Genomic DNA, 54,451 nt, shown 5'->3' with positions numbered 1-54,451 from the left:
CGGAACTGGTGGCGCGCCCGCTGCTCAATCTGCACTGGCCGCAGCTGGCCGGATTCGTCCAGCCGCTGGGCGGCGAGTACGCGGTGCGGCGCTCCCTGCTGGAGCGGCTGCCCTTCCCCGTCGGTTACGGGGTGGAGCTGGGGCTGCTCGTGGACGCGCTGCACACCGTGGGCCTGGACGCCCTGGCGCAGGTCGACGTCGGCGTCCGCAAGCACCGCCACCAGGACGGTCAGGCACTGGGCCGGATGGCGGCGGCGATCTACCGCACCGCGCAGCTGCGGCTCTCCCGGGGGCATCTGGTGCGGCCCGCGCTCACCCAGTTCGAACGGGGCGAGAACGGCTTCGTCCCGCACACCCATGCGGTGGACACGGAGGAGCGACCGCCGATGCGGGAGATCGCGGAGTACGCCTCACGCCGCGCGGCGTGACGCGCGGAAGCGGGCGGGAGCGGGCACAGTGGCGACGCACCACCGGGCACAGTGGCGCCCGGGAGCGGGCGCGGCGGCGCGCCCGAGTGGGCACAGTGGCGCCCGGCCCGACGATTCGCGTTTGACGGCTTCACGGAAGGGCTAGGTTCCGCTACATGGTCTCCGAGCACGCTGCCCAGGTTCTCGTCGCGTCCAACCGCGGCCCGGTGTCGTACTCGCTGAGCGAGGACGGCTCGCTCTCGTCGAAGCGGGGCGGGGGCGGTCTCGTCTCCGGTCTGAGCGCCGTCGACGACAAGCTGTGGGTGTGCGCGGCCCTGGGCGACGGCGACCGCGAGGCGGTCCGGCGCGGGGTCTCCGAGCCGGGCGTACGCATGCTCGACATCGACGCCGACGTGCACGCCGACGCGTACAACGGCATCGCGAACTCCGTGCTCTGGTTCGTCCACCACATGCTCTACCAGACCCCCGTCGAGCCGGTCTTCGACGCGGAGTTCCGGCGCCGGTGGGCCTCGTACGAGGCGTACAACCGGGCCTTCGCCGAGGCGCTCGCCGGGGAGGCGGGGCGGGGCGCCGCCGTCCTGGTGCAGGACTACCACCTCGCTCTGGTCCCCGGCCTGCTCCGGGAGCTCCGCCCCGATCTGCGCATCGGCCACTTCTCGCACACCCCGTGGGCCCCCGTCGACTACTTCCGCCTGCTGCCCGACGACATCGGTGAGCAGCTGCTGCGCGGCATCCTGGGCGCCGACCGGGCGGCGTTCCTGACCCGGCGCTGGGCGGACGCCTTCGTCGGCTGCTGTACGGAGATCCTGGGCGGCACGGACCGCACCCGCATCGGGGTGCACGGACTCGGCGCGGACGCGGACTTCCTGCGGCGGCGGGCGCACGAGGCGGACGTGGACGAGCGGCTGGCCGCGCTGCGGGAGCAGGTGGGCAGCGACGGCGACCGCAGGACGATCGTCCGGGTGGACCGTACGGAGCTCTCCAAGAACATCGTCCGCGGCCTGCACGCCTACCGCGCCCTGCTCGACGAGCGTCCCGAGTGGCGCGAGCGGGTCGTGCACGTCGCCTTCGCCTACCCCTCCCGGCAGGACCTCGCGGTGTACCGGGAGTACACGGCGGCGGTGCAGAGCCTGGCCGACGAGATCAACGCCGCCCACGGCACCCCCGGCTGGACCCCCGTCGTCCTCCACGTCAAGGACGACTTCGCGCGCTCGCTGGCCGCCTACCGGCTGGCGGACGTGGCCCTGGTCAACCCGATCCGTGACGGCATGAACCTGGTCGCCAAGGAGGTCCCCGTCGTCTCCGACCACGGCTGCGCGCTGGTGCTGTCCCGGGAGGCGGGGGCGTACGAGGAGCTGGGCGCCGACGCGATCGTGGTGAACCCGTACGACGTGACCGCGACGGCCGACGCCCTGCACGAGGCGCTGTCGATGGAGAGCGGGGAGCGGGCCGGACGCACCGAGCGGCTGGCCGCCGCGGCGACCGCGCTGCCGCCGCAGCGGTGGTTCCTGGACCAGCTGGAGGCGCTGCGCGGCTGAGCCGCGCACGGCCCTCGGCCGCGGAGCGGGCGGGACGCGGGGCGACGGCGCGGACGGGGAGCGGGCAGGAGGCGGCCGGCCCCCGCTACAGGCGCTCCGCCAGGGCCGCCAGATAGCCGACGACGGCCTCCGGTCCCGCCAGCAACAGGTCCGCCCGTCCGGCCAGTTCGGGCACCTCGGCGCTGCCGCTGCACACCAGCAGACCGGGGATGCCGTCCGCGCCCTCGGTGCGGAGCTTCTCCACGGCCGCGTACGCCGCGAGGTCGCCGAGGTCGTCACCGGCGTACAGGACGGACTCGGCTTCCATCTCCCGTACGTACTCCGCCAGCGCGACCCCCTTGTCCATGCCGGGCGGGCGCAACTCCAGCACCAGGCGCCCCGGTTCGACGATCAGGCCGTGCCGGTCCGCCAGCTGCCCGAGGGGTCCGCGCAACGACTCGAAGGCCGCCTGCGGGTCGGCGGCGCGGCGGGTGTGGACGGCGAGCGCCTGCCCTTTCTCCTCCACCCAGGCGCCGCTCCAGGAGTTGAACTCCTGGAGCACTCCGGGGAGTTCGGCGCGCACGGCGGCGACACCGGGGTGCGGGGCGGGGGCGTGGACGGTGCCGGTGACGGCGTCCCAGCGCTCGGCGCCGTAGTGGCCGAGGACGACGAGGTGGTCGAGGCCCGGCACTCCCGCGAAGCCGCCGTGGCGGACCGCGACGCCGGCGGGGCGCCCGGTGATCACGGCGACCGAGGCGACCTTGGGGGCGAGTGCGGCGAGCGCGGGGACGGCGCCGGGGTGGGCGCGGGCCTGTTCGGGGTCCGGGACGATGTCGGCGAGCGTGCCGTCGAAGTCGAGAGCGACGACCGCACGGTCGGGCCGGGCGAGGATCGCGGCGAGGCCTTCACGGCCGGCCGGGGTGCTCGGGGCCGGCAGGAGTTCGGGTTGTCTGCCCATACGCCGACCCTATAGCGCCGGGTGTTCCGAAGGGCCTCGAAAGCCCGTCCCCGAGCGGGCGAGGCGCTTCCGGCAGCGGCGGGCCCGGAGGCGGGACAGCGCCTCAGCGCCGGCCCCGCCTCGCGTCCCGTATCCGGCGCAGCCGGTTCACCGTCACCGGATCCTCCTCCAGCGCACGGCGGTCCTCGATCAGGGCGTTGAGCAGCTGGTAGTAGCGCACCGGCGACATCCCCAGCTCCTCGCGGATCGCCCGTTCCTTCGCCCCGGGACCGGCCCAGGAGCGGCGCTCCAGGGCGAGCAGCGCACGGTCCCGGCCGGACAGCGCGTCGCCGGACGGCACGTCGTCGACCGGCGCGTCACCGACCGGCGCGTCGTCGTCGGGGCCTTTCTCGGGGACGGTCATATCAACCAACCTAATCCCCACCCCGGACACCGCCACCGGATCCGCCGCCCGCCCGCCGCTCCGCACTCCTGGGTGCCCGCTACTCCGCGCTCTCGGCCCGCGTCGCCGCGCTGGAGATCGCGCCGAGCACGCTGCGGGGGCTGCCGCCGGGGGCGACCGCGTCGCCGATGCTCTTCTTGACGCCCTCGCTGACCTGGGCCCAGGACGTCTTGGCGAACGGGTAGAACTGCGAGTTCGGCAGCGCCGCCAGGAAGTCCCGCAGTGGCTTGTGCTCGGCGTCGCCCTCCATCACGGCGGACGCGCTGCCGGTCACCGGCAGCATGTCGTACTCGTCGGCGAAGGCCAGCACGTTCTTGTCGGAGTACGCGTAGTCGAAGAACTTGCCGATCTGGCGGCGGTGGCCGTTCTGCTTGAAGCCCATCATCCAGTCGGCGACGCCCATCGTTCCCCGGGTGGGTCCGTCGATGCCGGGCAGCGGCACCATGCCGACGTCGATGCCCTTCGCCTCGGCCTTCCGCATCAGCGTGGGGTGCCCGTTGAGCATGCCGACATCGCCCTCGGTGAAGGCCTCGAACGCCTTCGCCCGGTCGAGCTCGCGGGGCTCGACGGGGCCGGTGAGCCCCTTGCCGACCAGGTTGTCCTTCAGCCACTGGAGGGTGGCGATGTTCTTCTCGGAGTCGATGTTGTACGCGCCGACGTCGTCCGTGTAGCCGCCGCCCCCGCTGAGCAGCCACATCATGGTCTCGGCCTGGGACTCCTCCTGGCCGAGCGGCAGCGCGAACGGGTAGCTGACACCGCGCTGCTCGAGCGCCGAGGCGTTGCGCCGTATGTCGTCCCAGGTCTTCGGGGCACCGAGACCGGCCTGGCCGAAGAGCTTCTTGTTGTAGAAGAGCAGCCGGGTACTGGCGACGAAGGGCAGCCCGTACTGCCTGCCCCGGACCTTGCCCGCGTCGCTCAGCACCGGGAGGAAGTTGGCCTGGGTACGAATGGCGAGCATCTGGTCGGCGGTGTAGATCTTGCCGGACTTGGCGTAGTCGGCGTACGCCCCTATCTGGGCGATGTCCGGGGCCCTGTCCGCCTTCACCATCTCGGCGACCTTGCGGTCGACGTCCGTCCAGGGGTACACGCTGACGTCGACCTTGATGCCGGGGTTGGCCTTCTCGAAACCCTCGGCGAGGCCGTTCCAGTACTTCTCGGAGGAGTTGGCCGCGCTGGTGCCGTAGTCGGCGGCCACCAGTTCGAGGGTGACGTCCCCCGAGCCGGAATCACCCCCGCACCCCGACAACGCTGCCGTCATTCCGAATGCGGCCACCACCGCGGTCAGACCCATGAAGCGCCGCTGCACAGTCCCGCCCTTCCCCATCGATTGCACGCGCTCGATCGCGTCGGTCACGGACATCGGCGCCCCCTCGCACCCATGTCACATCGCACCGGCGTCCCGTTTGCTTTCGCGCCTCACCACGGCCGCGAATCCGGCACCCGCACGGACGCCATCCGGAAGAACAGCGATTTTCCACCATCTGGGCTCAGGAGGTCTACACCACCGGCGTATCGCTTCGGCAACGCACACAAGGGGGACAACCCGGGCCGCCCTCACCAGTGATTTTGTATGGATGCGCAACAAAACACTCTAGTGGACTAGACCTATCGGGGGTCGGCGGGCGAAACTGTCTCCCGTGAGACATGTCATCGCCCTCGATGTGGGCGGCACAGGAATGAAGGCCGCGCTGGTCGGGACCGACGGCACGTTGCTGCACCAGGCCCGCCGGGCCACCGGGCGCACGCGCGGTCCCGAGGCCGTCGTCGAATCCATCCTCGCGTTCGCCGCGGAACTGCGCGCGTACGGCGAGGAGCACTTCGGCGAGAGCGCCGTCGCCGCCGGGGTCGCCGTGCCCGGCATCATCGACACCGAGAACGGGGTCCTGCTCTACGCCTCGAACCTGGGCTGGAGCAACGTGCCCCTGCGCGCTCTGCTCGGTGAGCGGCTGGGCGTACCCGTCGCGCTCGGCCACGACGTCCGGGCCGGCGGTCTGGCCGAGGGACGCATCGGTGCCGGGCGGGGCACGGACCGCTTCCTCTTCGTGCCGCTGGGCACCGGGATCGCCGGGGCCATCGGGATCGCGGGCTCCATCGAGTCCGGTGCCCACGGTTACGCGGGCGAGATCGGCCACCTCGTGGTCCGGCCCGACGGGCCGCACTGCAGCTGCGGCCAGCGCGGCTGTCTGGAGACCCTGGCGTCCGCGTCCGCGGTGACCCGGGCCTGGGCCGACGCGTCCGGCGATCCGGAGGCGGACGCCGCGGACTGCGCGAAGGCGGTCGAAGCGGGCGACCCCCGGGCGGAAAAGGTCTGGCTGGACGCGGTCGACGCGCTCGCCGCAGGACTGGTCACCGCGCTCACCCTGCTGGACCCCAGCATGCTCATCATCGGTGGCGGTCTGGCCGAAGCAGGGGAAACCTTGTTCACACCACTGCGTGCGGCCGTCGAGGAACGTGTCACGTTCCAGAAACTGCCCCACATCGTCCCGGCGGCCCTCGGGGACACCGCCGGATGCCTGGGCGCAGGGCTGCTCGCCTGGGATCTACTCGCCACGGAGGTATCCGCCTGATGGCCGGACGCGCAGACAGCACAGTTCTCGCAGGGGCCCGGGTGGTACTGCCCACCGGGACCGTCGAGAACGGCCGGGTGATCGTCGAAGGCACCCGGATCTCCGGCAGCTCGCCGGAGGGCGCCCGGACCGTCGACCTCACGGGCCACTGGGTGGTCCCCGGATTCGTCGACATGCACAACCACGGCGGCGGCGGCGCCTCCTTCACCTCCGGCACCGTGGACGAGGTGCTCACGGGCATCCGTACGCACCGCGAGCACGGCACCACCACCCTGGTCGCCTCCACCGTCACCGGCGAGATGGACTTCCTCGCCCAGCGGGCCGGGATCCTCTCCGAGCTGGTCGAGCAGGGCGACCTGGCCGGCGTCCACTTCGAGGGCCCGTTCATCTCCCCCTGCCGCAAGGGCGCGCACAGCGAGGAGCTGCTGCGCCACCCGGACCCGGCCGAGGTCCGCAAGCTGATGGACGCGGCACGCGGTACGGCGAAGATGTTCACTCTCGCCACCGAACTGCCCGGCGGCATCGAGTCCGTACGCCTGCTCGCCGAGCACGGGGTGATCGCCGCGATCGGGCACACCGACGCGACGTACGAGCAGACCGTGGAGGCCATCGACGCGGGCGCCACCGTCGCCACGCACCTCTACAACGCGATGCCCGCCCTCGGCCACCGCTCCCCCGGCCCGATCGCCGCCCTCCTGGAGGACGAGCGGATCACCGTCGAGCTGATCAACGACGGTACGCATCTGCACCCGGCGGCCCTGGAGCTGGCGTACCACCACGCGGGCGCCGGACGCGTCGCGCTGATCACCGACGCGATGGACGCGGCCGGATTCGGCGACGGCCAGTACCAGCTGGGCCCGCTCGCGGTCGAGGTCAAGGACGGCGTCGCCCGGCTCGTCGAGGGCGGCTCGATCGCCGGCTCCACGCTCACCCTGGACACCGCGTTCCGGCGGGCCGTCACGATCGACCGGATCCCGGTGGACGACGTCGTACGGTCCATCTCCGCGAACCCGGCCCGGCTGCTCGGTGTGTACGACAGGGTCGGCTCGCTGGACCCGGGCAAGGACGCGGACCTGGTGGTCCTGGACGGGGACTTCGCGCTGAAGGGCGTCATGCGCAAGGGCGAATGGATCATCGAGCCGAAGAACGGGTGAAACCACCCGGCCGGGCCGAGGGGCCGAGCACGTAACGAAGAGACGGCGGTTGGCCCCGAGGACTGGGCCGACCGCCGCCTCTTTGGCATGATCGTCAGGGCTTGGCTTCACGGGAAGTAAGCGCGTTCTATCAAGGCACCAAAGGGCCGAGGCACCAAGGATCGGGGGGCGGCGCAGATGATCCTGACCGTCACGCTGAACACCGCGCTCGATGTGACGTACGCCGTTCCGGCGCTCGTCCCGCACACCAGCCACCGGGTGAGCGAGATATCGGAGCGCCCCGGCGGCAAGGGGCTGAACGTGGCCCGGGTGCTCGCCGCGCTCGGCCACGAGACGGTGGTCACCGGCTTCGCGGGCGGCCGCACGGGCGCGGTGCTGCGCGAACTCCTCGCGGGTACGGCCCCGGGGACGCCGGCCACCGGCTCCGCGGTCCCCGCCCCGCGGGACGCGCTGGTCACGGTCGCCGGGAACACCCGGCGCACGCTGGCCGTCGTCGACCGCTCGACCGGCGACACCACGCAGCTCAACGAGCCGGGACCGCAGATCGGCGCCGGTGAATGGGCCGCCTTCGTCGGAACGTACCGGGAGCTGCTCACCGGAGCGGACGCGGTCGCCCTCTGCGGAAGCCTGCCGCCCGGGGTCCACGTCGGCGCGTACGCGGAACTGATCCGCCTCGGCCACACCGCCGGGGTCCCCGTGCTGCTGGACACCAGCGGCGAACCGCTGCGCCGCGGCATCGCGGCCCGCCCCGACCTGGTCAAGCCGAACGCCGACGAGCTGGCCCAGCTCACCGGCGCCCGCGAACCGCTGCGCGCCGCCCGTGACGCCCGTCGCCGCGGCGCCCACAGCGTCATCGCGTCACTGGGGGCGGACGGCATGCTCGCCGTCACCCCCGACGGCATCTGGCGGGCCTCCCCGCCGGCCGCCGTACAGGGCAACCCGACCGGCGCGGGCGACTCGGCGGTGGCCGGACTGCTGTCCGGCGTCGCGGAGGGTCTCGGCTGGCCGGACCGGCTGACCAGGGCGGTGGCACTGTCGACGGCGACCGTGCTGGCCCCGGCGGCCGGAGAGTTCGACGGCCCGGCCTACGCCGAGCTGCTGCCGCGCGTCGGCATCGAACGCCTCGCACCCGCGTCCTGAAGCACGCGTCCACCACCGCACCCGCGTGCCTGGAACCACGCGGAACCGGACACGGACGCGGAACCGGACGGACGCGGGCCCGGACGACGCCGCGGACGCTACGCGGGAGTCCAGCACCACTCAGCACAACAGCAAGCAGGGGGCATCATGCCGCTCGTCAGCACCGGTGAACTCGTCTCGGCCGCACAGGCCGAGGGCCGCGGGATCGCCGCCTTCAACGTCATCACGCTGGAGCACGCCGAAGCCATCGCGACGGGGGCGGAGCGCGCGGGCGCGCCCGCGATCCTCCAGATCTCCGAGAACGCCGTGAAGTTCCACGGCGGCCGGCTCTCCGCCGTCGCCGCCGCGGCCGCCGCCGTCGCCCGCGCCTCCACCGCCCCGCTCGCCCTCCACCTCGACCACGTCGAGTCCGTCGAGCTGCTGCACCGGGCGCACGGGGAAGGCTTCGGCTCGGTGATGTTCGACGCCTCCAAGCTCCCGTACGACGAGAACGTGAAGGCCACCGCGGAGGCCGTCCGCTGTGGTCACGAGCGCGGCCTGTGGATCGAGGCGGAGCTCGGCAAGGTCGGCGGCAAGGAGGGCGAGGCCCCGCTGGACGCGCACGCCCCCGGCGTACGCACCGACCCGGCCGAGGCCGCCGCCTATGTCGCCGGCACCGGGGTGGACGCCCTGGCCGTGGCGGTCGGCTCCTCGCACGCGATGACCGAGCGCACCGCCGCCCTGGACCACGGCCTGATCACCCGTCTGCGTGACGCGGTCCCGGTCCCCCTGGTGCTGCACGGCTCCAGCGGTGTCCCCGACGAGGAGATCCGGCAGGCGGTCACCTCGGGCATGGTCAAGATCAACGTGGGCACGGCCCTGAACACCGCGTTCACCGGCGCGGTACGGGCCTACCTGGCCGAACACCCGACGGGCGTGGACCCCCGCAAGTACCTCGTCCCGGCCCGCGAGGCGATGGCCGGGACGGTGGCGGGCTTCCTGCGGCTGATGGGCTGACGGTCCGCCGGACCTGCGCCCGGACCCGCGCCCGCCGGACCACTGCCACGTGGCGGGAAGCGGGGCCGGAGGCAGGGCGGGAAGCAATACCGGAAGCGGGCCCGGCGACGGAGCGGGAAACGGAGCGGCGCCGCCCCGGCCCCGTCCCGCAGCGGTCGTCTCCGCTGTGGCACGGGCGCCGGAGGCGGCGCCGTCGAACGCTCCGGACGCCCCGGATCACGCCTTGGGCGGGGTGACCTCGACCCAGTCCAGGATCACGTTGCACTGGTTGCCGTCCTCGCACGAGATCTTGATCTCGTTGTCGCCCTTCTGGAGGGTGACCGGCGCCCAGGTGGTCTGCCAGTTCTTCTCCCATTCCGGGTCGGAGGACTTGATGAAGTTCTTCAGCCCGATCGGCTGGGAGTTCGCCTTGCCGTTGACCGTCAGCGTGGCGAAGGCGTCGACCGCCGGAATCGCGTAGCGCACGGTCAGGGCGTACTCACCGGAGTCCGGCATGTTCGCCTTCCAGGTCGCCGAGGCGCCGACCTGGTTGAAGCCCGAGATGTAGGCACCCTCGGCGCCCTGCGCGCCCTTGACCGTCTTCTCGGTCACGGCCGATCCGCCCAGCGTCAGCGTCGCCGCGTCCTGCTTCGGCAGCTCGGCGGGAGCCTCCGGCTCCTTGGACTTCTCGGCCTTCGGGGACTCCGAGACCTCACCGGCGGGCCCCTGCGTCGTCCCGGCCTCGCTCTTCTTCTTGTCGCCGTTGTCACCGTTGACCAGGGCGACGCCGATACCGATGAGCACGACCGCGACCACGGCGACCGCCGCGATCAGCAGAGCCTTGGTGTTGGGGCCGCCCCGGCCGGGACCGCCGTTCCTGCCGCCGCCGTTGCCGCCCTGGCGCGGGACCTGCGCGGTGGGTCCGCCACCGGGATAGGTCTCGGGGGCCGCGTACTGCCCGTTCGGCTGACCGTACTGCGGGGGCTGCTGGCCGTACGCCTGCTGGTGCGGAACCTGCTGCCCGTACTGGCGCTCGCCGACGGTCCGCACCTGGTTGTACGAGGTTCTGGGCACACCGGGCTGCGCGGCCGGACCGGGGTAGCCGTAGCCTCCCTGTCCGGGCGGCTGGGCGCCTGCCGCTTGTCCGTCCGCGTACAGGTAGCCGAACGGATCGTCGTCCTCGGGCTTGCTCGCGCCGTTGTTTCCGGCCGTCATCCCTGGGTCACTCCTCACCATGTCGCCAGCCGTCGCCGACCGGCCGAGCCTACCTTGAACGGAGCACCCGCCGAATTTCCCGTGGCCCCTCCGGCACGGCGGCGCGGGCGGGCTCGGAGCCCGGGAGAAACCGTTCCATGAACGTCAGCCGGCCCTGCGGTGAACCTTCGAACGGGACCGCTTCTCCACGTACATCCGCTGGTCCGCGGAGCGCAGGACCTCTTCCACCGTCATGCCGCACTCGGCCCATCCGATGCCGAAACTCGCCCCGACCCGGACCGCTCTGCCGTCCACCCGGATCGGCGGGATGATGGCGTTCCGCAGGCGTACGGCCAGGTCGGCGGCGTCCGCCGCGCCGAGCCCGTCCGCGAGCACGACGAATTCGTCACCCCCGAGCCGCGCGACGGTGTCCCCGTCGCGCACACAGGTGTTGAGCCGCCGGGCCACCTCGATCAGCACGGCGTCCCCGGTGTGGTGCCCGAAGCGGTCATTGATGGACTTGAATCCGTCGAGGTCGCAGAAGAGGACCGCGAGCCCCTTCGCCCCGTCGTCCTTCTCCTCGTCCGGGGCCGCCGTGTGCACATGGTGGTCGTACGGGCCGACCCCCGGCACCGGCTCCGCCTCGTAGCCGTCGGGCTGGAAGCCCGGCGCCCGGGAGGACTCGACGTCCCCGTACGCCGCGTCCAGCGCCTCGACCGCGGTCGTCGCGGTGGAGTGCGGGCGCTCACAGATCCGGGCACTGAGCCGGGACCGGAGCTCGGCACTGTTGGGCAGCCCGGTGAGCGCGTCGTGCGAGGCACGGTGCGCGAGGTTCAGCTCGTGGCGCTTGCGCTCCTCGATGTCCTCGACATGGGTGAGGAGGAAGCGCGGGCCGTCCGCGGTGTCGGCGACGACGGAGTTGCGCAGCGAGACCCAGAGGTACGTGCCGTCCCTGCGCCCGAGCCGCAGCTCGGCCCTGCCGCCCTCGGCCGATGTACGCAGCAGGGTGCCGATGTCCTCGGGGTGGACCAGGTCGGCGAAGGAGTACCGGCGCAGCACGGAGGCCGGACGGCCCAGGAGGCGGCACAGGGCGTCGTTCGTCCGCAGCAGCCTGCCGTGCTGGTCCCCGCCCATCTCGGCGATCGCCATCCCGCTGGGGGCGTACTCGAAGGCCTGGCGGAACGACTCCTCGCTGGCCCGCAGCGCCTGCTGTTCCCGTTCGAGTCTGACCAGGGCGCGCTGCATATTTGCTCGGAGGCGAGCGTTACTGATCGCAATCGCCGCCTGTGATGCATACATCTGGAGGGCTTCACGCCCCCAGGCGCCGGGGCGGCGCCCGTTGCGCGGGCGGTCGACGGATATGACGCCGAGGAGATCCTGCTTGCCGCCGGACGCGTACATCGGGGCGTACAGCCGGTCCAGGGGGTGCCACTCGTCCTCGAACCGGGGCTCGGGACCCTCGGTGTGCCACTGCGGTACGTCGTCGTCGAGGAGGACCCAGCCCTCGGTGTGGGGTATGAACCGGAGTTCGTCCCAGGACTCCCCCATGGTCAGTCTGCGTTCCCAGGAGGCGCGGGAGCCGACCCGTCCGGTGATCAGGGCTTCCGCGGCGGCGTTGCCCGCGAAGGCCGCGATGACGAGGTCGCCGTCGGGCCGGACGAGGTTCACACAGCCCAGTTCGTAACCGAGACCGGCGACGATGCCGTCGGCCACGGTCTGCAGCGTGTCCGCCAGACTCCGCGCCGTGTTGAGATCAGCGACGGCCTGGTGCAGCTGCCGCATGGTCGCAAGACGAACGTACGGTTCCGACTCGGCCTCCATTGCTCGCACTCCCCGAGACCTCGACAGCAACTCCAGGTTTCATATCGACGTACTTGTTGTAGTGTCACGCTCACTGAATCACAGTGAGCTGTGCACCCGGTACACAGGGTCAACAAATACTGGACTCTGTGACTCAAGTCACAACAGGTGATGAAGGGTTCCCGGTGACTCCCCGGACCCACTCATCGTTTTCTTGAACGCAAATCTGTACGTTGCGCAAACGCCCCGCTCCGGCAGCGTGCCCCCGACGGCCCCCTCCAGTCCTCGTGGTTCCGGAGTCCTAGGACCCGGCTGGTCCCCTGGCCCGATGCGGCCGTCCGCCGTCCGCGGCTAGCGTGCACATGTGTTGCAGACGAAGCCTCCCTCCCCGCGCCCCGAACCCGTCCTCCATGCTGAGGGGGTGAGCAACGACGAGTTCCGGGCCGCCCTCGCGCGGCTGGCCGCAGGAGTGGTGCTGGTCACCGCGCAGGAACCACCGCTCGACGAGCACGGCCGGGGCGAGGACGTCGGGATGACCGCGACCGCCTTCATGTCGGTCTCCCTGGACCCGCCGCTGGTGCTGGTGAGCCTGCGCAACGACTCCCGGATGGACGACCTGCTCGCGGAGCAGCCGCTCTGGGCCGTCTCCGTACTGGCGGGCAGCCAGCGGCACATCGCGGGCCGGTTCGCCATGAAGGGCCGGATCAGCGACCGGCTGCTCTTCGAGGACATCCCCTACGTCCGGGGAGAGGTCACGAACGCCCCCCTGGTCGGCGGAGCGCTCGCGACCCTGGAGTGCCGTACGGAACAGCGCGTCCCGGCCGGTGACCACACGCTGGTGATCGGACGGGTGATGACGGCGGCCCTGCCGAGCCCGGACGGCGAACCGCTGTCGTACTTCAGGGGGCGCTACCGCCAGCTGGACTGAGGCCGACCGGGCTGGATGTCGACCGGGCTGAGCGCTGACCGGGCTGGGGCCTGGCCGGGCTGGATGTCGACCCGCCTGGGTACTGACCGGGCTGGGGCCCGGCTGGGCTGGGCTGGGTATCGGTCGGCCGGAGGCTGACCGGTTGCCGACCGGACCGGGGCCCGGCTCGGCCGGGTACCGGCCGGAATTGCGCTGGGGTCCGGGAAGGGCGGCGTCGCTACCAGTCGCGGCCCGAGCGCCCGCGCTTCGTGTCCCCTCGCTGCTTCTTCTCCCGCAGCCTGCGCTCATTGATCCCGCGCGGAATCCTGCTCTTGCGGCGCGGCTTGGGCGGCGGCGCCGTGGCCTCGGCGAGCAGGGAGGCGAGCCGTACGGCGGCCGTCTCGCGGTTGCGCCACTGGGAGCGGTGCTCGGAGGCCCGTACCGCCACCACGCCGTTGACCAGCCGGCCCGCCAGCCGCTCCAGCGCCCGCGCCTTCCACACCTCGGGCAGCGCCTCGGTCGCCGCCAGGTCGAAGCGCAGCTCCACCTGGGAGTCGCTGGTGTTGACGTGCTGGCCGCCGGGCCCGGAGGACCGCGAGAAACGCCACATGAGCTCGGCCTCCGGCAGGGAGACCGAACCGCGGATGACATAGGGCCCGGACATGACACCCATGTTCCCTGCCCCGCAGCCCCCGCGTCACCTTCTTTTGCCATACCCGTGCGACACATCGCGCCGGGATTCCGGCAAAGAAAGTAAAGGGACCAGGAACCTCGTGGTCCGTTGCCTGCGTTATGACGGGTGACGGTAGCTTTCGTGATGGCACGAAGCCCGTACACGACGAGGAAAGGGACTTCCCATGGCAGTAAGCCTGTCCAAGGGCGGCAACGTCTCGCTCACCAAGGAGGCACCGGGCCTTACCGCCGTCACGGTCGGCCTCGGCTGGGACGTCCGCACCACCACCGGCACCGACTTCGACCTCGACGCCTCGGCGATCGCGGTCAACCCGGCGGGGAAGGTCGTCTCCGACGGCCACTTCGTCTTCTTCAACAACAAGTCGACGCCGGACCAGACCATCGTCCACACCGGTGACAACGTCACGGGCCAGGGCGAGGGCGACGACGAGCAGATCAACGTCAACCTGGCGGGTCTGCCGGCCGACGTGGACAAGATCGTCTTCCCGGTCTCCATCTACGACGCCGAGAACCGCAGCCAGAATTTCGGCCAGGTCCGCAACGCGTTCATCCGCATCATCAACCAGGCCGGCGGCACCGAGCTCGCCCGCTACGACCTGAGCGAGGACGCCGCCACCGAGACCGCCATGGTCTTCGGCGAGCTCTACCGCAACGGTGCCGAGTGGAAGTTCCGCGCCGTCGGCCAGGGCTACGCCTCCGGCCTGCGCGGTATCGCCCAGGACTTCGGCGTCAACCTCTGACGCTTTCCTGACCGTTCCACGGGAGCCCCCGGCCACCACCCCGGCTGGGGGCTCCCGTGCGCCCGCGGGCAACGGCGGCGGGGGGCGTGTGCCGTCGGCGCCGGCGGGAAAGCCGCGCCCTCCGCGCCGACGGCGGGGGCGCGGAGGGCGGCGCGTAGGGTGCGCCGCATGATCATCGAACCGCTGGGCCTCGGCGCGGCGCCCCACGACATCCCCGGTCCGCTGCTCACCGAACTCACCGCGCTCTACGCGTCCAACCGGGCGTTCCAGCAGCTGAGCGGAGACTTCCCGGACCCGGACGACATCCGCCCCGAGCAGGTCGCCGCCGCGCTCGCGGACGAACTGGCCCACCCCGGCGCCGAGGTGCTGCTCGCCCGCGCCGGCGGCGCCCTCGTCGGCGTCGCCGTGACGCTCGCCCACCATCCGGACCCGGCCGACCCGGACCCGTGGATCGGGCTGCTGATGGTCGACGCCGGGCAGCACCGCTCCGGGTACGGGCGGCAGCTTGCGCGGCTCGTGGAGGACCGCTTCCGTGCGGCGGGGCGCGACGGCGTACGGATCGCGGTCCTGGAGAACAACCCCCGGGCGCTCGCCTTCTGGACCGCGCTCGGCTACGAAGTCATCGGCCATCGGCCGGACCGTCAACTGGGCCGCCCCTGCGCGGTCCTGCGCACATCGCTGCACCCTCCCAAGTCCACCGAATAACGGACACACAGGTATCCCAGTCGGACAAGAACTGGTCAAAAACTTGTGAGGCATTTGTCAGCACACCGTCAAAGACGGTCATTCGGTGGCACGCTCTCCGCTCGTAGTCCCCCCACAGGACGACCAACGGAGAACACAGATGAACCCCCACATGAACACCCGTCGCGCGGCAGCACTCGCGGCGGTCGCCGCCATGGTGGTCGCGGGCGTGCAGGCCGGTTCCGCCGTCGCCACTCCCGGCGGCAGCGACTCCTCCTCGCGTACGGCATCCGTCTCCGCCGCCGCGCTCGGCGTGAACACCGCGGCGCAGCGCGGAACGGCCATCAAGTCCGCCCAGGCGGACGCGGCTTCGGCGGCCGAGACCCTCGGACTGGGCAGCCGGGAGAAGCTGATCGTCCGTGATGTGATCAAGGACGCCCGGGGCACGGTGCACACCCGTTACGAGCGCACCTACGCCGGACTGCCGGTCCTCGGCGGCGACCTGGTCACCCACATCGCGGGCAACGGCAAGCTCAAGAGCGTCGACAAGGCGACCAAGGCCCCGATATCGGTGCCGTCGATCACTCCGAAGGTGAAGAGCGCCGCCGCCGCGCGCAAGGTGATCTTCGCGGGCAGCGGCACGCCCGTCCTCGCGTTCGAGACCGTGAAGACCGGTGTGCAGAAGGACGGCACGCCCAGCAAGCTGCACATCATCACGGACGCCATGACCGGCAAGAAGCTGCACTCGTTCGAGGCCATCGAGACCGGCACCGGAAACAGCCAGTACAGCGGTGAGGTCGAACTGACCACCACCCAGGGCGGCTCCGGCTTCGAGCTCACCGACGGCGAGCGCGGCGGCCACAAGACGTACGACCTCAACCAGGGCGAGAGCGGCACCGGCGACCTCGTCACCGACGACGACGACACCTGGGGCGACGGCACCGGCAACGACCGCCAGACCGCCGCGGTCGACGCCCACTACGGCGCCGCGAAGACCTGGGACTTCTACAAGACCGCGCTCGGCCGCGACGGCATCGCGGGCGACGGCAAGGCCGCCTACTCCCGGGTCCACTACGGCGACGCGTACGTCAACGCGTTCTGGGACGACAGCTGCTTCTGCATGACGTACGGCGACGGGGCCGACAACAAGAGCGCCCTCACCGCCCTCGACGTCGCCGGCCACGAGATGAGCCACGGTCTGACCGCGGCCACCGCCAACCTGGACTACTTCGGCGAGTCCGGCGGCCTCAACGAGGCGACCAGCGACATCCTCGGCACCTCGGTGGAGTTCTTCGCGGACAACACCACGGACGCCGGGGACTACCTGATCGGCGAGAAGATCGACATCAACGGCGACGGCACCCCGCTGCGCTACATGGACAAGCCCAGCAAGGACGGCGGCTCGGCCGACTACTGGGACTCCAGCGTCGGTGACCTGGACGTGCACTACTCGTCCGGTGTCGCGAACCACTTCTTCTACCTGCTGTCCGAGGGCAGCGGCGCCAAGACGATCAACGGCGTCGACTACGACTCGCCGACCTCCGACGGCTCGACGGTCACCGGCATCGGGCGCGAGAAGGCCTACCAGATCTGGTACAAGGCCCTCTCCGTCTACATGACCTCCTCCACCGACTACGCGGGCGCGCGCGTCGCGACCGAGAAGGCGGCGACCGACCTGTTCGGCGCGGACAGCGCCGAGCTCAAGGCCGTGGGCGACGCATGGAGCGGCGTCAACGTCAAGTGAAGTGATGCGGGACAGTCAGCGGCCGCTCCACGGCTGTTGAGTGCGTGACATGCGGTGGGAGCCGGTCAGCCCTCGGGCGGCCGGCTCTCGCCGTACAGCCAGGTGTCCCACAGCTCCGTCAGGTCCTGCCCGCTCTCCTCCTCCACGTACGCGGTGAAGTCCTCGGTGGAGGCGTTGCCGTGCCGGTGGGCCTTCGCCCATCCGGCGATCAGGCCGAAGAACGCCTCGTCGTCGTCCAGCGCCAGCCGGATCTCGTGGATGACCATCGCCCCGCGCCCGTACACCGGAGGCTCGGAGAGATCGGCGGCGGACGGCGGTTCGGCGGGCGGGAAGGCCCAGTTGTCGTCGTCCTCGAAGGCCTCGTCGAAGCTGTCCTGGGCCGGGATGTCCTCGTAGTCCTCCAGCCAGATCCACTCCGCGTACGTCGCGAAGCCCTCGTTGAGCCACATGTCCTGCCAGGTCCTGGGCGTGACGGAGTTCCCGAACCACTGGTGGGCCAGCTCATGGACGAGGAGCCCGGTGTCGGGCGGGCCCGGGAAGTACGGCCGGTTCTGGGTCTCCAGGGCGTACCCGGCGTCGTCCCGGCGGTCGATGACCGCGCCGGTGGAACTGAAGGGGTACGGGCCGAAGTTCTCCGCCCCCCACTCCATGACCTCGGCGATCCGGCCCAGGACCGGGGCGCTCTCCTCCGCCACCTTCGGGTCCACGGCCGTGAACACCGCGACGCCGTCCGCGGTGACGGACTCCTTCGTGTCGAACTTCCCGATGGCGACGGTAGCCAGATAGCTCGCCATGGGCTCGGGCGTGTGCCAGCTGAACGTGGTGCGGTCGCCGGCCGTGCGACGTGAGGTCAGCTCCCCGTTGGAGACGGCCGTCAGCCCCTTCGGCACGGTGACCTCGATGTCGTACGAGGCCTTGTCGCTCGGGTGGTGGTTGCCGGGGAACCAGGCCGGGGAGCCGGCCGGTTCGCCCAGCGCGACCGAACCGTCCGCCGTCCGCAGCCAGCCCTCCTCGGACCCGTCCGCGTCGGTGATGGTCAGCGGGGAGCCCGAGTAGCGCACGACCGTGCGGAACGTACGGCCCTTGCGCAGCCGGTCCTCGACAGCGGCGGCCGGACGCAGCGTCAGCTCCTTGCCCGCCCGGTTGACGGCGGCCGGGCGCCCCTCGACGGTGGCGCTCTCCACGTCGAGCCCGGCGAGGTCGAGATGGAAGGCGCTGAGGTCCTGGGTGGCGCGGGCGGTGATCTCGGCCGTCCCCCGCAGCCGGTGAGCGACGGGGTCGGCGTCGAGCTTCAGGCCGTAGTGGGTGACGTCGTAGCCGCCGTTGCCGAGCCTGGGGAAGTACGGGTCGCGCAGCCCGGCGGCGCCGGGGGTGCCGCTCACCCCGCCGCCGCCGGCCGTGCAGGCGGAGCCGAGAACGGCGAGCGCCAGGGTCAGTGCGGCGGCGGGCACGGTGCGCCGTACGGGGGTTCGCCGCACCTCGGACGGAGGCCGCCGTGCCGGGGGCTGCCGTGCCGGTGTTCGCCCTGGCGGGGTTCGCTGATCCACACCGGTAATCCTATGTGCGGAATGTCGGAGTCGGCGGGCGGTCAGAGGACGGCGATGCCCAGGGGACGTTCACCCGCGTCGATCCGGACCGGTGCGGCGTACCCGTCCCCGTCGTCGTGGAGGCCGACGACGGTGATGCCGTTCCAGTAGCCGTCGCGGGTGAAGCCCCCCGTGACGTACGCCGTACGGCCGTCCCGCGACACCGCCACGTCCTCGTGCGGCCCCTCCAGCGGAACGATGCGCTCCGCGCCGTCCGGGGAGCGGACGGTGAGGGAGGGGTCCTCGCCGTCGGCGGCGACCGGGCCGGTGCCGACGACGAGGAGGGTGCCGTCGGGGGCGAGGGCCGCTCCGTGCTGGTGCGTGCCGGCGGTCATCCGCTCGATCGCCACCGTGCCGGTGCGCGGGTCCAGGACCGCGAGCCGCTCGCCCTCGAACGGCAGGAGCAGCTTCCCGTCCGCCGGGCGTACGACGGCGTAGTGCGGCTTCAGCCAGGAGCCGGGACCGCCCTCGGTGCCGTACGGGGCGACCTCCGTCCGCCGCGGCTCCAGCGTCCTCGTGTCCACCGTCGTCACATCGAAGGAGTCGTGGCCGGTGGCGTACACCTCACGGCCGTCGGGCGAGACGTCCACGTCGAAGGGGCGGCGGCCGACGGGCACGGTGGCGGTCACCTCGCGGGTCGCGGTGTCGATGATCTCCAGCGTCCCGTTGCCGCCGGGGACGTTGACGCCGACATAGACGTGACTGCCGTCGGGGGCGAGGGCGATGCCCATGCCGCCGCCCCGGTACTCGCCGGTCGTGACCGGGCCGCTCTCCGTCCCGTACGGGACGAGGGCCGACCGGGTCCGGGTCGCGGTGTCGATGACGGCGACCCCTTCCGCGGTCGCCACCCAGGCCCGCCCGTCCTTCCCGACGGCGAGCCCGTACGGGGCGGTGCCGGCCTTCACCTCGGCGATCGGGCCGCGGCCCCTGCCGGGCCCCGGGTCGACGAACGTCACGGTGTCGCTGCCGAAGTCGGCGACGAGGAGGGTGCCGCGCGGGGTCCTGCCGGGTGCGGCCGGGGCGGGCGAGGCGGAGCCCGTCGCCGCACCGGACGAGCCGGTCGACGAGCCGGGTGCCGTGCCGGCCGACCGCTCGCCCGCCGTGCCCTCGGCCCTCCCCGTCGCGTCGGCCGCGCATCCGGCGAGCACGGCGGCGGCCGCGAGGACCAGTACCGCCCGGCGGACGCCCTTCCCGGCGCCCTTCCCGGCGGTCCGCGCGCTCTCGCCGGTCACCGGTCGTCCCGGAGCAGTGCCACGATCTCCGCGAAGCCGCGCCGTTCGGCGTGCTCCAGGGCGGTGACGCCGTCGCCGTCCGGCAGACCGGGTGTGGCACCGGCCGCCAGCAGCAGCTCCACGATCTCCTGGTGCGCCCGGCCGCCGTCACCGAGGATCACGGCTTCCAGCAGGGCGGTCCAGCCGAGCCGGTTGACGTGGTCGACGTCGATGTCCGTGGCCCGGAGCACCTCCCGCACGTACGCGACATGGCCCCGTTCGGCGGCGGGGATGAGCGAGATGCCGCCGAACCGGTTGCGCAGCGTCAGATCCGGGCCCGCCGGAAGCAGCACACGCAGCATCGCGACACTTCCGGTCACACCGGTGGCCAGCCAGGGGCTGTCCTCGCGCCGGTCCTGGGCATCGGGGTCGGCGCCCGCCGCCACCAGCAGCCGGGCCGCTTCCACATGGTCGCCGAGGACGGCGAGGAGCAGCGGGGTGCGCAGTTCCCCGTCGCGGGCGTCGACGCGTGCGCCGACCCCGATCGCGGTCCGCACCCCGTCGGTGTCGCCGGTGCGTGCGGCGGTGAGCAGGTCGTGATCGGGGGCGTTCATGCGTCTCTCCGTACGTGCGTGGGTGCGGTTACTTGGCGAGTGCGGCGACGCCCGCCCGGGCGAACTTCTCGTCGAGGTCGCCGCTGGGGGCGCCGGCCACGCCGATGCCCGCCACCGGGGCACCCTTGACCTGCACCGGGGCACCGCCCGCGAGGAACAGGGTGCCAGGGATGTCCTTCAGGTTCGGGGCCTGCTCCAGGCGCTTGGCCAGCTCGGAGGTGGGCGCGTTCCAGGAGACGGCGGTGTACGCCTTCTTCACGGCCGACTCGGGGGACTGCGGGCCCGCGCCGTCGCCGCGCAGCGTCACGATGGTGTTGCCGTTGCGGTCGACGACGGCGACGGAGACGCGCTGGTTCTCCTTCTGCGCGGCGTCGAGGGTGGCCTGCGCGGCCTTGGTGGCGGCGGCCACGGTCAGGTGGGTGCTCTGCTGGAGGTTCCGGTTGGCGGTGTCGGCCTTGACGGCGGCGGCGGGGGCGGCGGCCGGAGCGGAGGCGTTCGCGGACATCGCGCCGAAGGTTCCGGCACCCAGGGCGGCGGCGGCAACGGCACCGGTCAGGACGCGGGTGCGCAGCGACATCTTCTTCATGGTGGGCTCCTTGGTGGTTCCGCCGGCCCCGGGGGCTCCGGTGGCTCTGCGGGGGCGAGCGGGCCGGTCGCCGTTTCGCTCTGCTGTCGATCCTCCGGCCGGATCCGGGGCCGTGCCGTCGGCATACCGGCTGGAGCGGACGCGCGGCTCGGCCGACGGCCCCATCGGCCGATCGGTTGATGCGGGGGTGGTCGCTTCGGGTCACCATGGAGAGGTCTGCGCAGGTCAGCAGAGGTCGCCAGCGGTCAGCAGAGGCCGGCGGAAGACGGCTGAGGCCGACGGGAGGCCGGCAGGGGCCTGCGGGAGTCGGCGGCGGCCGGCAGCGGCGTTGCGGGAGTCGGCGGAGGTCTGCGGGCCGTCCGCCGGGTCCATCGGTCATCGGCAGGAAGTGCGAGGTACGAGGTGCAGCAGCACGGCGGGCCGACGCCCCCCGGGCGGTACGCCGCCGAGCCCGGCCCCGGCCCGGATGCCGGCCGGTACGCCGCCGGCTCCGACCCCGATCCCGACGCGCGATGGCTCGCGCTCCTCATGCACGCCGCGTTCTTCCTGCTGCTCGGCGCCTCGCTCAGCCGGTTCCTGATGCGGCATCCGGGCGAGGACCGCACACCGTGGGTCATCGCGCTGTCGGTCACCCTCGCCGTGCTCTACCTTCTGGGTCCCGTCCTCGGCTCGCGCCCGACACCCCGCAGGCTGACCTGGCTCGGGGTCCTCGTCGTCGTGTGGATGGTGCTGGTCGTTCTCGCGCCGAGCTTCGCGTGGTGCGCGGTCCCGCTGTTCTACACGGGGCTGCGGCTGCTTCCGCCGCGCGCCGCGATCGCCCTGGTCATCCTGCTGACCGCGTTCGTGGTCGCCGCGCAACTGCGGCTGGCGACGGGCTTCGACCCGAACCTGGTGCTCGCCCCGCCCGCCGTCGCGGCCGTGGCCACCGCCGTCTTCGTCCATATGCAGCGTCAGGCCGTACGCCAACGGGAACTGGCCGCACGGCAGCGCGAACTGATCGACGACCTGCTGCGCACACGGCGCGAACTGGCCGCCACCGAACGCCGCGAAGGCACCCTCGCCGAACGCCAGCGGCTCTCCATGGAGATCCACGACTCCCTCGCACAGGGTCTCTCCAGCCAGCAGATGCTGCTCCAGGCCGCCGACCGCACCTGGGACAACGACCCGGCCGCAGCCCGCCGCCACGTCCGGACGGCGACCGGCATCGCGGAGCGCAATCTCGCCGAGGCCCGCCGCTTCGTCCACGATCTGGCCCCGGCCGACCTGGCGGAGGGCGGCGGCCTGGAGGCGGCCCTTTACGCGCTCGCGGCCCGTGAGACGGCTCAGACGCAGGGCACGCTCGCCGTCCGCTGCCATGTGGAGGGCACCGCGCACACCCCGCTGCCGGACCGGGTGCAGTCGGCGCTGCTGCGGATCGCCCAGGGCGCCCTGGCGAACGTACGGGAGCACGCGGGGGCGACCGCGGCCGGGCTGACCCTGACGCACCTGGGCGACCGGGTGGTCCTCGACATCGCCGACAACGGACGCGGCTTCAGCCCGCCCGCTCCGGGGCTCCGCCCGCCGGCCGGGGTGCGCGGGCACGGGCTGCCCGCGATGCGGGCCCGGGTACGGCAGCTCGGCGGAACGCTCACCATCGAGTCGGCACCGGGCGAGGGGACGGTGCTGTCGGCGGCGGTCCCCCTCACCCCCGCACCGCGGAACACCCCCGCACCGCACGTCCCGCAGGCCCCGCCAGCACCGCAGAACACCCCGGAGGAACCCGCATGACCGCGACCGTACGCATCCTGCTCTGCGACGACCACGCCGTCGTACGCGCCGGGCTGCTCGCCCTGCTCGGCAGCGAACCGGACATCGAGGTCGTCGGCGAGGCGGGCAGCGGCGAGGAGGCCGTCGCCCTGGCCGCCAGGCTCGCCCCGGACGTCGTCCTGATGGACCTCCAGCTGGGCGCGGGCATCGACGGTGTCGAGGCCACCCGCAGGATCACCGCGGCCGGCTCCGGGCCGGGAGCCAGGACCGCGCACGTGCTGGTGCTCACGACGTACGACACGGACGCGGACATCACCCGCGCGATCGAGGCGGGAGCCACGGGCTATCTGCTGAAGGCCGAACGCCCGGAGGAACTGTTCGCCGCGATCCACTCGGCGGCCCAGGGCCGCACGACGCTCTCCCCGCCGGTGGCCAGCCGGGTCATGGCCCGGATGCGCAAACCGCTGCCCACCCTCACCGAGCGCGAACTCGACATCCTGGGCCAGCTCTCGCAGGGGCTCGGCAACCGGGACATCGCCCGCGCCCTGTTCATCAGCGAGGCCACGGTCAAGACCCACCTGGGCCGCATCTACGACAAGCTCGGCGTCGACACCCGGGCGGGCGCGGTCGCCGTGGCGAAGGAACAGCGGCTGCTGCCGTAGCCCACCCGATCGTGTCGGTCCCCCGTCAGCGGGCATGACACCATCGACCACGTGCTCGACATCGGCTACTCCCTCTCCCGGCGCTTCCCGGACCCCCCGCAGACCGACTACCGCCGCGCGGACGTCCATGCCCTGCGGCACGATCTGTTCTCCGGTGACGTCTACCTCGCGGACACCAAGGCGGACCGTGAGGTGTCCACAGCCTGGGGATGGGTTCCGGTGCTCGACTTCGCGTGGGCGCTGTGCGACATCGTCGAGCGGATCGACCAGGACCCGCGGGGCAACCGCTCGCACCGTGAGCAGTACGCCGAGCTGGACTTCACCGAGTCCACGGACCGCATGATGTTCGCGCGCCGTTTCGGCTGGGTCGACGTCGAGGCCGACTGGATGCCCGGCGACGAACCGCCGCTCACCTTCAGCCACTCCCTCCTGCGGCGCGAAGCCCGCGACTTCCTGCACGACCTGATCGCCGACCTGGGCGACATGCACGACGGACTCACCGAGAACCCCGTGATCTGGGACCTCCAGGCACGCTTCCCCCGTCTGTGACCCCCCGCGGGCCGCGCGACCGCCCGGCCCGCGGCAGCCTCACGCCTCCACCCGCACCCCGATCTGCGCGGCGAACGCGGGTGCCAGCTCCATCAGCTGCGCCGGGCTGATCACCGCACCCGCCAGCCGCTCCACACCCCGGGCGATATCCAGCTCGGCGACCGTTCGCAGGTCCACCGACTCCATCCGCACGGAACTGAAGTCGACCCGCTTCAGCACACAGTCCCGGAACTCCACCCGCGCCAGCTGCGCCTCACCGAAGTCCGGCTCGGACAGCACACAGCCCTCGAAGACGACGTCCTTCAGCCGGGCCTTCCGCAGATTCAGGTAGTCGATCTTCCCGCCGCGCACCACCACCCGCTCCAGCACCGCGCCGTGCAGCTGCACCCCGCCCAGCCGGGCGTCCACGATCTCCACGTCCCGCAGCGAAGCCCCCGCGAGGTCGGTGCCCACACCCCGTACCCCCGTGAGCACGGAGTCCAGGAAGCGCGCTCTGACCAGCTCCGTACGGTCCAGGGCGCAGCCGTCCAGCGCGCAGTCCATGAAGCGGGCCCCCGGACCCGCCTGGTCGGCGAGATCCACCGCGTCGAACCGCACACCGTCGTAGTCCCCGTCCGGCTCCAGCCCCGCCCCGTCGTACGGAACGAGCGGCGGCAGCCGCACCTCCGGCCGACGGGCCGCCATCAGGGTGTCCTTCTTGCCTCTGGTCCTGCCCGCACTTCCTGCCATGGCCCCATCGTGACGCACACCACCGACAACGCCCGCCCGGGTGCCACGGACCGCCACCGGGAGGCGGGCGGGAACCGGGGTTGACCTCAAGAGCGCTTGAGGTCACAGAGTGGGGAGCGCTCGCAGCAGACCACTCCGGGGAGACCACCATGCAAGCCATCCGCCTCCACGCCTTCGGCCCCGCCGACAACCTGGTCCACGAATGGGCCGAGGACCCCCGGCCCGGCCCCGGCCAGGTACGGATCGCCGTAGCCGCGGCCGGCGTGCACCTCCTCGACGCCGCCCTGCGCGAGGGCATGACCGGCCCGTACGCGGCCGCCGCGGAACTGCCCACGATCCCGGGCCGGGAGGTCGCCGGAATGGTCGAGTCGCTCGGCGAGGGCACCGACCCCGCGTGGCTCGGCAAGCGCGTCGTCGTCCACATCGGCATGGCCCCCGGTGGCTACGCCGAACTCACGGTCGCCGACGCCGACCGGCTCCACGAGATCCCGCCCGGACTCGACGAGGCCGCCGCCGTCGCCATGATCGGCACGGGCCGCACGACCCTCGGCATCCTCGCGTTCACCGAACTGGGCCCGGAATCCGTCGTCATCATCCCCGCCGCGGCGGGCGGCATCGGCACCCTGCTCGTGCAGTACGCCAAGAACGCCGGAGCCACCGTGATCGGCCTCGCGGGCGGCCCCGCCAAGGTCGCCCGGGTCGAGGCCAACGGCGCCGACCTCGCCGTCGACTACACGCTCCCCGACTGGCCCGCCCGGGTCCGCGCCCATCTGGACACGATCGGCCGCCGCGCCACCGTCGTCTACGACTCCGTCGGCGGGGTCACCGCCCGCGCCGCCGTCGACCTGCTCGGCAAGGGCGGGGCGCACATCGTGTTCGGCTGGTCCGGCGAGGACCTCCACAAGGGCGGCCCGCTCACCTTCACGCCCGGGGAGATCGCCGAACGCGGCATCACGTCCGAGAGCGTGCTCGGCCCCACCATGATCCAGAAGGGCGGCGGACTGCGTGCCCTGGAGACCCTGGCCCTCGCCGAGGCGGCGGCCGGCCGACTGCGCCCCTCCGTCCAGCGCTACCCGCTCGCCGAAGCGGCCGCGGCCCACCGCGCCATGGAGACCCGCGGCACGATGGGCAAGGTCGTCCTGGAGCCGTAGAACCGGAGAGCCGGAGAGACGTCCCGGAGCCGGAGAACCGAAGAACCGAAGCCGGGACCGGAACCAGAACCGGAACACCGGAACCGGAGAACCGGTGCCGGTGCCGGTGCCGGTGCCGGTGCCGGAACCGGTGCCGGTGCCGGAACCGGTGCCGGAACCGGAACCGGAACCGGAACAGGCGCGGGAGCAGTCAGCCCGCGCCGAGCTCCGCCAGCGCCCCGTCCGTCAGCCGGTACACCGTCCACTCGTCCTGCGGCCGCGCGCCCAGCGACTCGTAGAAGGCGATGGACGGGGCGTTCCAGTTCAGCACCGACCACTCCAGGCGCTCGTAACCCCGCTCCCGGCAGATCCGCGCCAGTTCCGTCAGCAGCGCCTTCCCGTGACCGCCGCCGCGCCGCTCCGGACGTACGTACAGGTCCTCCAGGTAGATGCCGTGCACCCCGCGCCAGGTCGAGAAGTTGAGGAACCACAGCGCGAACCCGACCACCTCGCCCTCGCCGTCACCCGCGCCGCCGTCCGCCACCGCGACATGCGCGTACGCGGCGGGCCGGTCGCCGAACAGGGCCTCGTGCAACTGCTCCTCGGTGGCGTTCGCCTCGTCGAGGGCCTTCTCGTACTCGGCCAGTTCGCGCACCATGGCGTGGATGACCGGGACATCGGCGGGGGTAGCGGTACGAATCATGGGGGCAGCGTAAACAGGCGCCGGCGCCGGCCCCACCCCGGTCCGCCCCGCACCGGCCAGGCCCGCCCTGTACCGGCCAGGCCCGCCGGTCCCGCCCCGCTCGCCGCCTATCCCCGGCGCGCCAGCAGTTGCCGGGCGATCTCCGCGTGGTCCCCGGACAGCCGCCGATGCCCGCCCTCGATCGCCCACAGACCGTTCTGCAGCACCCGGCCGAGCGTCCAGGCCCGCGCACGTGCCCGGTCCCCTTCCATGCCCAGCGCCTCCGTCAGCGCGTCGAACCGCCACCCCACCTCCGCCGCGTCGAACCGGTTGTCCAGCGCCGGGAACAGCTCGAAGCCGGGGTCCCCGGCCAGCGGTTTCGGGTCCAGCGCCACCCACGCGTCGGCCCGGCCCGACTCCGCCCGGCCGGCCAGGATGTTGTCGTAGTGCAGGTCCCAGTGGAGCAGCCGGCCGCCCGGCTCGCCCGCCACCTCCCGTACCGCCGCCGCGCAGTCGGTCAGCAGCCGGCGCTCCGACTCCTCCGCCAGTGCCCCGACCGCGCCCGGCACCTCGTCCAGCATCCGCGCCGTGATGTCCCCGAGCCCGCGCAGCCCGTCCGGCGCCGGTACGGCGGTGAGCCGGGCCAGTACCTCCGCGAGGATGAGCACCGCCTCGCGCGCGTCCGCCACGGCCGACAGCGGGCGGCGCTCGTCCAGCCGCTCCAGCAGCAGCGTGCCGGTCACCGGGTCATGGCCGAGCAGCCCCACCGCACCGGCCCCCGCCGCGCCCCACACCCGCAGCGCGAGCGGCTCCCCCGCCGTCTCCTCGTCCGGGAGCTGAAGCTTCAGCGCGGCCGGGCACCCGTCCGCCTCCCGCACCACGGGCAGCACCAGTGCGCACATGCCGGACATCGACGCGCCGTCCCGCCGCAGCCCCCACTCCTCCAGGAAGCGGGCGGCCAGCCCCGGCAGCGCGGCGATGAACGCCCGCCCGGCCTCCCCGTTGTACGTGGACCGGGTATCGATCAGCTCATCCGGAATGTCGATCACGCTCCGGATCGTAGGCCGTGGGTCAATCGGGCATGCCCCGAAACCACAGGCCGGGCCACGGGCGGGCCGACGCCACCGGCACCACGGCCACCCCCGGCCCCGGCCCCGGCCCCACGAAAACCACCACCGCCCGCACCGCCCTCACCGCCGTCCGCCGCTGGGTCACCGGTGCCCCGGGCACGTACCTCTGGCTGGCGGTCCTCTTCGCCACCACCGTCGTCGTGCACCGGATGTCACCGGGTTTCGAGGAGGACTTCCTGCGCCGGCGCTCGACCAACATCCACGAGCTGTCGCAGAACCCGGTCCGGGTCCTCGTCTCCAGCGCCCTGTGGATCGACGGCGGCCGATGGCTCCCGTACGCCGTGCTGTTCACCGTCTTCCACGCCACCGCCGAACACTGGCTCGGCACCCTGCGCTGGCTCGGCGTGGCCGCCGCCGCCCACATCCTCGCCACCCTGGTCAGCGAGGGCGTCCTGGCCTGGGCGATCCGGCACGGGCACGCACCGCAGTCCGCGGTCAACACCCTGGACATCGGGGTCAGTTACGCGCTCGCTGGCGTCGTGGCCGTCCTCACCTACCGGGTCCCGCCGCCCTGGCGGCACGTGTACGCCTTCGCCGTCCTCGTCTTCTACGGCATCCCGCTCGTCACCGGCCGCACCTTCACCGACCTGGGCCACTTCACCGCCGTACTGATCGGCCTCGCCTGTTACCCGCTGACCCGCAACCCGCCGGGTTCGCGCACCGCGCACAAGACGAAAGCCCCGGTCGCGCAGTAACGTCCCGTCACACACAGTCTCGGCGCACAGCGGACACCTCAGGGGCATCATGAGCACCGTCAGTACCGTCAACGGCGGCATATCGTTCTGGTACGCGCAGGAGGGCACTCCAGCCCCCCGCGAACCCCTGCCCGGCGACGCGACCGCGGACGTCTGCATCGTCGGCGGCGGATACACCGGACTTTGGACGGCGTACTACCTCAAGAAGGCCGTCCCGTTCCTCAACATCACCGTGCTGGAAGCCAGGTTCTGCGGCTACGGCGCCTCCGGGCGCAACGGCGGCTGGCTCTACAACGGCATCGCGGGACGCGACCGGTACGCGAAGCTCCACGGCCACGACGCGGCGGTCCGGCTGCAGAAGGCGATGAACGACACCGTCGACGAGGTCATCAGCGTCGCCACCGACGAGAACATCGACGCCGACATCCACCGGGGCGGCGTCCTGGAAGTGGCCCACACCCCGGCGCAGCTCGCCCGCCTGAAGGACTTCCACTCCGTGGAGATCGCGTTCGGCGAGACGGACCGCGTGCTGCGCGGCGCCCGCGAGACCGCCGAACGCGTCAAGGTCACCGGGGCGGTCGGCTCCACCTGGACCCCGCACGGCGCGCGGCTGCACCCGGCCAAACTGGTCAAGGGGCTCGCCGGCACCGTGGAGGCCCTCGGCGTCACGATCCACGAGTCGACACCCGTCACCGAGATCAAGGCCAAGCACGCCATCACCCCGTACGGCACGGTCCGCGCGCCCTACATCCTGCGCTGCACCGAGGGCTACACGGCGAATCTCAAGGGCCAGAGACGCACCTGGCTCCCGATGAACTCCTCCATGATCGTCACCGAACCGCTGCCCGCGTCCGTCTGGGACACCATCGGCTGGGAGGGCCGCGAAACGCTGGGCGACCTGGCGCACGCGTACGTCTACGCCCAGCGCACCGCCGACGGCCGTATCGCTCTGGGCGGCCGGGGCGTGCCCTACCGCTACGGCTCCGCCGCGGCGCGTGCCGACGACACGGCCCGCACCCGGCCCGCCACCGTCGAGGCCCTCCGCGACCTCCTGGTCCGCTTCTTCCCCACCACGGCGGGCACCCGCATCGACCACACCTGGTCCGGCGTCCTCGGCGTCCCCCGCGACTGGTGCGCCACCGTCACCCTGGACCGCTCCACCGGCCTCGGCTGGGCGGGCGGCTACGTCGGCTCCGGCGTGGCCACCGCCAACCTCGCCGCCCGCACCCTGCGCGACCTGATCCAGCAGGACTCCGGCCAGGCGGGCCCCACCGAACTGACCGGCCTGCCCTGGGTCGGCCACAAGGTCCGCCGCTGGGAACCGGAACCCTTCCGGTGGCTCGGCGTCCACGGCATGTACGCCGCCTACCGCGCCGCCGACCGCCGGGAGTCGTCCTCCCCGCGGCTCGCCACCGACCCGCTCGCCAGGGCGGCGGACCGGATCGCGGGACGGGGCTGAGCCGTCCGCAAGTCCGCCCGGACCATCCGCACCGGACAGTGCGGGCCGCAGTCCGACGAGCCGTCACGGATCCCGCCCATCCGGCACGCGTCCCTCCCTACGGTCGCACTCGATGAGACACACGCCACTATGCCGCGTTTGCACATAACCCGCGTATGCAATTATTGTCGTCGCTCATAAGGCGCCACCGCAACACTCCCCCACGCGGCATCGAGAAGAGAACGTCATGCATTCCACCCCCACCCTCACCCTGAACAACGGCGTCACCATGCCGCAGCTCGGCTTCGGCGTCTTCCAGGTCCCCGACGAGGAGACCACCGCCGCCGTCGGCACCGCCCTCGAAGCCGGATACCGCAGCATCGACACCGCCGCGATCTACGGCAACGAGCGGGGCGTCGGCCGGGCACTCGCCGAGTCCGGCCTCGCCCGCGACGAACTGTTCGTCACCACCAAGCTCTGGAACGCCGACCAGGGCTACGACGCGGCACTCACCGCCTTCGACACCTCCCTGGACAAGCTGGGACTCGACCACGTCGACCTGTACCTGATCCACTGGCCGACCCCCGCCCGGGACCTCTACACCGACACCTGGCGCGCCTTCGAGAAGCTGCTCGCCGACGGCCGCACCCGGGCCATCGGCGTCTCCAACTTCCAGCCCGCGCACCTGGAGCGCCTGCTCGCCGACGCCTCGGTCGTCCCCGCGGTCAACCAGGTGGAGCTCCACCCGGGCCTCCAGCAGCGCGAACTGCGCGCATTCCACGCCCGCCACGGCATCGCCACCGAAGCCTGGAGCCCCCTCGCCCAGGGCGCCGTACTCCAGGACGAGGCGGTCACCTCGCTCGCCGCCCGGCACCACAGGAGCCCGGCCCAGATCGTCCTGCGCTGGCACCTCCAGCTCGGCAACGTGGTCATCCCCAAGTCGGTCACCGAGGCCCGCATCCGCGAGAACCTCGACATCTTCGACTTCGAGCTCTCCCCCCAGGACCTGGACACCCTCGCCACCCTGAACCGCGACATGCGCACCGGCCCGGACCCCGACACCCTCAACTGACACCACCGGCCCGACCACCACACACCGCACCCGCGCAACACAAAGGCCCAGCTCAGAGCACATCCGAGCTGGGCCTTCACCGAGCCCCCTGTCGGATTCGAACCGACGACCTACGCATTACAAGTGCGTTGCTCTGGCCAACTGAGCTAAGGAGGCGTGCCGGAGCAGTGTATCCAACGACGCGCGGGGACCGGACGGGATATTCCGGGTGACCAGGACTACTGACAGATTCGAAAACGCCAGGTAGCGTCACCTCGGGCCCACTCAAGTGGACCAGACCACTCCCTTACTCGGATCGTCCGGCACGTTCCTGCCGGTTGAGGAGAAGAATCAGCATGGCCAGTGTCACGTTCGACAAGGCGTCCCGCGTCTACCCCGGCTCCACGAAGCCGGCCGTGGACCAGCTCGAGATCGACATCGCGGACGGCGAGTTCCTCGTCCTCGTCGGTCCCTCCGGTTGTGGCAAGTCGACCTCCCTGCGCATGCTCGCGGGTCTTGAGGACGTCAACGGCGGCGCGATCCGCATCGGTGACCGCGATGTCACGCACCTGCCGCCCAAGGACCGGGACATCGCCATGGTGTTCCAGAACTACGCGCTCTACCCGCACATGTCCGTCGCGGACAACATGGGCTTCGCGCTCAAGATCGCCGGTGTGAACAAGACCGACATCCGGGCGAAGGTCGAAGAGGCCGCCAAGATGCTGGACCTCACCGACTACCTGGACCGCAAGCCGAAGGCGCTCTCCGGTGGTCAGCGTCAGCGTGTCGCGATGGGCCGTGCCATCGTGCGTGAGCCGCAGGTCTTCCTCATGGACGAGCCGCTGTCGAACCTCGACGCCAAGCTCCGTGTCTCGACCCGTACGCAGATCGCGTCGCTCCAGCGCCGCCTGGGCATCACCACCGTCTACGTCACCCACGACCAGGTCGAGGCCCTCACCATGGGCGACCGGGTCGCGGTCCTCAAGGACGGGCTGCTCCAGCAGGTCGACTCGCCGCGCAACATGTACGACCGCCCGGCGAACCTCTTCGTGGCCGGCTTCATCGGCTCCCCCGCCATGAACCTGATCGAGGTCCCGATCACCGACGGTGGCGTGAAGTTCGGCAACAGCGTCGTCCCGGTCTCCCGCGAGGCGCTCACCGCCGCCGCGGACCGCGGCGACACGACCGTCACGGTCGGCATCCGCCCCGAGCACTTCGACATCGTCGAGCACGGTGGCGCCGCCGCGAAGTCGCTGACCAAGGACTCCTCGGACGCCCCGGCCGGCCTGGCCGTCTCGGTCAACGTCGTCGAGGAGCTCGGCGCCGACGGCTTCGTCTACGGTGCCGCGCAGGTCGGTGGCGAGCACAAGGACCTGGTCGTCCGCGTCGGCGGCCGCGCCGTTCCGGAGAAGGGCACCGAGCTGCACGTCGTCCCGCGCCCGGACGAGCTGCACGTCTTCGCGACCTCGACCGGTGAGCGCCTCACCGGCTGATCACGCACGCCGTACGCACGGCCCCGCATCCTTCGAGGGTGCGGGGCCGTTCGCGTCGCACGCGGCGTGTTCACGTTTCGTTCGCGGATGGCTCGAAATACCCTGCCGGATGAGACATTTCACCCCGGTCCGTCAACCGTTAATTCGAATGACCATCTCGAACCATCCCTCACATGAGTGACGGAATGTCGTCAATTCATCACTCCCCGCTACGCTCGCCTGCGTGACCCACACCGCGCGCCGAATCGGCCGAACCCTCGCTCTCGTCCTGCCCGTCGTCATGGTTCTCTCAGGAACCCTCGCGGTGACCCGCGTGCCGTGGGCGGCGCAGAACAACGAATCCCCGTTGCTGGCCGCCGCCTCGGAGACCATCTCCAAGCGCGCCAAGCCGCGTGCCCCGCAGGACATCCTGCGCGACAGGCTGCTCGTGGAACTCCAGGAGGAGGACCCGGCCGCCGCGCTGACCGATCTCCAGCGCGCCGTCGAGCAGCGCCCCTCGCTCGCCCAGCACTGCATGTCCATCGCCAAGGCACTGGGCAAGGCGGCCGTCGAGCAGTACGGCCCGACGCGCGCCCACCGCTTCTCCCGCCCGGTCTGCGACACCTCGTTCGCCTCGGGTGTTGCACAGTTCAGCTGAGCCGGACCGTACGGGCACCGCATATCGTGCCTGGCATGCATACGTATCCGACGCAGGCAGTGATCCTGGCGGGTGGCCAGGGCTCGCGACTGCGCCCGTACACCGATGACCGCCCCAAGCCGATGGTCGAGATCCCCGGAACCGGGACCCCGATCATCGGCCATCAGCTTTCCTGGCTGGCCGCCGAGGGCGTCACCGACGCCGTGGTCTCGTGCGGCCATCTCGCCGAGGTGCTCCAGGAGTGGCTGGCCTCGGCCGATCTCCCGCTGCGCGTCACGACCGTCGTCGAGACGGAGCCGCTCGGCCGCGGCGGTGGCCTGAAGTACGCGGCGGCCCGGCTGCCCGATCCGGGGCAGCCGTGGTACGCCACCAACGGCGACATCTGGACGCGCTTCTCCCTGCGCGAGATGGCCGCCTTCCACGCCGAGCGCGACGCCACGGCGACCCTGGCGCTGGCCCGGCCCCGGATTCCCTGGGGCGCGGTGGAGACGGACGCGTTCGGGCACATCACGGACTTCATCGAGTCGCCGCCCTCGCCGTATCTGATCAACGCGGGTGTGTACGTCTTCTCGCCCGCGTTCACGGAGCTGCTGCCCGACCGGGGCGACCACGAGCGGACGACCTTCCCCCGGCTGGCCCGGGAGCGCAGCCTCGCCGGGTACCCGCTGCCGCACGGGGCCTACTGGCGGGCGATCGACACCGCGAAGGACCTCACCGAGGCCGCGAAGGAACTCGGCGCCCAGACGGGCTGACAGAGCCGCGGACGGGGTCGCGGGAGGCCGCGCACAGGCAGCGCAGAGGGCTGCGGGGAGGCCGCGCACAGGCAGCGCACAGACAGCGCGGAAGCAGCCGCGCGCAGGCCACGCAGAAGCGGCACAGAAGCAGCGCAGAATGCTGCGGGGGGCCGCGCACAGAGGGGCGGGCACAGAGAGCCGCGCACAGGGGCGGGCACCGGATTCGGTGCCCGCCCCCTCGCTCCGGCGCTGTCCGCCGTCCTGCCGGTGGGCAGTCCCGCCCGTCAGCCGAGCAGGCCGCCGATCGGGTTCCGGCCGGCGCCGCCCGAGCCGCCGCCGTCACCGCCGGACGAGCCGCCGCTGTCCGAACCGCCGCCGGTGGAGCCGCCGCCCGTCCCGGTGGGGCCGGAGGACGTCGGGCCCGCGCTGCTGGACGGGGGCTGCTGCGGGGTCGTCTGCTGCGGGGGCTGCTGGCCGGTGCCCTGGGTCTGGCTGGGCTGGGTGCCCGCCCCTGCCGTGTTCCCCGATTCGCGGGTGGTGTCCGTGCCCTGAGTGGACTCGTTGCTGGGCGGCGTCGAGGCGGCGCCGGAGTGGGTGGGCCGGGGGCGCCGCTCGTCCGGGGTGCGGGAGGCCTTCCGCTCGCCGGTGGACTCGCCGGGCAGCGGCATGCCGGGGAGCTGGTTGACCGGGTTGTCGTGGGGGCCCGGAACGGTCACGACCTCGGTGGAGCGTACGGCGCCGCCGAGCATCGAGCCGATCAGCAGGGTGAGGCCGACGACCACCGTGGCGACGACCGTGCCGCGGCGCAGCACACGACGGCGCAGGTCCCAGATCTCGGAGCGCGGGCCGAGCCTGCGCCAGGCCTCCCCGGCGAGGCGCGCGTCGGCGGAGTAGACGGGCGCGCCCGCGATGATCAGCGGGCTCCAGGCGGCCAGCATGATGATGTCGGGTGCGTCGTAGACGGCGACCGTGCGCCAGCTGACCGTGACCAGCAGGGCGGCGGAGAGCAGGGCACCGACGACGGCGGAGACGCGCTGCCAGAGGCCGAGGACGGTGAGGACACCCACGACCACCTGGAGGAAGGCGACGGTCAGGCCGGCGCCGACGGGGTGCGAGAGGGCGAAGTCGCGGAGGGGTTCGGCCAGGGCCCAGGGGTGCAGCGAGTTCAGCCACTTGACCATGGAACCGCGCTCGCCGCCGTCGAAGAAGACGGGGTCGCACAGCTTGCCCATGCCGGCGTAGATGGAGATGAACCCGAGCAGGACGCGCATCGGGAGCAGCACGACGCCCAGATTCATCCGGCGGCCGGGGTAATAGGCGTGCCGGACCGGGTCGTTGCCGTGGCGGCGGTCCCGGGCGGCGGGGCTCTCGTCGTACTCCTCGTCGTAGCTCCCGGGTCCGCCCGGCCCGTCCGGCCCGTCGTCGACCGGGTCAAACGCCCCGACGGCCTGCCGCATCGGCGGGAGCAGCGGCCCGTTGCCGCGTCCGGGCCGCAGCGGCGCGGTCAGTACGGGGTTGGGCTGGGTCTCGTCGAGGCGCGGGATGACCTGCGTCGCACCCGCGGCGCGACCGTCCCCGTACTCCCCGCCCAGCCCGCCGTCGAGCTGCCCGGCGGTGGAATTGCGTACGGCCTGGAGGAGACCGGTCGCACCCGGGTCGCCCGGGGCGGACCTCCCGCTCCAGACGACGGGCGCCCGCCGACGGCCGCCGGAGCCGCTCATGGCGGGAATGCGGGCCGTGCCCACGGGGGCACCGCGCAGCCGTGGGCGCTGGCCCGGGGCGAGCTGCACCCGGAAGCTGGCGTGGTTGACGATGACCTGCGCGGGGTCGCTGTCCACCTTGGTCATGCTCAGGGCGGGTTGCTCGTCGAACCGAGGCGTTCTGGTGTCCACACTCATCTAACCGAGTGATGTGTGGTTAGGACACTGCCTTGACAGCCCCGATGTGTCCGAGACCCGTCAAGATCGTGCCAAACTCGGGCATCTAGGAACTGTGTTCGGCGCGTCAGGCCCGAAGCGGCGCGTGGGACGGGATCACCGGCGCCGGGCCCGGCCCCGTGACACGTACGGGGCCGGAACCGTGGAACGCGGTGGGCTCACGCCCGGCGGCGCGCCACCTCGTACAGCACGATGCCTGCCGCGACACCGGCGTTCAGCGACTCGGCGCCGCCCGGCATCGAGATCCGGACCCGGTAGTCGCACGTCTCGCCGACGAGGCGGCCCAGGCCCTTGCCCTCGCTGCCGATCACGATGACGACCGGTCCGGCCAGCTGTTCCAGGTCCTCGACCGTGTGCTCACCGTCGGCCGCCAGACCCACGACGGTCAGGCCCGCCTTCTGGTAGCCCTCCAGGGCGCGGGTCAGGTTGGTGACGCGGGAGACCGGCGTACGGGCCGCCGTGCCGGCCGAGGACTTCCACGCACCGGCGGTCATGCCGGCCGCGCGGCGCTCGGGGACGACCACGCCGTGGCCGCCGAACGCGGAGACGGAGCGGACGATCGCACCGAGGTTGCGCGGGTCGGTGACACCGTCGAGGGCCACGATCAGCGGGTCCTCGTTGTTGTCGTACGCGGCCTTGGTGAGGTCCTCCGGGTGCGCGTACTCGTACGGCGGGACCTGGAGGACGAGGCCCTGATGGTTCAGGCCGTTCGTCATCCGGTCCAGCTCGGGGCGCGGGGCCTCCATCAGGTTGATGTTGCCGCGCTCGCCCGCGAGCTTGAGGCAGTCGCGGACCCGCTCGTCGTTGTCGATGTACTGCTGGACGTACAGGGTGACCGCGGGGACGCCGTCGCGCAGGGCCTCGTAGACCGGGTTGCGGCCGACCACCATCTCCGAGGTGCCCTTGACGCCACCGCGCCGGGGCGCGGGGCGGCGGGCGGCGGCCTGCTTGGCCTGGGCGTTGGCCACCCGGTTCTTCTTGTGTCCCTTGCGGGCGGAGGCGGGCGGCGTCGGTCCCTTGCCTTCGAGACCACGGCGTCGCTGGCCACCGCTGCCGACCTGCATGCCCTTCTTGTTGGACGTGCGGCGGTTCCTGCGCTGGCTGTTCCCGGCCATGACCTACCTGTTTCGTTGCTTCAGAAGTACGTACGTAATGAAAGTGTGCCGCCCGGACGGCCGGGCGGCACATTTGCGCCGGTCAGGCCGGTGCCGAGAGGGGGTGCTCAGCGCGGTCCGAGCGTCCACCGGGGGCCGCTGGGGCTGTCCTCGATGACGAGACCGGACTGGTTGAGCTGGTCGCGGATGGCGTCGGCGGCGGCCCAGTCCTTGCGGGCGCGCGCCGACTGGCGCTGGTCGAGAACGAGGCGTACGAGCGTGTCGACGACACCGTGCAGGTCCTCACCGCGGTCCGCCTCCCCCGCCCAGTGCGGGTCGAGCGGGTCGAGGCCGAGCACACCGAGCATGGCCCGGACCTCGGCGAGGCGGGCGACTGCGGCTTCCTTGTCGTCGGCGGCGAGGGCGGAATTGCCCTGCCGGACGGTGGTGTGGACGATCGCGAGCGCCTGCGGCACGCCCAGGTCGTCGTCCATCGCCTCGGCGAACGCGGGCGGCACCTCGGTGGCGGGGGGCACGGTCTCCCCGGCCTTCTCGGTGACCCGCTGGACGAAGCCCTCGATCCGCGCGAACGCGGACTCGGCCTCGCGCAGTGCCTCCTCGCTGTACTCGATCATCGACCGGTAGTGCGGGGTGCCGAGGTAGTAGCGCAGCACGATGGGGCGCCAGGCCTTGACCATCTCGCTGACCAGCACGGAGTTGCCCAGCGACTTCGACATCTTCTCGCCGGACATGGTGACCCAGCCGTTGTGCACCCAGTACTTGGCGAACTCGTCGCCGAAGGCCTTGGCCTGGGCGATCTCGTTCTCGTGGTGCGGGAAGATCAGGTCGATGCCGCCGCCGTGGATGTCGAAGGCGGCGCCGAGGTACTTGTGCGCCATCGCGGAGCACTCCAGGTGCCAGCCGGGACGGCCGCGGCCCCACGGGGTGGGCCAGCTGGGCTCGCCCGGCTTGGTCGCCTTCCACATGGCGAAGTCGCGCTGGTCGCGCTTGCCGGTCTCGCCCTCGCCGGTGGGCTGGCGCAGGTCGTCCAGGTCCTGGTTGGACAGCTCCAGGTAGCCGGGGAAGGACCGGACGTCGAAGTAGACGTTGCCGTCGGCCGCGTAGGCGTGACCGCGCTCGATCAGGCCGCTCATCATCTCGATCATCTCGGTGACATGACCGGTGGCGCGCGGTTCGTACGTGGGCGGGAGGCAGCCGAGCGCGTCGTAGCCGTCGTTGAACGCGCGCTCGTTCTCGTAGCCGATCGACCACCAGGGGCGGCCCTGCTCGGCCGACTTGTTGATGATCTTGTCGTCGATGTCGGTGACGTTCCGGATGAACGTGACGTCGTAGCCGCGGTAGGTGAACCAGCGGCGCATGATGTCGAAGTTCAGCCCCGACCGGATGTGCCCGATGTGGGGGGCCGCCTGCACAGTGGCGCCACAGAGGTAGATCGAGACACAGCCCGCTGTGAGCGGGACGAAGTCACGGATCTGCCGGGCGCTGGTGTCATGCAGGCGAATAGTCACGCCTCAAGGGTAGTAGGCCCGCACCAGTGCCCCGCGACCCCTTGGGGATCGCGGGGACAACTTTCTGATATTGGGATGTGCGCCGCCGGCCCGCGCGGACGGCCGGAGCGGGGTCCCGGCGGACTGCGGGGCTGTCGCCGGAGCGGGCCGCAGGACCACCGGACCCGGGCTCAGATGCGCCCGACGACCTTGCGCGGGGTGATCCGCACGACCACCCGCTGGGCGTCGTCGGCCGAGCTCGGGTTGAACTCCGCGTACTTCTTGCCGGTGTACTTCTGCGCGAGCTCGTTGATCAGCTCCTGGCCGCCCTCGGTGGTCACGGTCGCGGTGCCGCGGATCTCCGCGTACGTGTACGGGTTGTCGGCGGGCTGTACGACCACGGTGACGCGCGGGTCGCGGCGCAGGTTCTTCTCCTTGCGGCGGTCCACGGTCGTCGAGATCAGGACGTCGTCGCCGTCCCGCTTCACCCACACCGGCGAGAGCTGCGGGCTGCCGTCGGGCTGAATGGTGGCGATGGTGACGAAGACGGGCGTGTCGAGCAGGCTCTTGAGGTTCTCGGAGAGTTCGGCGGTCATGGCGTACGTCCTCCTGATGGGCTGGCTGTCTTTCCGCTCCTACCCGCCAACCACGGCCGGGCCGCACTGCTTCCCCTTCCGGCCCGCCGGAAGGGTGAATGCCAGGGGGCGCCGACCAGCGGAACGGCGGCGAGCACCGTCCACAGGACCGGTCCGGGCGCGCCGAGGAGGCTCCGGTGGCCGCGCCGCCGCCGAGGACCGCGAGCCCGGAGACGGAGGACGGCGCCCCGGTCGCGAGGCCGAGCCGCCGGTCGTCGACGAGATCGGGCACCAGCCCGGCGGGCGGGCGCGTTGGCGGTCTCGGTGAGCGCTCCGGCGCACAGTGCGCCGAGGACCAGGCCCAGCGGGAGCGTGACCACGCCGGTGCGGGGGCCGGCGCGGGCCGGGTGCGGATGGGGCGCTGCGGGCGCCAGTGCGGGGCCGGTGCAGGCCGGGTGCGGGTGGGGGCGCTGCGGGCGCCAGCCCGCCCCCGGTGCGGGCGCCGGTGCGCCGGGGGCGGGCGCCGGTGCGAGGACGGTGCGGGGCCGGTGCCTGTACGCGTCCGGCCCCGCGCCTGTCCGTCAGCCCGGCCCGCCCCCACCGGCCCACGAGCCCGCCCGCCTGCCCCTCAGCCCCTCAGCCCCTCAGCCCACGCGGTAGACCAGGGCTGTCGCGATCCCCGCGATCCCCTCGCCGCGCCCGGTGAAGCCGAGCCCGTCCGAGGTCGCGGCGGAGAGCGAGAGGGGCGCGCCCACGGCGGCGGACAGCACCTTCTGCGCCTCCTCGCGCCGTTTGCCGATCTTCGGCCGTACGCCGACAACCTGGACGGCCACGTTGCCGATCTCGAAGCCCTCTGACCGGACGATCCGGGCCGCCTCCGTGAGCAGCGTGACTCCGGAAGCACCGGACCACTCGGGCCGCCCCGTACCGAAGTGCTGCCCGAGGTCACCGAGGCCGGCGGCCGAGAAGAGCGCGTTGCACGCGGCGTGCGCGACCACGTCGGCGTCGGAGTGCCCGGCGAGACCGGGACCCTCGCCCTCCCACTTCAGGCCCGCGCACCACAGCTCGCGGCCCTCTTCGAAGGCATGGATGTCGGTACCGATCCCGACGAGCGGAATGACGGGGGCCGCGGGTGCGCCCCCGGTGTTCTCAGAAACCATCGTTCGCCCTCCGGCGTGCGAGTACCGCCTCGGCCAGCACCAGATCGAGCGGCCGGGTCACCTTGAATGCCTCTTCGTGCCCGGGAACGACGACGACCGGCGCCCCGAGCTGTTCCACCATGCCCGCGTCGTCGGTAGCCCCCTCACCGTCCACGGCGACCGCCGCGTGCGCCCGCACCAGGGTGTCCCGGTCGAAGCCCTGCGGCGTCTGCACGGCACGCAGTCTGGCGCGTACGGGGGTCGAGAGCACCGGCTCCGGCTCCCCCGGTCTTCCGGGCTCGACCTCCTTGACGGTGTCGGCGAGCGGGAGCGCGGGGACGACGGCGGGCGCCCCGTCGCGTACGGCCTCGACGACCGAGTCCACCGTGTCGACCGGCACCAGGGGGCGGGCCGCGTCATGGACCAGGACGATGGAGATGTCCTCGGGCAGAGCGGCGAGGCCGAGTGCCACGGACTGCTGCCGGGTCTCGCCGCCCGGCACCACCAGATAATCGGTGCGCTCGGGCAGGGCGTGCGCGTCGAGCAGATTCTTGACCTCGGGCGCGCCGTCCGGTGGCGCGACGACCACGACCAGGGAGATGGCGCGGGAGGCGGCCATCGCGCGGACCGCGTGAATCAGCATGGGCGTACCGCTGAGCGCGCGGAGCGCCTTGGGCGCCCCCGGGCCGAGCCGCACGCCCCGGCCGGCTGCGGGAATCACCGCGGCGGTGCGGTGCTGGCGCGATTCATCGGGCGGCGGTGACATGGATGACATCGGTTGTACTCCGAAGCTTCGGCAGGTTTGTTTCCACGGCCGACATGGGTATGGCCCCAGCGAGCCGGGCGTGACGACCTGACTTGAACCGGGCCCCTTCCGTGACACCCGGTCGAGTCGGTCGCCGTGCGGCTCGGGATCGGCTACTGGGGGACGGTAGCCGGGAACAACTGGCGGGGGCGGACCAGCACAGCCTTTGCCTCCGACATGGCCGAATTGCGCGGTAGCGGTTTGGCCAAAAAGAGAAGGCGCACCGGTTCAGGATCGGTCGGCTCATGAACGGCACTCATGAACGGCAGGCGCCCGCGGACCGCGCAGCTCCGGAATACGCCCGGGTAACCATGGGGAATACGCATGGGTAACCGCGCCGGAACATGCCGCAGCGCCCGCTGACCAGCCGTTGAAACGGCTGGTCAGCGGGCGCCGCTGCACATTCTTACGACCGGTGTGATCCGATCCGGTTCAGGACGCGAGGACCTCGTCGAGCAGAGCCTCGGCCTTGTCCTCGTTGGTGTTCTCCGCGAGTGCGAGCTCGCTCACCAGGATCTGGCGGGCCTTGGCGAGCATGCGCTTTTCACCTGCGGAGAGTCCGCGCTCACGCTCGCGACGCCACAGGTCGCGCACCACTTCGGCGACCTTGATGACATCGCCGGAGGCGAGCTTTTCGAGATTTGCCTTGTAGCGACGGGACCAGTTCGTCGGCTCTTCGGCGTACGGCGCGCGCAGCACCTCGAAGACCCGGTCCAGCCCGTCCTGCCCGACCACGTCGCGCACACCCACGAACTCCGCATTGTCCGCCGGCACACGAACCGTCAAGTCGCCCTGGGCGACCTTGAGCACCAAGTAGGTCTTGTCCACGCCTTTGATCTGGCGAGTTTCGATAGCCTCGATCAGCGCGGCCCCGTGATGGGGATAGACCACGGTGTCGCCAACCTTGAACGTCATGTGACAGGTACCCCTTCCGTGGCTATCCAGAGTAACACGAGAACCGCATCTCCTGAATGGCGTTTTCGCAGGTCAGGGCATATCTCGGGGCTTGACAACAGCAACACGAACGTGCTGCGGAAGGCTTCCGGAACCCGGTATTCGCAGGTCGGAGCCACTGTGCAGCCGACGCGAAACACACGCGTCACACCCGCCGAGACCCCCTCCGAACGGGTTGAACGTCCCGTTTTGCCGGGTTCCGGGTAGTGAACTTTACGTACTCCGTTCGGACATCGATCACCCGTCCGGACCTAAGGGGTGATCGTCAATGAATTTGATCAACGGCGGCCCCTCGCGCGGATTATGTGTAAGGAATACGCCACGGTCCGGGAAATTGATCACCCCCGTAATGTGAACAGCCCGCGAATCCCCGCGGCGCCCGCGGAACAGCCCGGAGTGTTCCCGTAGCCACTCCCCCGAGTCGCGCGGAGCGGCCCGCGCGGGCATGCGGGTGACGCGCGCAGGGGGCGCGGGCCGGCACGGGCGGGGCACGTGGGGCCAGGGGTCGCTGGGGCGTCTCGGCGGGCGCCCGGGGGCGTCGCGACGGGCGTCTCGGCGGGCGTCGCGACGGGCGGGATTCCGTTCGGACAGGGCCCAGGGGGCGGGTCGGGTGCGGGGCGGGAGCGGCGGCTCGGTAGCCTGAGTTCGCTGACACACACTTAGGGCGGCTTTACACCGCCCGCGCTGGGGTCCGCAGAGTCCGAAGTCCGCAGTCCGACACGTTCAAGGAGTTGCCGCCGCCGTGAGCCGCAGCCTTCGACACGGCGCTCTCGCCGCCACTGCCATCGTGTTCTCGATCGCCTCGATGTCCGCGTGCAGCGCGGGCAACGACGCGCAGACACTCCAGGTCAGGCCGGACAACGCGGCCACCTCGGTCGACAACATCAAGATCCAGAACGCGAACGTCATCACGCAGCCCGAGCACGGCGCCGAAGGCCCTGCCGTGGTCTCGGCGACGCTGTTCAACGACGGCGACAAGCGCGAGATCCTGGAGACCATCACGCTGCCGGGCTCCAACGCCGAGGTGAAGCTGCACGCCGCCGAGGGCAAGGGCCCGATCATCGTCCCGGCGGGTGGCCGGGTCATCATCGGCGGCAAGGGCAACGCCGCCGCCGTGATCGAGAACGGCCGCGAGGCCACCCGCAACGGCAACGTCCAGCAGGTCGTCTTCAAGCTCAGCCGCACCGGCGACATCGGGCTCGGCGCCACCGTCGTACCGGCGACCAGCTTCTTCGAGGAGTTCGGCCCGAGCTCGCTGCCCGAGCTGCCGTCGCCGAAGCCGGCGCAGACGTCCCCGACGCCGTCCGGCGAGAGCTCGCAGACCCCGGGCGAGACCTCGGACAGCCCGTCCGGCACGCCGGCCTCGGGCACTCCGTCGGACTCCACCACCGCCTCGTAGGTCCGCGGGCGGCCGGAACACCGGCACACACATGCGAAGGGGGCGCCTCCCGGCCGGGAGGCGCCCCCTTCGCATGTCACCACGCGTCACTCGTCACGTGTCACACATCGTGCGTGCCGGACGTGCGGCGTCGGAAGCCGGATGCGCAGAGCCGGACGCCGGACGCCTGACGCCGGTTTACGGCTCGAACTTGTACCCCAGGCCCCGCACCGTCACCAGGTAGCGCGGCGCCCCCGGGTCGGGCTCGATCTTGGCGCGGAGGCGCTTCACGTGGACGTCGAGGGTCTTGGTGTCACCCACGTAGTCCGCGCCCCAGACCCGGTCGATCAGCTGCATACGGGTCAGCACACGGCCCGCGTTGCGCAGCAGCATCTCCAGGAGGTCGAACTCCTTGAGCGGAAGGTCGACCTTGCCGCCGGAGACCGTGACGACGTGGCGGTCCACGTCCATCCGGACCGGGCCGGCCTCCAGAGCCGCCGGGGTGACCTCCTCCGGCTCACCGCGGCGGCGCAGCACCGCGCGGATGCGGGCGACCAGCTCCCGCGAGGAGAAGGGCTTGGTCACGTAGTCGTCGGCTCCTATTTCCAGCCCGACGACCTTGTCGATCTCGCTGTCCTTGGCGGTGACCATGATCACCGGGACGTTGGAACGGCCGCGCAGCTGGCGGCAGACCTCGGTGCCGGGCAGACCCGGCAGCATCAGGTCGAGCAGGACGAGGTCGGCGCCGTTGCGCTCGAACTCGTCGAGACCGTCGGGGCCGGTGGCCGCCACGGCCACCTCGAAGCCTTCCTTGCGCAGCATGTAGGACAGGGCGTCGCTGAAGGATTCCTCATCCTCGACGACAAGCACTCGGGTCACGGAAGAGCCTCCGGGGCGGGGAATGGTTCATAGGTATCGGTCTCGTACGAGCCCTCGTCGTCACCGTTGACGATAAGCGGCCCGCCGGTGGTGCGCTCCCGCACGACGCCCGACTCGGGCAGTCGCAGGGTGAAGGTGGAGCCCTGTCCCTCGGAGCTCCAGACGGTGACCTCCCCGCCGTGCGAGGCGGCCACGTGCTTGACGATGGCGAGGCCGAGACCGGTGCCACCGGTGGCCCGCGAGCGGGCCGGGTCGACGCGGTAGAACCGCTCGAAGACCCTCTCGCGGTCCTTCTCCGAGATGCCGATGCCCTGGTCGGTCACGGCTATCTCGATGAGGTCCCCGCCGGGCGCGGCGATGCGGCGGGCGGCGATGCCGACGCGGGTGCGGGCGGGGCTGTAGTTGACGGCGTTCTCGACGAGATTGCCGAGCGCCGCGGCGAGCTGGCCGCGGTTCCCCCAGATGAAGAGATCCGCGGTGCCGCCCGAGGCCATGGTGATCTGCTTCGAGCCCGCCTGCTGGCGGCAGCGGTCGACGGCCTCGGCGACGAGCTCGTCCACCCGGACCGGTTCGGCGTCCTCCAGCGGGTCGTCGTTCTGCACCCGGGAGAGGTCGATCAGTTCCTGTACGAGGTTGGTCAGCCGGGTCGCCTCGATCTGCATCCGGCCGGCGAACCGCTCCACGGCCTCCGGGTCGTCGGAAGCGTCCATGACGGCTTCGGAGAGCAGCGAGAGCGCCCCGGTCGGCGTCTTGAGCTCATGGCTGACGTTGGCGACGAAGTCGCGCCGTACCGCCTCTATGCGGCGGGCCTCGGTGAGGTCCTCCACCAGGAGCAGCACCAGCCGGGAGCCCAGCGGGGCGACCCGGGCGGAGACGGCGAGCGCCTCGCCCCGGCCCGTACCGCGCCGGGGCAGATCCAGCTCGACCTGTCGTATCTCCCCGTCGCGCCGGGTGTCCCTGGCCATGTGGAGCATCGCCTCGACGGCCAGGCGCCCGCCCCTGACCAGGCCCAGCGCATACGCCGCGGAGCTGGCCTTGACCACGCTGTCGCTCTCGTCGAGGACGACGGCGGAAGAGCTGAGCACGGAGAGGACCGTGTCCACTCCCGGGGGCAGCGCCGCGTTGCCGTCGGGCCGCAGGGACGTACGCGTGGGCCGTTTCAGGTCGCGTTCGCTCCAGCGGAACGCCAGCATGGCGATCACACCGGTACACAGCCCGGCGATCGCTGCAGCTGCGGCGACCGCCGCGTTCACGTCCATGCTTCAAGGTTATGCGGGTGCGCCGACACTCTCCCAGCCATCCGGGTGCCATCTCGAACACTCGTCGCCCAGAGTTCACCGAGGAGCAAGTACCGGTTCACTTCGGGTGCCGGATCCGGACGCGTTGCGCACGCACCGTGGGAGCGTGGGGGACGGCCCAGAGCCCGGCCCCAGGACGGTCCAAGAAACTGGAGAGACTTCAATGCGCGACGCTTACCACGAGGAACTCGATTCCATCGGCGAAGGCCTGGTCGAGATGGCCCGGCTCGTCGGGTCGGCCATCGGGCGGGCCACCACGTCCATGCTCGACGCCGACCTCAAGCTCGCGGAGAGCGTGATCGCCGCCGACCAGAAGGTCGACGACCTCCAGCACGACCTGGAGGCACGTGCCATCGCCCTGCTCGCCCGCCAGCAGCCCGTGGCCACGGATCTGCGGATCGTGGTCACCTCGCTGCGGATGAGCGCGGACCTGGAGCGCTCGGGCGACCTCGCCCAGCACGTCGCCAAGCTGGCCCGGCTGCGCTTCCCGCAGTCCGCGGTACCGCACGACCTGCACGCCACGATCCTGGAGATGGGCCAGCTCGCACAGCGGCTGATGGCCAAGGCCGCCGAGGTCATCATCACCAAGGACGTCGACCTGGCGCTCCAGCTGGAGCAGGACGACGACGAGATGGACCTGCTGCACCGCACCCTGTTCCAGCACCTGATGGACGACCGCTGGAAGCACGGCATCGAGACGGCCGTCGACGTGACGCTGCTCGGCCGCTACTACGAGCGTTTCGCCGACCACGCGGTGTCGGTCGCCAAGCGCGTCGTCTACCTGGTGACGGGCGAGCACGCGGACGAGATCCAGGCGGCGGCCCCGGTGGACGGCGTGTAGGACCGAGCGACAGGTGTACGGGGACGGGGGGAAGCGACGGGGCGCTGCGGGGTACGACGGGGTACGGGCGGGGCGCCTCCGGGGTGGCCGGGGCGCCTCCGGCGTGCGATGGTCGCACGTTTGTTCCTGCGCGTATGCGCCGTTGATGCGCCTGCCGGGGTGGGCATGCAATGGGGTGGGGGCGGCACGCCATGCCGTACGTCCCCGGCGTGCGCACCTGGCGTACGTCCCCGGCGGCGCTCCTGACCGTGCGCCGCCCAGCGGTACGCCCTGAGGAGGAACCATGGCCGATTCCCCCACGACCGAACCCCAGCAGGAGACACCGACCGATGTGGTGCGCCTGACCGTGCTCGGCGCCTGCGGCTGCGGCTCGGGCTGCGGGTGCGGCTGCCAGTCCGGCGGCCCGTGCCAGTGCGGCGGCTGCTCCGGCTGAGCCGGCGCGGCGACGGGTGCCGTGCGGCGGAACCTCCGCCGCGCGGCACGGTCGTGCGTACCGGCTACCGCCTTCAGGCCTTCTTCCCGGCCGCCAGGTCCTTGGCCGCTCCCCCGGCGGGCGCGGCCCCGGCATCCTTACCCCCCGCGGGCACCGGACCCGCGGGCACCGAACCGGCGACCACCACTCCGGTGGGCGCGGTCCCGGCCGAGGACTCCCCGGCGGGCACCGGCGCCGCGGGAACCGCGCTGCCCGCCGACCCCGGAAGGTTCCGCATCAGCAGCCAGTAGCCGAAGGCGGCCACCGTGCCCAGCACCGCGCAGGTTCCCCACAGCCAGGCGGCGCCGTAGTGGTCGATCACGACGCCCGACATCAGCGGGGCGATGAGCGCGGCCACGGCCCACGACATCGTGTACATGCCCTGGTAGCGGCCGCGCCCCTGAGCCGGTGACAGCTGCACGATCAGGCCGGTCTGGATCGGGGCGTTGACGATTTCGGCGAGGGTCCAGACACACACCGTCAGCGCGTACACCCCGACCGACCCCGCGAAGGCGGTCAGCCCGAACCCGTACCCCGCCAGCAGCGCGGAGATGATCAGCAGGCGGCGCGGGTCGCGATGCTCGATGAAACGGGTGACGGGGATCTGGAGCACGACGATCAGCACACCGTTGACGGCGATGGCCGTACCGAAGTCGGAGCTGGAGAGCCCGTCCGCACCCATCGCCACGGGCAGGCCCACGTACCCCTGCTGGAAGATCAGCGAGACGAGGAACGACAGCCCGACGACACCCATGAACCGCCCGTCGCGCAGGACGGTCCCGATCCGCACGCCGTCGTCCTTCCCCGCCTTCCCCCCGCCGGCCACCGGTGCCTGCTCCGGCCGGGATTCCGGCACCTTCAGGAACACCACGACGGCGCAGAACAGAGTCATCGCGGCCTCGCCGATGAAGCCCGCGAGGTAGCTGTACTCGGCGATGAACCCGGCCCCGGCGGAGGAGACCGCGAAGCCGAGGTTGATGGCCCAGTAGTTGAGCGAGAAGGCCCGCACCCGGTCCTCGGGCCGGACGATGTCGGCCATCATCGCCTGCACGGCGGGGCGCGAGGCGTTGCTCGCCATGCCGACCACGAACGCGACGGCGGCGATCGCGAACGGGTGCTCCATGAATCCGAGCACCGCCACGGACACCGCCGTCGAGGTCTGGGCGATCAGCATGGTGGGCCGCCGCCCGAGCCGGTCCGTCATCACTCCGGCGCCGAGCGAGGAAACCACCCCGCCGAGCCCGTGCAGCGCGGCGACGAGCCCGGCGTACGAGGCCGAGTAGCCGCGGTCCATCGTCAGGTAGAGCGCCATGAACGTGGCGACGAACGCCCCGAGCCGGTTGACCAGGGTGCTGGTCCACAGCCACCAGAACTCCCTGGGGAGCCCGGACACGGTCTCGTGTGCGGCTCTTCTGAAACCGGCGACAGACATGCGGGTTCCCCCCGGGGACGTACGGAACAGGGGCCGCCGGTAAGAGCCCCGGAAGCAATCCGAACATTACGAAGGGCGGGTTCCCGGTCGCCACTCGATTGACGCCGACCGTCAAACGTCGCACCGCCCGGCCCGCTGCCGCGGCCACCGCACCCCGGGCCCGGCACCCCGGCCCGCCACCCCGGCCGGCGTCCGCTGTCCGCCCTGTGGCCGGGCGCGCTGAGGCTGCGGGGGTTCGATTACGCTCGGACTCATGGCCGACGCACCGTACAAGCTGATCCTCCTCCGCCACGGCGAGAGCGAATGGAACGCGAAGAACCTGTTCACCGGTTGGGTGGACGTCAACCTCACCGAGAAGGGCGAGAAGGAGGCAGTCCGCGGCGGTGAGCTGCTCAAGGACGCCGGTCTGCTCCCCGATGTCCTGCACACCTCGCTCCAGCGCCGCGCGATCCGCACCGCCCAGCTGGCCCTGGAGTCGGCGGACCGTCACTGGATCCCGGTCCACCGCTCCTGGCGCCTGAACGAGCGCCACTACGGCGCCCTCCAGGGCAAGGACAAGGCGCAGACGCTCGCCGAGTTCGGCGAGGAGCAGTTCATGCTCTGGCGCCGCTCGTACGACACCCCGCCGCCGGCCCTTGAGGACGGCACCGAGTTCTCGCAGAGCGACGACCCGCGCTACGCGACGATCCCGCCGGAGCTGCGCCCGCGCACCGAGTGCCTCAAGGACGTCGTCGTCCGCATGCTGCCGTACTGGTACGACGGCATCGTCCCGGACCTGCTCGCCGGCAGGACCGTCCTGGTCGCCGCCCACGGCAACAGCCTCCGCGGCCTGGTCAAGCACCTGGACGGCATCTCCGACGAGGACATCTCGGGCCTCAACATCCCGACCGGCATCCCGCTCGCGTACGAACTGGACGCCGACTTCCGCCCGCTGAAGCCGGGCGGCACGTACCTCGACCCGGACGCGGCGAAGGCCGCCATCGAGGCCGTGAAGAACCAGGGCAAGAAGAAGTAGGACCGCTCGATCAGGCCCCTGGTCCCGCACCGTCGGTGCGGGACCAGGGGCCTCCGTGCGTTCCGGGCCCGTCCCGGTCCGCCGGGCGGCCGACGGACCGGAACGGGCGCGGGGCGGGGGCGGGCGTGGGTGAAGTCTCCGCTCCGGCGGCGCCGGACAACCGCGTGGTGAACCGTTGGCCAACGCCGTACGCTGCCCTTGATCGACCAAGGAATCCCGTGGGGGGACGTTCATGCGCACAACCACTCGTATCGCTCTGCTCGGCACCGCCTTCGCGCTGGTCGCCGGTGCGGTCGGTGCCACCTCCGCCCAGGCGGCGGACGGCGGCAGCGGTGACATCACGCTCGACAAGGTCGTCATCAACGGCGGCAAGCCGGTCGTGGTCGGCACCACCAAGGTGGTGTCCGCCAAGGTCTCGGTGACCGCCTCGGACAACTCGGGCATCGCCAGGACCACGTACCTCAGTGCCTTCGGTCCGACGCCCAACTACGCCCAGATCTGGGACGACGAGATCACGTGCGTCAAGGCGAGCGCCACCACCTCGACCTGCACGGGCACGCTGACGTTCGACCCGCGGGCGTCGACCGGGTTCATCGGCAACAGCGCGGCGGCCACCTGGAAGCTCGGCACGCTGGTCTCCGCCAACGACGCCAACTACATCCACCGGGACGCGGCCACCACGTTCAAGGTGCAGCGCAACTCGCGGCTCACCGCGAACGCCTCGCCCGAGCCCGTCAAGAAGGGCAAGACCCTCACCGTCACCGGTCTGCTGTCCCGGGCCAACTGGGACACCCACACGTACAAGGGCTACACCAAGCAGAAGGTGACGCTGCAGTACCGCAAGAGGACCTCCACCACGTACACCGACGTCAAGACGGTCACGTCGTCCTCGACGGGCTCTCTGAAGACCACGGTCACCGCGTCCGCGGACGGCTACTACCGCTACAAGTTCGCAGGCACCTCGACCACCCCGGCCGTGACCTCCGCCGGCGACTTCGTGGACGTCAAGTAGTCGCGGGACAGGGGCTCTTCCTACGGCGCCGCCGCGGCCGGTCCTCCCGGCAGCGGCGGCGCCGCCCTGTCTACCACTCCCGCCACTCGTCCGTGATCTCGTACCGGTCCATCCCGTTGCGTTCGGCCAGTGCCGTCACATCGACACCGTTCTCCGTGAGGGTCGCGTCGATGTACTCGCAGAGCAGTTCGCGCTCGCCCGTCTCGTAACCCGCCCCGCCGTGGGCCTCGTTGACCGCGTTCAGAGCGAGGACCACGCGCTCGACCGCGGAGAGGATCTCGTCGTCCGAGGGCGCGCCCAGGGCGCTCATCCCGGCCTCGAAGGAGCCGAGCGTCTCGTCCGTCGCGGTCACGAGGGAGTCGGGGAACAACTGTGTCGTGAAGGCGCGTTCCGGAGTCAGGGTGCCGGCCGCCAGCCCGGCCGCCTCCTCGGTCAGTTGTCGGCGCCAGAGGTCGCTCGGTTTCTCAGCCATACCGGAAATGTACGGGCACCCACTGACAGCCGGAGCACGTTCCCCCGCCGTCCGGCCGGGTGTCACCGGCACCCGATAGCGTGTCCCCACTCCCGTGCTCAGCGAGCACCGGAGCGGGCCAACCGGGCGTCAAGGGCAAGGAGATCGGGGAGATCAGTCATGGGCGAGTCCCTGAAGACCTTCGTCGGCGGCACCGAAGTCGAGGTGCCCAACAGCATTCCGGACATCCGGGCCACCCTGCCCGAGGAGAGACGCGAAGAGTTCGACCGCGCCATCAACGAGGCGGGTGTGCACGAGATCCAGGCCGTGATGCGGCACTGGATGCTGGAGGCCGTGCCCGATCCCGAGGCCGAACGGATCCTGGACCGGCTGGCGCAGGACGAGGCCGAGAGGCGGAGCGTAGCTTGAGCTTCCGCATTTCCTACGCACCGCCCGCCGACGACACCCTGGCCAAAATGCGGGACGGCGAGTCCTTCCGGGACGAGATGGCCCGCACCCTGGGGAGCGATCCGTACGGACACGGGTCGTCCGCCGTCAAGAGCGAGCACGACCGGCGCGAGGCAACGGTCTTCGGCGCCATCGTCCTCTACTACGTCTCCGGTTCCGTGCTCACCGTCACCGTCGTCCGGCTCGTGCCGCTGCCCTGATGCGACGTCAGGACAGCGGCACGGGGCGCACCCCCCCGTCCCGGGTCAGGAGAGCTTTGCCGCCTGCGCGGTCACGATCGCGGTCGGCAGCTCGAAGCCCTCGGCCTTGCCACCCGTCGCGGCCAGGTTGAAGGAGACGAACGTCGCGAACGTGCCCGACCGGCGCATCGCCACCAGCTTGAACGGGATCTGCTTGCCCTCGCTCTCGCTCGTCACCGTCCAGCCGATGGCCTCGTCGCCGCCGGTCACCTTCTCCTCGGAGAGCCGGGCGATCTTCTGCGTGTCCCCGTCCATCGTGATGCTGAACCCGCCGTCGCACTTGGCCGCGGACTCGCGCACGGCCGCCAGGGTCTCCGGTGCCCCCTGGCCTTCGTACGAGGAGAGGGAGACCAGCGTGGAGGTCAGGTCGAAGGCCGCGGCGAACGCGTCCTCGGCCTCGCCCTCCGGCATCTCGGCGAGGTCTTCGAGCGAGGTGCCCTTGTCGGTCTTCTTGGGCTCGCTGACAGCGGTGCGCTGGGTGCGCGCGACCGGCTCGCCCTGTTCGACGCCGAGGTAGGCGTGGGCGAAGGGCTCGCACTCCTTCTTGTCGACCGTGACGCTGCCCGCCTTGACCTGGTCGTCGGGACCCGCCTGGGCGATCTTGTTGCCCTTGACGTCGCCCTGGACCAGGGAGGCCTTCTTCAGTTCCGCGGCGGTCAGGGTCCGCACCGCGGGCTTCTGCCCGGCACCGTCCCCGGCCACGGCACTGCTCGCGCCGCCGTCCTTGCCGTCCGAGCCGCCGCATGCCGTGGCCAGCAGGGCCAGGGACGCCACGGAAGCGACAAGGGCGGTACGGCGTACAGCGGTGGCGCGCATGGTTCATCTCTCCGTCTCGTGGAGCAGCGGCACTGCCCCGCGCGGCAGTTCGTCACGCCACCGGGACGAGCCGTCGCAGTACGCCACAGCCTACGATCGGACACCTGTCCGAACATCGGAATATCCGCCCACCCGGCGCTATCGTGATTCTGCTGTGATCGGCTTGTGAAGGCGCCGTGTGCCCCGCTCGTCACCCGTCACCTGTCACCGGTCCTCCGCCGGTCGCCGGTCTCCGGTCGCCGGTCTCCGGTCGCCGGTCGCCGGTCGCCGGTCGCCGGTCGCCGGTCGCCGGTCGCCGCCCACGCTCCACCCCGTACACGCCCGGTCGGTTCCGCCGGCGAGACCGTCAGGTGGCGGACGGGCGTTGGATCAGGTGGGTGAACGCGTCGAGATTCCGCGTGGACTCGCCGCGCGACACCCGCCAGGCGTACTCCTTGCGGATCGCGCTGGCGAAGCCCAGCTCCAGCAGCGTGTTGAACGAACCGTCCGCCGCTTCGAGGACGGTGCCCAGCAGCCGGTCCAGCTCCTGCGGTGTGACCACGGAGAGGGGAAGCTTGCCGACCAGATAGATGTCGCCGAGCGGGTCGATCGCGTAACTCACGCCGAAGAGGCGCAGATTGCGCTCCAGCAGCCAGCGGTGCACGGCCGCGTCGTTCTCGTCCGGGTGCCGGACGACGAACGCGTTGAGGGAGAGGGAGTGCTTCCCGACGAGCAGGGAACAGGTGGTGGACAGCTTGCGGGTGCCTGGCAGTTTCACCACGTAACTGCCGGATCCCGGGCTCTCCCATTCGAGCCCGGCCTCGTTCAGGGTCGCCTCGATGACCTGCGCCGCTGCTGTTTCGTCGGGTACGTCAGCCATGGGGCGAGCGTACGACAGAGGCGACGGGCGCACGCATCTCGTACGCCCGTCGGAAGCGGCCCCGGCCCGGCAGGCCGGGGCCTCGGGCGTGGAAGGTCCGGCCCCGCCCCCGTAGGTCCGGTCCTCAGCCGCAGTGGGTCCCGACCCGGAAGGTCCGGCGCTCAGCCGTGGTGGGTCCGGGCCCGTCGACGGTGGTCGCACATCGCGGCCGTGTACACATCGGCCGTCGCCGAAGCCGCCGTGTCCCAGCCGAACGACTGGGCGTGCGCGGCGGCCGCCGCACCCATCCGGTCGACCAGTCCGGGCGCGTCCGCGAACCGGCCGATCGCCCGCGCGTACGCCTCCGGATCGTGCCCCGGGATCAGAAAACCGCTGACCCCGTCCCGCACCGCCACCGGAAGGCCTCCCACCGCCGCCGCGACGACCGGGGTGCCGGCCGCCTGGGCCTCTATGGCGACCAGGCCGAAGGACTCGCTGTACGAGGGCATGACCAGCACGGACGCGGCCCGGAACCAGTCGGCGAGCTGGTCCTGCCCGACCGGCGGGTGGAACCGTACGACATCGGCGATGCCCAGGCGCGCGGCCAGCTTCTGCAGACCTTCCGGCTTGGCGAGCCCGCTGCCGCTGGGACCGCCGACGACGGGCACCATGATCCGGGTGCGCAGTGAGGGCTCGTGGTCCAGGAGCACGGCCACCGCGCGCAGCAGGACATCGGGGGCCTTGAGCGGCTGGATACGGCCCGCGAAGAGCGGGATCAGGGCGTCCTGCGGCAGACCGAGGCGGGCGCGGGCGGCGGCCCGCCCGTCCGCCGGACGGAAGCGCTCCAGATTGACCCCGGGGTGCACGACGGCGACGGCCGCCGGGTCGGCCTCGTAGAAGCGGACGAGTGCGTCGGCCTCCTCCGCGGTGTTGGCGATCAGCCGGTCGGAGGCGCGGACGATCTGGGTCTCGCCGATGACCCGGGCGGCCGGCTCGGGGGTGTCGCCCTCGGCGAGCGCGGCGTTCTTGACCTTCGCCATGGTGTGCATGGCGTGGACGAGCGGGACGCCCCAGCGCTGGGCGGCGAGCCAGCCGACCTGGCCGGAGAGCCAGTAGTGGGAGTGGACGAGGTCGTAGTGGCCGGGGCGCTGACCGGCCCATGCCTGCATCACACCGTGTGTGAAGGCACAGAGCTGGGCGGGCAGGTCCTCCTTGGCCAGACCCTCGTACGGACCCGCGTCGACGTGCCGGACCAGGACACCGGGCGCCAGCTCGACCGCCGGGGGCAGGGAGCCGGTGGTGGCCCGGGTGAAGATCTCGACCTCGATGTCGATCGCGGCGAGGCGCTTGGCCAGCTCCACGATGTAGACGTTCATCCCGCCCGCGTCGCCGGTACCCGGCTGGTGGAGCGGGGACGTGTGTACGGAGAGCATCGCGATACGGCGCGGCTTGCGGTGCGATCCGGGGAAGCCTCCGGGGAACCTGATGCGCGGCGCCACACGGGTGGGGCCGAGCCGAGAGACGTACTGACTCACGTAGCCCGTTCCTCCTCGCTCAGGGCATGCCTTCGAAGGGGCACGCAGTCCCTCCGAAGGGCGAGAACAGTGGAATCCCGCCTTTCATTTCCGCTTTGCCAAATAATTACGCGGGAATGACCGGAAGCGGTCCGCGTCGACCGGCTCTC

At 71.7% G+C, this 54,451-nt stretch carries 54 protein-coding genes and 1 tRNA gene (1 of these 55 cut by a window edge); 27 read left to right on the top strand and 28 right to left on the bottom strand.

Translation table 11 applies throughout. The annotated features are described in order from the left end of the window. Both ACIGJO_RS07870 and ACIGJO_RS07865 read left to right on the top strand, forming a co-directional pair. Positions 1–428: the 3' end of a glucosyl-3-phosphoglycerate synthase gene (locus ACIGJO_RS07870; protein ID WP_399954522.1), read on the top strand. 523 nt of this gene lie to the left of the window's left edge; the window shows 428 of its 951 coding nt (coding positions 524–951); the start codon falls outside the window, past its left edge; its stop codon occupies positions 426–428. Positions 429–583: 155 nt separating this feature from the next. Continuing rightward, positions 584–1,966, top strand: coding sequence for a trehalose-6-phosphate synthase (locus tag ACIGJO_RS07865; RefSeq protein ID WP_399953673.1), 1,383 nt, complete (start codon positions 584–586; stop codon positions 1,964–1,966). 85 nt (positions 1,967–2,051) lie between these two features. Here ACIGJO_RS07865 and otsB read toward each other — a convergent pair whose 3' ends face one another. From otsB to ACIGJO_RS07850, 3 genes are all read right to left on the bottom strand, one after another. Beyond that, the gene (otsB, locus tag ACIGJO_RS07860; protein WP_399953670.1) at positions 2,052–2,903 is read right to left on the bottom strand and encodes a trehalose-phosphatase; all 852 of its coding nucleotides are present in this window, start codon (positions 2,901–2,903) and stop codon (positions 2,052–2,054) included. Positions 2,904–3,006: 103 nt separating this feature from the next. Then, on the bottom strand, positions 3,007–3,306 hold the full coding sequence (locus ACIGJO_RS07855) for a DUF3263 domain-containing protein (protein WP_399953667.1): 300 nt from the start codon (positions 3,304–3,306) through the stop codon (positions 3,007–3,009). Positions 3,307–3,385: 79 nt separating this feature from the next. Then, a complete protein-coding gene (locus ACIGJO_RS07850) occupies positions 3,386–4,636 on the bottom strand; it encodes an extracellular solute-binding protein (protein WP_399954520.1) in 1,251 nt (416 codons plus the stop codon). Positions 4,637–5,021: 385 nt separating this feature from the next. On the opposite strand from ACIGJO_RS07850, the gene ACIGJO_RS07845 reads away from it, so the two are divergent. From ACIGJO_RS07845 to ACIGJO_RS07830, 4 genes are all read left to right on the top strand, one after another. Continuing rightward, positions 5,022–5,912, top strand: coding sequence for an ROK family protein (locus ACIGJO_RS07845; RefSeq protein WP_399954517.1), 891 nt, complete (start codon positions 5,022–5,024; stop codon positions 5,910–5,912). Then, entirely contained in the window at positions 5,912–7,066 is a 1,155-nt protein-coding gene (nagA, locus tag ACIGJO_RS07840; protein WP_399953665.1) for an N-acetylglucosamine-6-phosphate deacetylase, read from the top strand. Before ACIGJO_RS07845 ends, nagA begins: the two co-directional genes overlap by 1 nt. A gap of 177 nt (positions 7,067–7,243) precedes the next feature. Continuing rightward, the gene (locus ACIGJO_RS07835) at positions 7,244–8,206 is read left to right on the top strand and encodes a 1-phosphofructokinase family hexose kinase (RefSeq protein WP_399953661.1); all 963 of its coding nucleotides are present in this window, start codon (positions 7,244–7,246) and stop codon (positions 8,204–8,206) included. A gap of 147 nt (positions 8,207–8,353) precedes the next feature. Then, entirely contained in the window at positions 8,354–9,202 is an 849-nt protein-coding gene (locus ACIGJO_RS07830; RefSeq protein ID WP_399953658.1) for a ketose-bisphosphate aldolase, read from the top strand. Between the two features lie 216 nt (positions 9,203–9,418). Here the strand turns inward: ACIGJO_RS07830 and ACIGJO_RS07825 are convergent, their stop codons facing one another. Continuing rightward, the gene (locus ACIGJO_RS07825; protein ID WP_399953655.1) at positions 9,419–10,396 is read right to left on the bottom strand and encodes a CBM35 domain-containing protein; all 978 of its coding nucleotides are present in this window, start codon (positions 10,394–10,396) and stop codon (positions 9,419–9,421) included. A gap of 144 nt (positions 10,397–10,540) precedes the next feature. Next, positions 10,541–12,196, bottom strand: a complete 1,656-nt coding sequence (gene cdgB, locus ACIGJO_RS07820; RefSeq protein WP_399953651.1) for a diguanylate cyclase CdgB — start codon at positions 12,194–12,196, stop codon at positions 10,541–10,543. Positions 12,197–12,596: 400 nt separating this feature from the next. Here cdgB and ACIGJO_RS07815 point away from each other — a divergent pair, with 400 nt between their 5' ends. Then, a complete protein-coding gene (locus ACIGJO_RS07815; RefSeq protein WP_399953648.1) occupies positions 12,597–13,103 on the top strand; it encodes a flavin reductase family protein in 507 nt (168 codons plus the stop codon). Positions 13,104–13,320: 217 nt separating this feature from the next. Here the strand turns inward: ACIGJO_RS07815 and arfB are convergent, their stop codons facing one another. Next, positions 13,321–13,755 carry an alternative ribosome rescue aminoacyl-tRNA hydrolase ArfB gene (gene arfB, locus ACIGJO_RS07810; protein ID WP_266932128.1) on the bottom strand — a complete coding sequence of 145 codons (435 nt, stop codon included), beginning with the start codon at positions 13,753–13,755 and terminating at the stop codon, positions 13,321–13,323. 184 nt (positions 13,756–13,939) lie between these two features. On the opposite strand from arfB, the gene ACIGJO_RS07805 reads away from it, so the two are divergent. From ACIGJO_RS07805 to ACIGJO_RS07795, 3 genes are all read left to right on the top strand, one after another. Continuing rightward, a complete protein-coding gene (locus ACIGJO_RS07805; RefSeq protein WP_326678823.1) occupies positions 13,940–14,515 on the top strand; it encodes a TerD family protein in 576 nt (191 codons plus the stop codon). A gap of 168 nt (positions 14,516–14,683) precedes the next feature. After that, complete coding sequence (locus ACIGJO_RS07800; protein ID WP_399953645.1) at positions 14,684–15,220, top strand: GNAT family N-acetyltransferase; 537 nt, start codon at positions 14,684–14,686, stop codon at positions 15,218–15,220. 139 nt (positions 15,221–15,359) lie between these two features. Beyond that, entirely contained in the window at positions 15,360–16,943 is a 1,584-nt protein-coding gene (locus ACIGJO_RS07795) for a M4 family metallopeptidase (protein WP_399953642.1), read from the top strand. A gap of 65 nt (positions 16,944–17,008) precedes the next feature. On the opposite strand, the gene ACIGJO_RS07790 is transcribed toward ACIGJO_RS07795, so the two are convergent. The 4 genes from ACIGJO_RS07790 to ACIGJO_RS07775 all read right to left on the bottom strand — a co-directional run bounded on the left by ACIGJO_RS07790 (position 17,009) and on the right by ACIGJO_RS07775 (position 20,940). Further along, positions 17,009–18,421: a M1 family metallopeptidase gene (locus tag ACIGJO_RS07790; protein ID WP_399954514.1), complete on the bottom strand. Its 1,413-nt coding sequence runs from the start codon at positions 18,419–18,421 to the stop codon at positions 17,009–17,011. A gap of 110 nt (positions 18,422–18,531) precedes the next feature. Continuing rightward, positions 18,532–19,761, bottom strand: a complete 1,230-nt coding sequence (locus ACIGJO_RS07785; protein WP_399953639.1) for a YncE family protein — start codon at positions 19,759–19,761, stop codon at positions 18,532–18,534. Next, a complete protein-coding gene (locus tag ACIGJO_RS07780; RefSeq protein WP_399953636.1) occupies positions 19,758–20,354 on the bottom strand; it encodes an ankyrin repeat domain-containing protein in 597 nt (198 codons plus the stop codon). The genes ACIGJO_RS07785 and ACIGJO_RS07780 overlap by 4 nt, the downstream gene beginning before the upstream one ends. Positions 20,355–20,382: 28 nt before the next feature. Next, positions 20,383–20,940 (bottom strand): heme-binding protein, encoded by a 558-nt coding sequence (locus ACIGJO_RS07775; protein WP_399953633.1) that lies wholly within the window; start codon positions 20,938–20,940, stop codon positions 20,383–20,385. Positions 20,941–21,342: 402 nt separating this feature from the next. Between ACIGJO_RS07775 and ACIGJO_RS07770 the strand changes: the two genes are divergently transcribed. Genes ACIGJO_RS07770 through ACIGJO_RS07760 form a run of 3 tightly spaced genes read left to right on the top strand, consistent with a single transcriptional unit; the run spans position 21,343 to position 23,897 of the window. After that, complete coding sequence (locus ACIGJO_RS07770) at positions 21,343–22,707, top strand: sensor histidine kinase (protein ID WP_399953630.1); 1,365 nt, start codon at positions 21,343–21,345, stop codon at positions 22,705–22,707. Next, positions 22,704–23,348 carry a response regulator gene (locus ACIGJO_RS07765; protein WP_399953627.1) on the top strand — a complete coding sequence of 215 codons (645 nt, stop codon included), beginning with the start codon at positions 22,704–22,706 and terminating at the stop codon, positions 23,346–23,348. The genes ACIGJO_RS07770 and ACIGJO_RS07765 overlap by 4 nt, the downstream gene beginning before the upstream one ends. Positions 23,349–23,399: 51 nt before the next feature. Further along, positions 23,400–23,897 (top strand): hypothetical protein, encoded by a 498-nt coding sequence (locus ACIGJO_RS07760; RefSeq protein ID WP_266932142.1) that lies wholly within the window; start codon positions 23,400–23,402, stop codon positions 23,895–23,897. Between the two features lie 39 nt (positions 23,898–23,936). Here ACIGJO_RS07760 and ACIGJO_RS07755 read toward each other — a convergent pair whose 3' ends face one another. Further along, positions 23,937–24,626, bottom strand: coding sequence for a pentapeptide repeat-containing protein (locus ACIGJO_RS07755; RefSeq protein WP_399953625.1), 690 nt, complete (start codon positions 24,624–24,626; stop codon positions 23,937–23,939). 149 nt (positions 24,627–24,775) lie between these two features. On the opposite strand from ACIGJO_RS07755, the gene ACIGJO_RS07750 reads away from it, so the two are divergent. Continuing rightward, a complete protein-coding gene (locus ACIGJO_RS07750; RefSeq protein ID WP_399953622.1) occupies positions 24,776–25,777 on the top strand; it encodes a zinc-binding dehydrogenase in 1,002 nt (333 codons plus the stop codon). Positions 25,778–25,967: 190 nt separating this feature from the next. Here the strand turns inward: ACIGJO_RS07750 and ACIGJO_RS07745 are convergent, their stop codons facing one another. Both ACIGJO_RS07745 and ACIGJO_RS07740 read right to left on the bottom strand, forming a co-directional pair. Next, positions 25,968–26,459: a GNAT family N-acetyltransferase gene (locus ACIGJO_RS07745; protein ID WP_399953619.1), complete on the bottom strand. Its 492-nt coding sequence runs from the start codon at positions 26,457–26,459 to the stop codon at positions 25,968–25,970. 107 nt (positions 26,460–26,566) lie between these two features. Next, positions 26,567–27,487, bottom strand: a complete 921-nt coding sequence (locus ACIGJO_RS07740; protein ID WP_399953616.1) for an aminoglycoside phosphotransferase family protein — start codon at positions 27,485–27,487, stop codon at positions 26,567–26,569. 32 nt (positions 27,488–27,519) lie between these two features. On the opposite strand from ACIGJO_RS07740, the gene ACIGJO_RS07735 reads away from it, so the two are divergent. The 3 genes from ACIGJO_RS07735 to ACIGJO_RS07725 all read left to right on the top strand — a co-directional run bounded on the left by ACIGJO_RS07735 (position 27,520) and on the right by ACIGJO_RS07725 (position 30,773). Next, entirely contained in the window at positions 27,520–28,263 is a 744-nt protein-coding gene (locus tag ACIGJO_RS07735) for a rhomboid-like protein (RefSeq protein WP_399953614.1), read from the top strand. A 49-nt stretch (positions 28,264–28,312) separates the two neighbouring features. Continuing rightward, positions 28,313–29,722 carry an NAD(P)/FAD-dependent oxidoreductase gene (locus tag ACIGJO_RS07730; protein ID WP_399953611.1) on the top strand — a complete coding sequence of 470 codons (1,410 nt, stop codon included), beginning with the start codon at positions 28,313–28,315 and terminating at the stop codon, positions 29,720–29,722. 226 nt (positions 29,723–29,948) lie between these two features. Continuing rightward, positions 29,949–30,773 (top strand): aldo/keto reductase, encoded by an 825-nt coding sequence (locus ACIGJO_RS07725; protein WP_399953608.1) that lies wholly within the window; start codon positions 29,949–29,951, stop codon positions 30,771–30,773. Between the two features lie 82 nt (positions 30,774–30,855). Here ACIGJO_RS07725 and ACIGJO_RS07720 read toward each other — a convergent pair. Further along, positions 30,856–30,929: transfer RNA gene (locus tag ACIGJO_RS07720), tRNA-Thr, on the bottom strand. 179 nt (positions 30,930–31,108) lie between these two features. Between ACIGJO_RS07720 and ACIGJO_RS07715 the strand changes: the two genes are divergently transcribed. From ACIGJO_RS07715 to ACIGJO_RS07705, 3 genes are all read left to right on the top strand, one after another. Further along, the gene (locus tag ACIGJO_RS07715) at positions 31,109–32,245 is read left to right on the top strand and encodes an ABC transporter ATP-binding protein (protein WP_399953605.1); all 1,137 of its coding nucleotides are present in this window, start codon (positions 31,109–31,111) and stop codon (positions 32,243–32,245) included. A 223-nt stretch (positions 32,246–32,468) separates the two neighbouring features. Continuing rightward, positions 32,469–32,882: a hypothetical protein gene (locus ACIGJO_RS07710; protein ID WP_399953602.1), complete on the top strand. Its 414-nt coding sequence runs from the start codon at positions 32,469–32,471 to the stop codon at positions 32,880–32,882. Between the two features lie 35 nt (positions 32,883–32,917). Beyond that, positions 32,918–33,634 carry an NDP-sugar synthase gene (locus ACIGJO_RS07705; protein ID WP_399953599.1) on the top strand — a complete coding sequence of 239 codons (717 nt, stop codon included), beginning with the start codon at positions 32,918–32,920 and terminating at the stop codon, positions 33,632–33,634. A 266-nt stretch (positions 33,635–33,900) separates the two neighbouring features. Here the strand turns inward: ACIGJO_RS07705 and ACIGJO_RS07700 are convergent, their stop codons facing one another. The 7 genes from ACIGJO_RS07700 to ACIGJO_RS07670 form a co-directional block, all read right to left on the bottom strand. Further along, on the bottom strand, positions 33,901–35,514 hold the full coding sequence (locus ACIGJO_RS07700; protein ID WP_399953596.1) for a DoxX family membrane protein: 1,614 nt from the start codon (positions 35,512–35,514) through the stop codon (positions 33,901–33,903). 197 nt (positions 35,515–35,711) lie between these two features. After that, entirely contained in the window at positions 35,712–36,668 is a 957-nt protein-coding gene (rlmB, locus tag ACIGJO_RS07695; RefSeq protein ID WP_266932164.1) for a 23S rRNA (guanosine(2251)-2'-O)-methyltransferase RlmB, read from the bottom strand. 107 nt (positions 36,669–36,775) lie between these two features. Continuing rightward, on the bottom strand, positions 36,776–38,176 hold the full coding sequence (cysS, locus tag ACIGJO_RS07690) for a cysteine--tRNA ligase (protein ID WP_399953593.1): 1,401 nt from the start codon (positions 38,174–38,176) through the stop codon (positions 36,776–36,778). Between the two features lie 170 nt (positions 38,177–38,346). Further along, positions 38,347–38,751, bottom strand: a complete 405-nt coding sequence (locus tag ACIGJO_RS07685; RefSeq protein ID WP_399953590.1) for a PPOX class F420-dependent oxidoreductase — start codon at positions 38,749–38,751, stop codon at positions 38,347–38,349. A 623-nt stretch (positions 38,752–39,374) separates the two neighbouring features. After that, positions 39,375–39,890: a 2-C-methyl-D-erythritol 2,4-cyclodiphosphate synthase gene (gene ispF / locus ACIGJO_RS07680; protein WP_266932171.1), complete on the bottom strand. Its 516-nt coding sequence runs from the start codon at positions 39,888–39,890 to the stop codon at positions 39,375–39,377. After that, the gene (gene ispD / locus ACIGJO_RS07675) at positions 39,880–40,644 is read right to left on the bottom strand and encodes a 2-C-methyl-D-erythritol 4-phosphate cytidylyltransferase (RefSeq protein WP_399953586.1); all 765 of its coding nucleotides are present in this window, start codon (positions 40,642–40,644) and stop codon (positions 39,880–39,882) included. The genes ispF and ispD overlap by 11 nt, the downstream gene beginning before the upstream one ends. 462 nt (positions 40,645–41,106) lie before the next feature. Continuing rightward, a complete protein-coding gene (locus ACIGJO_RS07670) occupies positions 41,107–41,589 on the bottom strand; it encodes a CarD family transcriptional regulator (RefSeq protein WP_003953493.1) in 483 nt (160 codons plus the stop codon). 781 nt (positions 41,590–42,370) lie between these two features. On the opposite strand from ACIGJO_RS07670, the gene ACIGJO_RS07665 reads away from it, so the two are divergent. Next, positions 42,371–43,027: a DUF461 domain-containing protein gene (locus ACIGJO_RS07665; protein WP_399953583.1), complete on the top strand. Its 657-nt coding sequence runs from the start codon at positions 42,371–42,373 to the stop codon at positions 43,025–43,027. Between the two features lie 177 nt (positions 43,028–43,204). Here the strand turns inward: ACIGJO_RS07665 and ACIGJO_RS07660 are convergent, their stop codons facing one another. Then, positions 43,205–43,885: a response regulator transcription factor gene (locus ACIGJO_RS07660; protein WP_017242433.1), complete on the bottom strand. Its 681-nt coding sequence runs from the start codon at positions 43,883–43,885 to the stop codon at positions 43,205–43,207. Next, positions 43,882–45,144, bottom strand: coding sequence for a sensor histidine kinase (locus tag ACIGJO_RS07655; protein WP_399953580.1), 1,263 nt, complete (start codon positions 45,142–45,144; stop codon positions 43,882–43,884). Before ACIGJO_RS07655 ends, ACIGJO_RS07660 begins: the two co-directional genes overlap by 4 nt. A gap of 202 nt (positions 45,145–45,346) precedes the next feature. Between ACIGJO_RS07655 and phoU the strand changes: the two genes are divergently transcribed. Together phoU and ACIGJO_RS07645 are read left to right on the top strand one after the other, a co-directional pair. Continuing rightward, on the top strand, positions 45,347–46,024 hold the full coding sequence (gene phoU, locus ACIGJO_RS07650) for a phosphate signaling complex protein PhoU (protein WP_266932178.1): 678 nt from the start codon (positions 45,347–45,349) through the stop codon (positions 46,022–46,024). 283 nt (positions 46,025–46,307) lie between these two features. Further along, a complete protein-coding gene (locus ACIGJO_RS07645; protein ID WP_266932180.1) occupies positions 46,308–46,457 on the top strand; it encodes a hypothetical protein in 150 nt (49 codons plus the stop codon). Between the two features lie 73 nt (positions 46,458–46,530). Here ACIGJO_RS07645 and ACIGJO_RS07640 read toward each other — a convergent pair whose 3' ends face one another. Next, complete coding sequence (locus ACIGJO_RS07640) at positions 46,531–47,928, bottom strand: MDR family MFS transporter (protein ID WP_399953577.1); 1,398 nt, start codon at positions 47,926–47,928, stop codon at positions 46,531–46,533. Between the two features lie 253 nt (positions 47,929–48,181). Here ACIGJO_RS07640 and ACIGJO_RS07635 point away from each other — a divergent pair, with 253 nt between their 5' ends. Further along, entirely contained in the window at positions 48,182–48,943 is a 762-nt protein-coding gene (locus ACIGJO_RS07635) for a phosphoglyceromutase (RefSeq protein ID WP_399953574.1), read from the top strand. A 232-nt stretch (positions 48,944–49,175) separates the two neighbouring features. Beyond that, positions 49,176–49,955: a calcium-binding protein gene (locus tag ACIGJO_RS07630; RefSeq protein WP_399953571.1), complete on the top strand. Its 780-nt coding sequence runs from the start codon at positions 49,176–49,178 to the stop codon at positions 49,953–49,955. Positions 49,956–50,025: 70 nt separating this feature from the next. Here ACIGJO_RS07630 and ACIGJO_RS07625 read toward each other — a convergent pair whose 3' ends face one another. Further along, on the bottom strand, positions 50,026–50,427 hold the full coding sequence (locus ACIGJO_RS07625; RefSeq protein ID WP_399953568.1) for a hypothetical protein: 402 nt from the start codon (positions 50,425–50,427) through the stop codon (positions 50,026–50,028). Positions 50,428–50,586: 159 nt separating this feature from the next. Between ACIGJO_RS07625 and ACIGJO_RS07620 the strand changes: the two genes are divergently transcribed. Together ACIGJO_RS07620 and ACIGJO_RS07615 are read left to right on the top strand one after the other, a co-directional pair. Continuing rightward, on the top strand, positions 50,587–50,835 hold the full coding sequence (locus ACIGJO_RS07620; protein ID WP_266932187.1) for a hypothetical protein: 249 nt from the start codon (positions 50,587–50,589) through the stop codon (positions 50,833–50,835). Further along, the gene (locus ACIGJO_RS07615) at positions 50,832–51,074 is read left to right on the top strand and encodes a hypothetical protein (RefSeq protein WP_266932189.1); all 243 of its coding nucleotides are present in this window, start codon (positions 50,832–50,834) and stop codon (positions 51,072–51,074) included. The genes ACIGJO_RS07620 and ACIGJO_RS07615 overlap by 4 nt, the downstream gene beginning before the upstream one ends. A gap of 45 nt (positions 51,075–51,119) precedes the next feature. Here ACIGJO_RS07615 and ACIGJO_RS07610 read toward each other — a convergent pair whose 3' ends face one another. The 3 genes from ACIGJO_RS07610 to mshA all read right to left on the bottom strand — a co-directional run bounded on the left by ACIGJO_RS07610 (position 51,120) and on the right by mshA (position 54,302). After that, positions 51,120–51,929, bottom strand: a complete 810-nt coding sequence (locus ACIGJO_RS07610) for a hypothetical protein (protein ID WP_399953564.1) — start codon at positions 51,927–51,929, stop codon at positions 51,120–51,122. A gap of 346 nt (positions 51,930–52,275) precedes the next feature. Continuing rightward, positions 52,276–52,788 (bottom strand): YbjN domain-containing protein, encoded by a 513-nt coding sequence (locus ACIGJO_RS07605; protein WP_399953561.1) that lies wholly within the window; start codon positions 52,786–52,788, stop codon positions 52,276–52,278. 161 nt (positions 52,789–52,949) lie between these two features. After that, positions 52,950–54,302 (bottom strand): D-inositol-3-phosphate glycosyltransferase, encoded by a 1,353-nt coding sequence (mshA, locus tag ACIGJO_RS07600; RefSeq protein ID WP_399953558.1) that lies wholly within the window; start codon positions 54,300–54,302, stop codon positions 52,950–52,952. Between the last annotated feature and the right edge of the window lie 149 nt (positions 54,303–54,451).

This window comes from Streptomyces sp. NPDC079020, from assembly GCF_044542225.1.
Lineage (GTDB): Bacteria > Actinomycetota > Actinomycetes > Streptomycetales > Streptomycetaceae > Streptomyces.
Note: the sequence above shows the minus strand (reverse complement) of the source record. Positions and strands in the feature narration are given on the sequence as shown.

Excerpts from the sequence above, each read along its gene's own strand:
- ACIGJO_RS07725 (WP_399953608.1), top strand. The coding sequence starts at position 29,949 with ATGCATTCCACCCCCACCCTCACCCTGAACAACGGCGTCACCATGCCG.
- otsB (WP_399953670.1), bottom strand. The coding sequence starts at position 2,903 with ATGGGCAGACAACCCGAACTCCTGCCGGCCCCGAGCACCCCGGCCGGC.
- ACIGJO_RS07755 (WP_399953625.1), bottom strand. The coding sequence starts at position 24,626 with ATGGCAGGAAGTGCGGGCAGGACCAGAGGCAAGAAGGACACCCTGATG.
- ACIGJO_RS07635 (WP_399953574.1), top strand. The coding sequence starts at position 48,182 with ATGGCCGACGCACCGTACAAGCTGATCCTCCTCCGCCACGGCGAGAGC.
- ACIGJO_RS07655 (WP_399953580.1), bottom strand. The coding sequence starts at position 45,144 with ATGGACGTGAACGCGGCGGTCGCCGCAGCTGCAGCGATCGCCGGGCTG.
- ACIGJO_RS07715 (WP_399953605.1), top strand. The coding sequence starts at position 31,109 with ATGGCCAGTGTCACGTTCGACAAGGCGTCCCGCGTCTACCCCGGCTCC.
- ACIGJO_RS07605 (WP_399953561.1), bottom strand. The coding sequence starts at position 52,788 with ATGGCTGACGTACCCGACGAAACAGCAGCGGCGCAGGTCATCGAGGCG.
- ACIGJO_RS07700 (WP_399953596.1), bottom strand. The coding sequence starts at position 35,514 with ATGAGTGTGGACACCAGAACGCCTCGGTTCGACGAGCAACCCGCCCTG.
- ACIGJO_RS07670 (WP_003953493.1), bottom strand. The coding sequence starts at position 41,589 with ATGACGTTCAAGGTTGGCGACACCGTGGTCTATCCCCATCACGGGGCC.
- ACIGJO_RS07645 (WP_266932180.1), top strand. The coding sequence starts at position 46,308 with ATGGCCGATTCCCCCACGACCGAACCCCAGCAGGAGACACCGACCGAT.
- ACIGJO_RS07640 (WP_399953577.1), bottom strand. The coding sequence starts at position 47,928 with ATGTCTGTCGCCGGTTTCAGAAGAGCCGCACACGAGACCGTGTCCGGG.
- ACIGJO_RS07705 (WP_399953599.1), top strand. The coding sequence starts at position 32,918 with ATGCATACGTATCCGACGCAGGCAGTGATCCTGGCGGGTGGCCAGGGC.
- ACIGJO_RS07865 (WP_399953673.1), top strand. The coding sequence starts at position 584 with ATGGTCTCCGAGCACGCTGCCCAGGTTCTCGTCGCGTCCAACCGCGGC.
- ACIGJO_RS07620 (WP_266932187.1), top strand. The coding sequence starts at position 50,587 with ATGGGCGAGTCCCTGAAGACCTTCGTCGGCGGCACCGAAGTCGAGGTG.
- ACIGJO_RS07610 (WP_399953564.1), bottom strand. The coding sequence starts at position 51,929 with ATGCGCGCCACCGCTGTACGCCGTACCGCCCTTGTCGCTTCCGTGGCG.
- ACIGJO_RS07730 (WP_399953611.1), top strand. The coding sequence starts at position 28,313 with ATGAGCACCGTCAGTACCGTCAACGGCGGCATATCGTTCTGGTACGCG.
- ACIGJO_RS07845 (WP_399954517.1), top strand. The coding sequence starts at position 5,022 with ATGAAGGCCGCGCTGGTCGGGACCGACGGCACGTTGCTGCACCAGGCC.
- ACIGJO_RS07850 (WP_399954520.1), bottom strand. The coding sequence starts at position 4,636 with ATGGGTCTGACCGCGGTGGTGGCCGCATTCGGAATGACGGCAGCGTTG.
- ACIGJO_RS07805 (WP_326678823.1), top strand. The coding sequence starts at position 13,940 with ATGGCAGTAAGCCTGTCCAAGGGCGGCAACGTCTCGCTCACCAAGGAG.
- nagA (WP_399953665.1), top strand. The coding sequence starts at position 5,912 with ATGGCCGGACGCGCAGACAGCACAGTTCTCGCAGGGGCCCGGGTGGTA.
- arfB (WP_266932128.1), bottom strand. The coding sequence starts at position 13,755 with ATGGGTGTCATGTCCGGGCCCTATGTCATCCGCGGTTCGGTCTCCCTG.
- ACIGJO_RS07780 (WP_399953636.1), bottom strand. The coding sequence starts at position 20,354 with ATGAACGCCCCCGATCACGACCTGCTCACCGCCGCACGCACCGGCGAC.
- ACIGJO_RS07630 (WP_399953571.1), top strand. The coding sequence starts at position 49,176 with ATGCGCACAACCACTCGTATCGCTCTGCTCGGCACCGCCTTCGCGCTG.
- ACIGJO_RS07735 (WP_399953614.1), top strand. The coding sequence starts at position 27,520 with ATGCCCCGAAACCACAGGCCGGGCCACGGGCGGGCCGACGCCACCGGC.
- ACIGJO_RS07775 (WP_399953633.1), bottom strand. The coding sequence starts at position 20,940 with ATGAAGAAGATGTCGCTGCGCACCCGCGTCCTGACCGGTGCCGTTGCC.
- ACIGJO_RS07830 (WP_399953658.1), top strand. The coding sequence starts at position 8,354 with ATGCCGCTCGTCAGCACCGGTGAACTCGTCTCGGCCGCACAGGCCGAG.
- ACIGJO_RS07835 (WP_399953661.1), top strand. The coding sequence starts at position 7,244 with ATGATCCTGACCGTCACGCTGAACACCGCGCTCGATGTGACGTACGCC.
- rlmB (WP_266932164.1), bottom strand. The coding sequence starts at position 36,668 with ATGGCCGGGAACAGCCAGCGCAGGAACCGCCGCACGTCCAACAAGAAG.
- ACIGJO_RS07795 (WP_399953642.1), top strand. The coding sequence starts at position 15,360 with ATGAACCCCCACATGAACACCCGTCGCGCGGCAGCACTCGCGGCGGTC.
- ACIGJO_RS07750 (WP_399953622.1), top strand. The coding sequence starts at position 24,776 with ATGCAAGCCATCCGCCTCCACGCCTTCGGCCCCGCCGACAACCTGGTC.
- ACIGJO_RS07685 (WP_399953590.1), bottom strand. The coding sequence starts at position 38,751 with ATGACCGCCGAACTCTCCGAGAACCTCAAGAGCCTGCTCGACACGCCC.
- ispD (WP_399953586.1), bottom strand. The coding sequence starts at position 40,644 with ATGTCATCCATGTCACCGCCGCCCGATGAATCGCGCCAGCACCGCACC.
- cdgB (WP_399953651.1), bottom strand. The coding sequence starts at position 12,196 with ATGGAGGCCGAGTCGGAACCGTACGTTCGTCTTGCGACCATGCGGCAG.
- ACIGJO_RS07800 (WP_399953645.1), top strand. The coding sequence starts at position 14,684 with ATGATCATCGAACCGCTGGGCCTCGGCGCGGCGCCCCACGACATCCCC.
- ACIGJO_RS07765 (WP_399953627.1), top strand. The coding sequence starts at position 22,704 with ATGACCGCGACCGTACGCATCCTGCTCTGCGACGACCACGCCGTCGTA.
- ACIGJO_RS07825 (WP_399953655.1), bottom strand. The coding sequence starts at position 10,396 with ATGACGGCCGGAAACAACGGCGCGAGCAAGCCCGAGGACGACGATCCG.
- ispF (WP_266932171.1), bottom strand. The coding sequence starts at position 39,890 with ATGGTTTCTGAGAACACCGGGGGCGCACCCGCGGCCCCCGTCATTCCG.
- ACIGJO_RS07625 (WP_399953568.1), bottom strand. The coding sequence starts at position 50,427 with ATGGCTGAGAAACCGAGCGACCTCTGGCGCCGACAACTGACCGAGGAG.
- ACIGJO_RS07855 (WP_399953667.1), bottom strand. The coding sequence starts at position 3,306 with ATGACCGTCCCCGAGAAAGGCCCCGACGACGACGCGCCGGTCGGTGAC.
- ACIGJO_RS07745 (WP_399953619.1), bottom strand. The coding sequence starts at position 26,459 with ATGATTCGTACCGCTACCCCCGCCGATGTCCCGGTCATCCACGCCATG.
- phoU (WP_266932178.1), top strand. The coding sequence starts at position 45,347 with ATGCGCGACGCTTACCACGAGGAACTCGATTCCATCGGCGAAGGCCTG.